This window comes from Pedobacter sp. W3I1, assembly GCF_030816015.1.
Classification (GTDB): domain Bacteria; phylum Bacteroidota; class Bacteroidia; order Sphingobacteriales; family Sphingobacteriaceae; genus Pedobacter.
This window is the reverse complement of the sequence record NZ_JAUSXN010000001.1, coordinates 2,190,050-2,247,720: the sequence shown is the minus strand read 5'-3', so window position 1 is coordinate 2,247,720 and position 57,671 is coordinate 2,190,050. Positions and strand designations below refer to the sequence as shown.

36 protein-coding genes and 1 pseudogene (2 of these 37 running past the window's edge) are annotated in these 57,671 nt (G+C 41.0%); 13 read left to right on the top strand and 24 right to left on the bottom strand.

Annotated elements, in window-relative coordinates; all coding sequences use genetic code 11:
• A protein-coding gene (locus QF042_RS09490; RefSeq protein WP_307527625.1) for a two-component regulator propeller domain-containing protein crosses the window boundary here: on the bottom strand, positions 1 to 3,683 show its 5' portion. It extends 493 nt beyond the left edge of the window; 3,683 of the gene's 4,176 nt are visible here — the first part of the coding sequence; its start codon is at positions 3,681 to 3,683; its stop codon lies beyond the left edge, outside the window.
• 210 nt (positions 3,684 to 3,893) lie between these two features.
• Positions 3,894 to 4,994 (bottom strand): endo-1,4-beta-xylanase, encoded by a 1,101-nt coding sequence (locus QF042_RS09485; RefSeq protein ID WP_307527623.1) that lies wholly within the window; start codon positions 4,992 to 4,994, stop codon positions 3,894 to 3,896.
• Between the two features lie 297 nt (positions 4,995 to 5,291).
• Here QF042_RS09485 and QF042_RS09480 point away from each other — a divergent pair, with 297 nt between their 5' ends.
• The 4 genes and pseudogenes from QF042_RS09480 to QF042_RS26330 form a co-directional block, all read left to right on the top strand.
• On the top strand, positions 5,292 to 6,380 hold the full coding sequence (locus QF042_RS09480) for an endo-1,4-beta-xylanase (RefSeq protein ID WP_307527621.1): 1,089 nt from the start codon (positions 5,292 to 5,294) through the stop codon (positions 6,378 to 6,380).
• 260 nt (positions 6,381 to 6,640) lie between these two features.
• Positions 6,641 to 8,020, top strand: a complete 1,380-nt coding sequence (locus QF042_RS09475) for a glycoside hydrolase family 43 protein (RefSeq protein ID WP_307527619.1) — start codon at positions 6,641 to 6,643, stop codon at positions 8,018 to 8,020.
• A 348-nt stretch (positions 8,021 to 8,368) separates the two neighbouring features.
• Positions 8,369 to 10,423 carry an alpha-glucuronidase gene (locus QF042_RS09470; protein ID WP_307527617.1) on the top strand — a complete coding sequence of 685 codons (2,055 nt, stop codon included), beginning with the start codon at positions 8,369 to 8,371 and terminating at the stop codon, positions 10,421 to 10,423.
• Between the two features lie 227 nt (positions 10,424 to 10,650).
• Positions 10,651 to 10,821: pseudogene (locus QF042_RS26330) on the top strand (hypothetical protein); the annotation flags it as partial.
• Between the two features lie 208 nt (positions 10,822 to 11,029).
• On the opposite strand, the gene QF042_RS09465 reads toward QF042_RS26330, so the two are convergent.
• The 3 genes from QF042_RS09465 to QF042_RS09455 form a co-directional block, all read right to left on the bottom strand.
• The gene (locus QF042_RS09465) at positions 11,030 to 12,961 is read right to left on the bottom strand and encodes a glycoside hydrolase family 97 protein (RefSeq protein ID WP_307527615.1); all 1,932 of its coding nucleotides are present in this window, start codon (positions 12,959 to 12,961) and stop codon (positions 11,030 to 11,032) included.
• A gap of 38 nt (positions 12,962 to 12,999) precedes the next feature.
• Positions 13,000 to 15,423, bottom strand: a complete 2,424-nt coding sequence (locus QF042_RS09460; protein WP_307527613.1) for a beta-L-arabinofuranosidase domain-containing protein — start codon at positions 15,421 to 15,423, stop codon at positions 13,000 to 13,002.
• Between the two features lie 121 nt (positions 15,424 to 15,544).
• The gene (locus QF042_RS09455) at positions 15,545 to 16,414 is read right to left on the bottom strand and encodes an esterase family protein (RefSeq protein WP_307527610.1); all 870 of its coding nucleotides are present in this window, start codon (positions 16,412 to 16,414) and stop codon (positions 15,545 to 15,547) included.
• Between the two features lie 469 nt (positions 16,415 to 16,883).
• On the opposite strand from QF042_RS09455, the gene uxuA reads away from it, so the two are divergent.
• Together uxuA and QF042_RS09445 are read left to right on the top strand one after the other, a co-directional pair.
• Positions 16,884 to 18,068 carry a mannonate dehydratase gene (gene uxuA / locus QF042_RS09450; RefSeq protein ID WP_307527608.1) on the top strand — a complete coding sequence of 395 codons (1,185 nt, stop codon included), beginning with the start codon at positions 16,884 to 16,886 and terminating at the stop codon, positions 18,066 to 18,068.
• Between the two features lie 91 nt (positions 18,069 to 18,159).
• Complete coding sequence (locus tag QF042_RS09445) at positions 18,160 to 19,824, top strand: glycoside hydrolase family 43 protein (protein ID WP_307527606.1); 1,665 nt, start codon at positions 18,160 to 18,162, stop codon at positions 19,822 to 19,824.
• A 794-nt stretch (positions 19,825 to 20,618) separates the two neighbouring features.
• Here the strand turns inward: QF042_RS09445 and QF042_RS09440 are convergent.
• Positions 20,619 to 21,719: a glycoside hydrolase family 43 protein gene (locus tag QF042_RS09440; protein ID WP_307527603.1), complete on the bottom strand. Its 1,101-nt coding sequence runs from the start codon at positions 21,717 to 21,719 to the stop codon at positions 20,619 to 20,621.
• Positions 21,720 to 21,793: 74 nt separating this feature from the next.
• A complete protein-coding gene (locus QF042_RS09435; RefSeq protein ID WP_307527601.1) occupies positions 21,794 to 22,543 on the bottom strand; it encodes an SDR family NAD(P)-dependent oxidoreductase in 750 nt (249 codons plus the stop codon).
• 455 nt (positions 22,544 to 22,998) lie between these two features.
• Here QF042_RS09435 and QF042_RS09430 point away from each other — a divergent pair, with 455 nt between their 5' ends.
• The gene (locus QF042_RS09430) at positions 22,999 to 23,943 is read left to right on the top strand and encodes a sialate O-acetylesterase (protein WP_307527599.1); all 945 of its coding nucleotides are present in this window, start codon (positions 22,999 to 23,001) and stop codon (positions 23,941 to 23,943) included.
• Positions 23,944 to 24,277: 334 nt separating this feature from the next.
• On the top strand, positions 24,278 to 24,454 hold the full coding sequence (locus tag QF042_RS26325; protein ID WP_373459098.1) for a carbohydrate-binding protein: 177 nt from the start codon (positions 24,278 to 24,280) through the stop codon (positions 24,452 to 24,454).
• Positions 24,455 to 24,676: 222 nt separating this feature from the next.
• Here the strand turns inward: QF042_RS26325 and QF042_RS09425 are convergent, their stop codons facing one another.
• From QF042_RS09425 to QF042_RS09405, 5 genes are read right to left on the bottom strand one after another with little or no spacing between them, the layout of a single operon-like run.
• The gene (locus QF042_RS09425; RefSeq protein ID WP_307527596.1) at positions 24,677 to 26,080 is read right to left on the bottom strand and encodes an alkaline phosphatase; all 1,404 of its coding nucleotides are present in this window, start codon (positions 26,078 to 26,080) and stop codon (positions 24,677 to 24,679) included.
• 7 nt (positions 26,081 to 26,087) lie between these two features.
• Positions 26,088 to 27,152, bottom strand: coding sequence for a phosphatidylinositol-specific phospholipase C1-like protein (locus tag QF042_RS09420; RefSeq protein WP_307527594.1), 1,065 nt, complete (start codon positions 27,150 to 27,152; stop codon positions 26,088 to 26,090).
• Between the two features lie 10 nt (positions 27,153 to 27,162).
• Entirely contained in the window at positions 27,163 to 28,752 is a 1,590-nt protein-coding gene (locus QF042_RS09415) for a RagB/SusD family nutrient uptake outer membrane protein (RefSeq protein ID WP_307527592.1), read from the bottom strand.
• Between the two features lie 11 nt (positions 28,753 to 28,763).
• A complete protein-coding gene (locus tag QF042_RS09410; RefSeq protein WP_373459066.1) occupies positions 28,764 to 29,648 on the bottom strand; it encodes a hypothetical protein in 885 nt (294 codons plus the stop codon).
• Between the two features lie 31 nt (positions 29,649 to 29,679).
• A complete protein-coding gene (locus QF042_RS09405) occupies positions 29,680 to 31,752 on the bottom strand; it encodes a SusC/RagA family TonB-linked outer membrane protein (RefSeq protein WP_307527591.1) in 2,073 nt (690 codons plus the stop codon).
• Between the two features lie 391 nt (positions 31,753 to 32,143).
• Here QF042_RS09405 and QF042_RS09400 point away from each other — a divergent pair, with 391 nt between their 5' ends.
• The 5 genes from QF042_RS09400 (at position 32,144) to QF042_RS09380 (ending at position 37,895) form a co-directional block, all read left to right on the top strand.
• Positions 32,144 to 32,350 carry a hypothetical protein gene (locus QF042_RS09400; protein ID WP_307527589.1) on the top strand — a complete coding sequence of 69 codons (207 nt, stop codon included), beginning with the start codon at positions 32,144 to 32,146 and terminating at the stop codon, positions 32,348 to 32,350.
• A gap of 29 nt (positions 32,351 to 32,379) precedes the next feature.
• Positions 32,380 to 32,685, top strand: coding sequence for a hypothetical protein (locus QF042_RS09395; RefSeq protein WP_307527587.1), 306 nt, complete (start codon positions 32,380 to 32,382; stop codon positions 32,683 to 32,685).
• A gap of 591 nt (positions 32,686 to 33,276) precedes the next feature.
• Positions 33,277 to 34,854 carry an ATP-binding protein gene (locus tag QF042_RS09390; RefSeq protein WP_307527585.1) on the top strand — a complete coding sequence of 526 codons (1,578 nt, stop codon included), beginning with the start codon at positions 33,277 to 33,279 and terminating at the stop codon, positions 34,852 to 34,854.
• Positions 34,855 to 35,159: 305 nt separating this feature from the next.
• Positions 35,160 to 37,490, top strand: coding sequence for a PAS domain S-box protein (locus tag QF042_RS09385; protein ID WP_307527583.1), 2,331 nt, complete (start codon positions 35,160 to 35,162; stop codon positions 37,488 to 37,490).
• Positions 37,491 to 37,520: 30 nt separating this feature from the next.
• Positions 37,521 to 37,895 (top strand): response regulator transcription factor, encoded by a 375-nt coding sequence (locus QF042_RS09380; RefSeq protein WP_307527581.1) that lies wholly within the window; start codon positions 37,521 to 37,523, stop codon positions 37,893 to 37,895.
• A gap of 206 nt (positions 37,896 to 38,101) precedes the next feature.
• On the opposite strand, the gene QF042_RS09375 is transcribed toward QF042_RS09380, so the two are convergent.
• From QF042_RS09375 to QF042_RS09320, 12 genes are all read right to left on the bottom strand, one after another.
• Positions 38,102 to 39,547, bottom strand: coding sequence for a PAS domain-containing sensor histidine kinase (locus QF042_RS09375; protein ID WP_307527579.1), 1,446 nt, complete (start codon positions 39,545 to 39,547; stop codon positions 38,102 to 38,104).
• Between the two features lie 204 nt (positions 39,548 to 39,751).
• On the bottom strand, positions 39,752 to 39,943 hold the full coding sequence (locus tag QF042_RS09370) for a cold-shock protein (protein WP_307527577.1): 192 nt from the start codon (positions 39,941 to 39,943) through the stop codon (positions 39,752 to 39,754).
• A 212-nt stretch (positions 39,944 to 40,155) separates the two neighbouring features.
• Complete coding sequence (locus QF042_RS09365) at positions 40,156 to 41,358, bottom strand: cell wall metabolism sensor histidine kinase WalK (RefSeq protein ID WP_307527575.1); 1,203 nt, start codon at positions 41,356 to 41,358, stop codon at positions 40,156 to 40,158.
• Positions 41,359 to 41,671: 313 nt separating this feature from the next.
• A complete protein-coding gene (locus QF042_RS09360; protein ID WP_307527573.1) occupies positions 41,672 to 42,742 on the bottom strand; it encodes a hypothetical protein in 1,071 nt (356 codons plus the stop codon).
• Between the two features lie 303 nt (positions 42,743 to 43,045).
• On the bottom strand, positions 43,046 to 43,993 hold the full coding sequence (locus QF042_RS09355) for a hypothetical protein (protein WP_307527571.1): 948 nt from the start codon (positions 43,991 to 43,993) through the stop codon (positions 43,046 to 43,048).
• Positions 43,994 to 44,023: 30 nt separating this feature from the next.
• Positions 44,024 to 45,007, bottom strand: coding sequence for a hypothetical protein (locus tag QF042_RS09350; protein ID WP_307527569.1), 984 nt, complete (start codon positions 45,005 to 45,007; stop codon positions 44,024 to 44,026).
• A gap of 107 nt (positions 45,008 to 45,114) precedes the next feature.
• Entirely contained in the window at positions 45,115 to 45,975 is an 861-nt protein-coding gene (locus tag QF042_RS09345) for a hypothetical protein (RefSeq protein ID WP_307527567.1), read from the bottom strand.
• A 1,119-nt stretch (positions 45,976 to 47,094) separates the two neighbouring features.
• A complete protein-coding gene (locus QF042_RS09340; protein ID WP_307527565.1) occupies positions 47,095 to 50,514 on the bottom strand; it encodes a DUF6443 domain-containing protein in 3,420 nt (1,139 codons plus the stop codon).
• Between the two features lie 3 nt (positions 50,515 to 50,517).
• Positions 50,518 to 54,081 (bottom strand): hypothetical protein, encoded by a 3,564-nt coding sequence (locus tag QF042_RS09335; RefSeq protein ID WP_307527563.1) that lies wholly within the window; start codon positions 54,079 to 54,081, stop codon positions 50,518 to 50,520.
• A gap of 216 nt (positions 54,082 to 54,297) precedes the next feature.
• Positions 54,298 to 54,843 (bottom strand): hypothetical protein, encoded by a 546-nt coding sequence (locus tag QF042_RS09330; protein WP_307527560.1) that lies wholly within the window; start codon positions 54,841 to 54,843, stop codon positions 54,298 to 54,300.
• Between the two features lies 1 nt (position 54,844).
• Entirely contained in the window at positions 54,845 to 56,026 is a 1,182-nt protein-coding gene (locus QF042_RS09325) for a hypothetical protein (protein ID WP_307527558.1), read from the bottom strand.
• Between the two features lie 2 nt (positions 56,027 to 56,028).
• Positions 56,029 to 57,671 carry the 3' portion of a type II secretion system protein GspD gene (locus QF042_RS09320; RefSeq protein ID WP_307527556.1) on the bottom strand. The gene runs 301 nt beyond the window's last position, so the window shows 1,643 of its 1,944 coding nt (coding positions 302-1,944); its start codon lies beyond the right edge, outside the window; it ends in the stop codon at positions 56,029 to 56,031.

The window sequence follows — 57,671 nt, the reverse complement described above, 5'->3', positions numbered from 1 at the left end:
TTAGCCCCGATTTCCAGACCCGTTAATTGTTCCTGTTCGCCAGTGAGCGCGGTCAGTAGAATGACCGGAATGTGTTTTGTCCGTTTATCTTCTTTTATTTTTTTGCACAGTTCAATACCTGTCATGTTTGGCATACTAATATCGCTGACGATGAGTTCAGGATGGTTTGCCAGTGTTTTTTGCCAACCCTCCTTACCGTCAGCGGCCTCGACAATGCGGTAATTGGACTTCAAATTATCTCTAAGGTATTCCCTGAGGTCCTGATTATCTTCTACCAGCAGAATGGTATGGATCTCTGCATCTGTTTCGCTCACTGCTTTATCTGAAGATTCCTCCTGAAGGATGAATGGTGTCTCCGGACTGGAAAAATCCAGATTAAGCTTTTCTATATGATCCTGTAGAGGCAATGGCAGGGCAATCATGAAACGTGTGCCCTTTCCGATTTCGCTTTGTAAATCAATAGTGCCTCCCTGGATTTTGACAAATTCTTTGATGATGGACAGTCCGATCCCACTTCCCTGGTTGAGGATGGAAACTTCGGTATCTGCCTGAAAAAACCTTTCAAATACTTTCTGCTGTTCTTGCTCGCTAATGCCAATCCCGGTATCACTAACGGTGATCAAAACAGCTTCTCCCGGTTCATCGCGCTGATTTTTTTTCAATTCAACGGTGATATTACCGCCAGATGGTGTAAATTTAAATGCATTAGAGAGCAGGTTAAACAAAACACGTTCCAGTTTGTCATGGTCAAACTCAGTCGGATAGCTATCAAACTGAGTTTGAAAAGAAAGCCGTATAGATTTACGTTCGCTTAAATCGTTGAAAGATTCTATTACATCAGCAATAAAAGAGACCAGCTCCCCTTTCGTATTATTTATCTTGAGCTCATTCTCTTCAATTTTACGAAAATCCAGAATTTGGTTGACCAGGTTAAGCAAGCGGCGGGCATTTCGCTTCACTATTTTGAGAGAAGCGTTTTTAGCATCTCCCCTCTCCTGAGAAAGGAGCTTCTCAACTGGCCCCAGGATTAGTGAAAGCGGCGTACGAAACTCATGGCTGAGGTTGGTGAGAAATTTAATTTTTAGTGAATCCAGTTCATGCAGCCGCTCTGCCTCTTTTCTGTCCTGTAAAATCTGCTGCTCGATTTTTGTTTTCTCCTGAACCAGCGCAAACTTTCTCTCCAGGTTTTTGATGCCCCGGTGACGAATATAAAGCAAAGTACCGGCAATAGCGAGCAGGTAAAAAGCATAAGCATATATGGTTCTCCACCATGGTGGATGGACAATTATTTTTATCGAAGATTCAGTCGTGTTCCAGACACCATCATTGTTACTCGCCCTGACATGGAAAATGTATTCTCCGGGATCGAGATTGGTATAGGAAACGGTTTTAGCTGTACCCGCATCGATCCATTCTTTATTAAAACCTTCGAGTTTATAACTATAACGGTTTTGTTCAGGCGCAGTGTAGTTTACACTGACAAAACTCAGTGAAAAATTTTGTTTATAATCCAGGTCAATTTTTTTTGCAATAGAAATATGGTCGGTTATCGGTCCGTCCTCGCTAGCCTCGATTACATTATTAGAAATCTTTAGCTCGGTAAAAAGCACTGAGGGAACATTTTTATTTTTTCTAAATCCGGCAGGATTGAAATAATTCATCCCTTCTGCTCCACCAAAAAATATTTCACCGTCTTTACATTTCAGAACTGCTCCCCTTATAAAGCTATTATTCTGAACCCCATTGTAGATGCCATAGTTGCTAAATTTTTGGGTTTTCGGGTCAAAACGGCTAATTCCTTTGCTGGTACTTAACCAAAGATTATGATTATCATCTTCCACAATAGCATCTATAACGGCACTTGCCAGACCATCCCGTTCGGTAAAATTTACGAATTTATTTGACTTTTGATCAAACAAATTCAACCCCCCTCCTGCCGTTCCAACCCAAATTCGCCCTTTGGAATCCTCAAGAAAAGCCTGCGCAACATCACCCCTGAGGCCGGAATTAAACTCGTTATAATGTTTAATTATGGTTTTATCAGCATTAATCATGGCCACTCCCGAACCATGGGAACCTACCCATATATTTGCGAACCGATCTTCTTTGATAAAACGTATATAATTATTAAGCGGAAATTTGCGATCTATGGGTGAGTGACCTTTGCTTTTATACCTAAAAATAACCTTGTGGTTTGAATCCATCACATTGATCCCACCTCCATTGGTACCAATCCAGATCAGGCCGTTTTTATCCTGGGTTGTGCAAAAAATTTCATCTGAATTGAGGCCGAAGTCCTGATTTGTTTTTCTAAAGGATGTCGCTTTTGTCAAAGTTGAATCCAGTACGATCAGGCCGTAGCCAAAGGTACCCACATAGAGTTTTTTAGCTGAACTGGCAAATAGAGACATCAGCGTAACCGGTGATTGTAAACCAAGTTTCCCCAGGTCCACTCTGCGGAACAAGGCCGTATTTCTGTTGAAGATACTCAATCCGCCGCCTTCGGTAGCTACGTATATATTCGTGTTGTCTTTATTTGCAAATGAAGTTACCACCGGTGCATTTAAACCATATACATCGAAAACATTACTTCGGATCAGATTGAAAAGGTTGAGGTTACTATCAAACTTATTAATCCCCTCGCGGTATAAGCCCAGCCAATATATCCCCTGCTTATCAATATACACATATTTTACACTGGTTCCCCGCAGGCTGTAAGAGTTTCTGGGATTTGGCTTGTATACCGTTACTTTTTTAGTACGAAGGTCAAAAACATTAAGACCATCTTCTGTGCCGAGCCATAACTGACCATTTTTTGAGAGGGCTATACTTTGAACAGTATTGTTGCTCAGTGAGTTGGGATTTCCCGGAATATGCTTATAATGCTCAAAACCCATACCATCCGACTTAAGCATACTCAAGCCTGAGGTTGTACCGATCCAGATATTGCCGTTATCATCTTCAGCTAAAGACTTCACCATATTTCCTGCCAGGCGCACCGGTTCATCTTTCGCAGATCCAATTCTGACGAAAGAAGAAGTTTTTCGGTTAAAAAGAAATAATCCGTCTTCCGTGCCTACCCACATTCTGTGTTTACTGTCTTCCAGCATGATGTTTATGATTGTTGGCGGAAGTTTACCATACTGAGCTGCAGCAATTGGAAACTTTGAAACCTGTTTGGTATCCGGATCAAATACATCGAGCCCGGCAAAGGTAGCCACCCAAATTTTGCCCAGGTAATCACTGGTGATATACCTAATCAGGTTGTGACTGAATCCTGTTGGGGTGTTTGAAGCCGGATAATTGATGAAAGAATTTTTTCTTCTATTGAAAAGTGCAAGTGAACCTCCACTGGTACCAAACCAAAGATTTCCCCGCCTATCTTCGTGAATGGCCTTTACCTCGTTTGCCTGAATGCTCGTTGAATCGTTTGCCTGGTGCTTGTATGTTGTAAAGTTAGTGCCATCAAATTTATTTAATCCGTCCTCGGTACCAAACCACATTAACCCATACCTGTCTTTGAAAATTACGGTTACATTATTCGATGATAATCCATTTTTAGACGTCAGCGAGGTGAAACGCAACTCAGGCTGCTGAGGTTTCTGCTGTGCGGCAGCATTCCCAGTGCAAAAAAGTACATAAATAAATAAAATGAATGGCAGATATGCAGACCCTTTGAACATAATTTAGTGATTTTGCTGTATTAATTAAATTTCAACATCAACGGCGTTAAAGGGCTCCCCGATGAGCTAAAATCTAAGGAAGATTCATTTTTTTTTGAACACATGATATATTTGGTTTGGTGATGGTAAGATAGAAAAAACTAATTTAGTTCATTACAACATTACTGTTTGTACAGCATATTTTCTTCGTTCTTCATTTACAAAAACTCATTATTTACTAAAATTAACAACGCCGTGATAGGCTTTTTTTCTTTGCAGGTTTTGATCAAAGAGTAGCGGATAGTTTTTCCTCCCCGGCACCGGATATTGATCGAGCCATGTCGAGCGATCTGAAAGATTCCAGAAAGTTACACTGCTGATCTCTTTTTTAAATTCCCTGAAAATAGAAAAAACCCTTGCGTATTGATCACTTTGTTTTTTTTCGAGCGCTGCTGTCAGGCTGTCGGACTCACCGGGTTTCTTTGCTCTTAAATTTTTCTCCCATTTATAGACAGACATATCCAGTTCTGTGATCTGAATCTGCAGGCCAAGGGAAGCATACAATTTTAAGGATTCCCTCAACTCGGTGTCACCAGGCTCAAAAATCGACCAGTGGCCCTGCAGGCCTACCCCATGAATCGGCACCTTATCATCGACCAGTTTTTTCAGCATTTTATAGATTTTTGCTCTTTTAGCAGGTCGTTCCGAGTTATAGTCATTATAAAAAAGCAATGCATCAGGATCAGCCTGATGTGCATATTCGAAAGCCTTGGCAATAAACTCCTCTCCACAGATCTCCTTCCATAAAGAAGGCCTCAAATATTGGTCATCTTCATCTCCAATAACCTCATTAACCACATCCCAGGCATACACCTTTCCCTTATACCTTCCCACAACAGTTGTGATATGGTCTTTAAGCCGTTTAAGTACCAGTGCTTTTTCAGCGCGGCCTCCTGAACTGTTCTTAAAAATCCAGGCTGGCACCTGCTCATGCCAGCACAAGGTGTGCCCCCTTATTTTGAGCCGGTTATTAAGCGCAAAATTGACCAGAGCATCGGCCTCGGCCCAGTTGTAAACATCCTCACGAGGATGAATTGGTTGCATTTTCATCGCGTTCTCCGGCGTTATGCTGTTAAATTCCTTTAAAAGTAGTGCACCCTGATCTCCCTTAATGGTTTGGGCCGAAACCGCGACCCCAATGTTAAAGTAAGACTGATAATAATCCTTCAATCCGCGGCTACGGTTTTTAGTTCTATTGTAACTGCCGCAACTCGAAAAAGCTGCCAAAACAGAGATGGTAACGATTGCAATGTAAAATTTAGTTGTACGCATTTATATTTGGTTGAATGGCAAAATCGACTTCGTCCTATTTATTCTCAAGGGGAAAATCCAGTAAATTTAGACCTAAGTGAATAGATCAGCAGTCATATTTGTCAAAACAATAACAACAGATGTTCAAAAAAGCACCAAATAGCTAAAAAATTGCAGGGTTAATAACAAGCTAAGCTTCCCGGGGGATAATGTCATAAATCCATTACATGACATTTGTTTCCTAAAATTGACGATAAGAAGCCTGGCCAGGATGAAAAACATGCGACTTTGCAACCTTATTGTCTTACCAAATCAAATATGAGAAAACCGAATATCATCCCTGGCCTGGCAGTCTTGCTCATCACCACTGGAATAGTTTTTAGCGCATATAAAAGCAAAGAAATCAATTCCGAAGGCTTGAAAGACTACTACCAAAAATATTTCCCTATTGGTGTGGCCGTTACGCCATGGGATTTAAGTGGAGATAAGCGGAATTTGATTCTCAGCCAGTTCAATAGCATCACATCTGAAAACGCGATGAAAATGGGACCTATTCACCCGATGGAAAATACCTACAATTGGAAAATCGCAGACTCCATAGCCTCCTTTGCAAGGATAAACGGTTTAAAACTACGCGGCCATTGCCTGGTATGGCATAATCAAGCCCCTCGCTGGTTTTTCAAAGCTGAAGACGGAAATATGATCTCAAAGGAAACCTTGTTAAAAAGAATTCAGGAGCATATCAATACGGTCGTCAACAGGTATAAGAAAGACATCTATGCATGGGATGTGGTCAATGAGGTCATAGCAGATGATTCTGCCTATTTCCGGAAATCACCGCTATATCAAATCGCAGGCGAGGATTTTGTGGAAATGTCCTTTAGGTACGCTCACCAGGCAGATCCCAATGCCCAACTGTTTTACAACGACTATAATACAGAACAGCCATTAAAACGTGAAAAAATTTACAGAATGCTTAAAGGTCTGTTGGCCAGGGGTGTTCCAATCCATGGGATAGGCCTCCAGGGACATTGGTCTGTAAACAATCCGAGTCGCTCTGAACTGGAAAAATCCATTGCGCTTTTTTCTTCCCTGGGACTCAAAATTCAGATCACAGAACTGGATGTATCGGTGTATGGCGGCAATCAGGGCGGACAGTTAATCCAGGGCAATGCTCAAACGGCAGTTTCGGAATTCACTCCGGAAATGGAAGAAAAGCAACTTAAACAATATAAAATGGTATTCGAGGTACTCCGGAAATATAAAGACCACATTACCGGTGTCACCTTCTGGAACTTATCAGACCGATACAGCTGGCTGGACAACCGTGGCCGGAAAAACTATCCGCTGCTGTTTGATAAAGACCTTAAGCCCAAAAAGGCCTATTTCGAAGTCACAAAATTTTAACCAATAAGCCATAATATCCGTTATTGAGCAAGAAATAAACAGTTATCAAGCAGTGCCTCGCAGCATGAGATATCAGGACTAATTCGGTAAAAGATTCCTGATTACTCACATCAACTAAACAAATAAAATCATCCGATTCATTCTCAATTGCCAAATATCTTAAAGAAAATCATTCAGGTGAAATAACCTAAAACATTAACTAATACCTGTCGCACAAATCAGCATAAATCCTGAACAGGCGCTACAGAAAAACACAAAAAATGAAAAAACTAAATAAAATCACAGTCCAACTTGTTATCCTATTTTCATTAATACTGGCCTTAACTAAACTTGCGCAAGCTGATGACCATATTGCGGCCCACCGGCATCTGGCAGACCCTGCCACATTGGTCTATAACGGAAGAGTTTATTTATATGCATCAAATGATGATGACAACTCAGATGACAAAGAGAGCGGCTATAAAATGAAATCGATCGTTTGTATTTCAAGTAGCGATATGAAAAACTGGACGGATCACGGTGTGGTGTTTGAGGCGCCAAGAGATGCAACGTGGGCCAATAGAACCTGGGCACCTTCAGTTATCGCCCGAAATGGAAAAATATACCTTTATTTTGGCAATGGAGGTTCAGGGATTGGTGTAGTAACGGCCTCCTCTCCCACCGGGCCATTCAAAGATCCATTGGGTAAAAAGTTAATTGATAATCAAACCCCAGGCGTACTGCCGGCAAAAAACATGTGGTTATTCGATCCGATGGCCTTTTTGGATGATGATGGACAGGCATATCTGTACATCGGAGGCAATGGTGAGGATAATATGCGGGTAATTAAACTAAATGAAGATATGATCAGCGTAAATGGCCAGGCAACCTCTTTTCATGTGCCTTCCTTTTTTGAAGCTTCATGGATGCATAAACGAGATGGCAATTACTATTTTTCATATTCCTCGAATCCAAAAGCAGAAATGAGGATTGATTATATGATGAGCAAGAGTCCCACCACTGGATTTGTTTACAAAGGCGTTATAGGTGCACAGCCGCCTAATAATAACAACAATAATCACCACGGTATATTTGAATATAAAGGAAAATGGTACCATGCCTATCACAACAGGGTTGTCGCTATTAAAAAAGGTATTCCTCCTGTTTATAAACGAAACCTGGCCATAGAAGAATTGAATTATAATGCTGACGGTACAATCGCCCAGGTGATTTATACTGAAAACGGCGTAACACAAATTGGCTCCATAAATCCTTATCAACGAAACGAGGCGGAAACCATGCAGGATCAAAACGGGATTATGACCAAAAACACCGACGATGGTGGGATGCAGATTTCGGGAATGAAAAATAATAACTGGATCAAAATTCAAGGTGTAGACTTTGGAAAAAAGGGGGCTAAATCCTTCAATGCCAGGGTGAGTGGTCTCTCATCGGGCACAAGTCTGGAAGTGCGCGTAGGTAGTTTAGACGGGAAACAAATTGCAAAACTGGTTACTTCCGGCAATGAGGCAGTCGGCTTACAGATACAATCGGGAAAAGCCGGGATTATCCAAGGGAAACAAGATCTGTATCTTTTAGTATCTGGCAGTGACACCTCAGCTGCAATTGATATAGACTGGTGGCGTTTTCAGCAGCGATAAACATCCAGGCATTTTAAGCCTTGTAACCTCAATTCGATTAATATTTATTCATATTGACTAATTTTAAGCCATGAAACTAGCGCGATCGTCATGCTGTCCCGAAGCTTCGGGATCAGCATCTTACTGCTAAAAAGACCCTGAAATAAACTGCGCAGCACTCTTGAATGCAATTGAAAACATAAACAGACAATGAAAAATTCAGGGTGACGGCTATGAACGAAAAATGTCTGTAGTAGACCTTAAAGGAATATTAATAATCGAACTGGGGTTTGTATGATAACATGAAGGTTCGGAGGGAACAACCCGGGACATTGAATCAAATATTTTAAACCATTATTATAAAGAAAAATGGCATATATAAAAAGGATAATGATTATTGCACTGCTGATACTAGGTAGCGCAACAATATTAAAAGCAGAAGATGGTCACGCACTATGGCTTCGAAGCAATTCCAGAGTCAAAGTCAGTATTTCCTGTCCGGTTCGCTCATCTATCATAGACATTGCAATAGATGAACTCAGAAAAGGCTGGCTGGGCAAGGAGAATATGGTCTTCAAACTTAACCTAAACAAAAATCCGGCTATTAAGGGCGATGGATTCCAATTGGAAGAATCGGCAATAAGTGCGCAGACAGAACTTGGTTTATTATACGGAGCTTACGAATTATTGAGGCGTCAATACCTCAACCTCCCACAGCGGAAATTTATTTCAAATCCATCTTACTCCAGGAGAATCCTCAATCATTGGGATAACCTTGATGGTAGCGTTGAAAGAGGCTATGCAGGCGGTTCAATATTTTGGGGAGAAAAAGAAAACGGACTGAGCATTACTGAGCAGGATAAGGAGAAATGGTCAGCTTATGCAAGGGCAAATGCATCGATTGGCATTAATGGTGCCGTTTTAAACAATGTTAATGCATCCGCCAAAATTCTCTCTAAACCATATTTAGAAAAAGTAAGCGCAATCGCTCAGCGTTTACGCCCTTACGGGATAAAAACTTATTTATCCGTTAATTTCTCATCTCCCGTGCTTATTGGAAAATTAAAAAAAGCAGACCCATTAGATCCCCAGGTTCAGCAGTGGTGGAAAGATAAAGTAAAAGAAATTTACGCCCTCATACCAGACTTCGGCGGATTTTTAGTGAAGGCAAACAGTGAAGGACAACCCGGGCCACAGGATTATGGAAGGACCCATGTTGATGGTGCCAATATGATGGCCGATGCCCTGGCACCTTTCAATGGCATTGTCATGTGGCGTGCCTTTGTTTACAACCCATCCCCTGAGGACAGAACCAAACAAGCATACAAAGAATTTTTACCGCTGGATGGAGCTTTCAGGAAAAATGTAATTTTACAGGTAAAAAACGGCCCACTTGATTTCCAGCCCAGAGAACCCTTTAGCCCATTATTTGGGGCAATGTCGAAAACGCCTGTTATGCCCGAATTCCAAATTACCCAGGAATACCTGGGCGGCTCCAGGCAACTTGTTTTCCTCTCCACATTATGGGAAGAGTGTTTAAATAGCGACACCTATAAAAATGGGAAAGGCAGTACCGTTGCCGCCTGCACTGATGGATCACTTAGCAAAACTGATTTTACCGCCATTGCAGGAGTGGCTAATATTGGTAATGATGTAAACTGGACCGGCCACACCTTTGCCCAGGCAAACTGGTATGCATTTGGGCGCCTGGCATGGAATAATAAACTCGAGAGCAAAGTGATTGCAGCAGAATGGATCAAACAGACTTTTCTCGATAAGAAAGAAAGAAAAACGGATGCCAACTTTGTTAAAACCACTCAGCGGATAATGATGGAGAGCAGAGGTGCAGCCGTTGATTATATGATGCCACTAGGACTTCACCATATTTTTGCCGAAGGTCATCATTATGGTCCTGCGCCGTGGTTTTCGAATGATAAAATCCGTGCTGACTGGACGTCTGTCTATTACCACAAGGCAGACACCGCGGGTATAGGTTTTGACAGAACCCGTCGCGGAAGTGGTGCAGTTGATCAATATCATGAGCCATTAAGTTCGACCTTCAATAACCTTTCAAGCTGCCCTGAAATGTATCTGCTCTGGTTTCATCACGTGCCCTGGTCTTACCGTTTAAAAAATGGAAACGATTTGTGGACCGAACTCTGCATTCGCTATGACCATGGCGTACAGGCGGTCAGATCTTTTCAAAAAGACTGGGATAGAATGAATGGCGCGATAGACAGTGAACGTTTCGCAGAGGTACAGTCTAAGCTCCGAACGCAGTCAAGAGATGCTCAAATTTGGAAAGATGCTTGTCTGTTGTATTTTCAGCAGTTTAGTAAAAGGGAGATTCCATTTGAAATCGAACGGCCTGTACATAACCTTGGGACATTAAAAGAGTTAACCAAGAGCAAGGATTACCATTAGAAAAGATTGTGCTCACGATTCCAATAGAATGGTCGTCATCTCGACTGTAGCACAGCGAAATGGAGAGATCTTTGTACCAAGTTATGAATCAAATTTAAAAGATTTTGCTTCGCAGAGCCTTCAGAACGTTTCGCAGAGGTACAGTCCAACGCCTCGGTTCGTGTCCCCACGAAACGAAAACATAATGGTTCGTGGAGACACGAACCATGGCATGAGAACGTTTCGCAGAGGTACAGTCTAAGCTCCGAACGCAGTCAAGAGATGCTCAAATTTGGAAAGATGCTTGTCTGTTGTATTTTCAGCAGTTTAGTAAAAGGGAGATTCCATTTGAAATCGAACGGCCTGTACATGATCTTCAGTCGCTTAAGGAGCTAACTAAAAGCCGGGATTACAATTAGAAAATATAGTGTCTGTATCAGAATAAAGAATTGTCATTCCAACGCCTCGGTTCGTGTCCCCACGAAACGAAAACAATAATGGTTCGTGGAGACACGAACCATGGCATGAGAATCTTTCATTCAGCAAGATAAAAAATATACTAAACCAAGATGTTCGATATGAGGTTGAAAGCACTTTCCCATATCTCATCACATCCTCAGGGTTCAATTAATCTCCAAAAACCAACGTAAAACCATCATTCCCTTTTAAGCTTAAACCCAATTTCCCATCAGCGCTTACTTTTATCTCTTTAGACTTTAAATTAACCTCAGCAGATCCTTCTGAAAAAATCAACTTCGCTTTTTTATTAGCCAGGAAAGATAAATTAAGGGATAAATCTTTGCGCTTGTTCTCACCGTTAATACCTGCTACGTACCATTTTTTCCCGCTTCTTCTGGCTACGATATAAAATTCCCCCGGATAACCATCAATAAACCGTGTATCATCCCAGCTTACCGGCAGCTCTTTCAGGAAAGTTTTGGCAGATTCGGGAACCTGAGACATGCCCGAAGGTGTTTCTGCAAAGTGCTGTATGCCGGAAAGGAAAACAACAGATGTGGCTAATTCAAAGGCCGGCGTAGTCGCCCGTTTTATTCCTGGGATTTTATACAATGCCATTGGCGTAAAATCCATCGGGTCAAATGCATTACGCACCATCGCGCTCATCACCGCATGTGAAGGGGCTTTATTTGCAGCATTCTGGTCGAAAGAAATCATTTCATATCCGAAAACCGCTTCAGCTGTCATCAAATTTGGATAAGTCCGTTGCAAACCCCTGGGCAGGGTTGCACCATGAAAATTGACCAGTAACTGGTAACTGGCGGCGTCTTCCAAAATATCCTGATAATAATTTATCATCGACTGCCCGTCACCCGCAAAAAAATCTACTTTTATGCCTTTTATACCCATTTCTTTCAAACGGGCAAATTCCTGAACCCTGCTTTGATGAGTCAACAGTTTATCTCTGGGCGTAAATTTTACCGTATTCCAGTTTCCGGCAGAATTGTACCAAAGGAGCAGGCCAACTCGCTTCTCTTTTGCATATTTGGCCAGCACAGCAATAGAGTCATAACCAATGGTTTTATCCCAATTGGCATCAATTAAACTATACTGCCAATTCATCCCGGCGGCATAATCAACATATCTTTTCTGCACGGAATATATCGTTGCTGCATCTTTTTCCAATACCCAGCTCCATGCCGACTTTCCAGGCTGAATAAATTCTTTATCCATTACCTTTGCAGGTTGGGCAAGATCAGTTCCCAGGGTAGATTCAGAAATCGTCTTTAAGTCGCCAATAGCCATGATTCTCCAGGGCGTTTTCCAGGGTAAAGTCGATTCAGGCAGCAAAGCATCCCCTGGGATGCCTTCGGCTGGCTGAGGGAAATTGATCATATACTCATTATCAACAGCGTTTTGAGCCAGAGATGTTCCGCAGTAGCCCCGCCCCAGATCGGCCTCACTCAAAAGCATCCAAACCTGATCAAATTTAAATAATGCTGGATATACCCAACCATTTGAACTGCCAGAAGGGGTTCCCACCGGAATATCCATATTGTAATGAGCCTCGTAAAAGGGATTGGTATGCTCAAAGCCTGTCTGCGCATCGGCTTTAGGTTGCAACCAGGCCCTTGTTCCGGTTAAAAACCGGAAACTGGTTGACTCTCTGACAATCTTTTTTAAAGACTTATTTTGTTCAGGAAATTCATATCTGAAGGCAAGCCCATCATCAGCTATTCTAAAAGTAAGATTCATCCGGCTCCCTTTACCAGTTCGGAATTCGAAAGTTGTCTCGATGGCTTTATAGAAGATCGAACTTTTTTTCGCATTTACCATCGTATAATTATGGGTCACCGTAGTGGGTTTGGATACTTTGGTTAATATAAGTCCTTTTGAGAAATCCTCGTCCTCCCGGATAAGGCCAAGTTTCGAATCGGCAAGCACCATTTTGCCCTTATATAAAATATGGTAGCGTAATGCTTTCGGACTACACACCAGCTCCAGGTTTTTGTTAGGGCTAAACAGTTTATAGCGGTCTGTTTGTGCTACTCCTGCTTTACAGCACATAACCAGGCTGATGAGACCAATTAATATTTTCATGATTTACGTTGTAAGTGAATATTGTATTATCAACTATTTTATTTTTTATCCGTATTCTTCAGCAAGCGTATATAATAAATTGCACTGGATGTATTTCCTTGCGAAGTCTGAATTCGAAGCCTTACATTTTTCTTTCCGGTAAGCATATCTTCAGGTATTGGATATTCATCAGTTTTGAACCCGGAGTTATTCCACCGCTCCGAATTATCTACAGTCAGTAGCTTTTTATCGTCAATGTAAATATCAAAAATCTTCTTTCCCCACTCTGCGCCCCAGTACTTAAGTGAAATTTTAAGCCTGGTTTCTCCCCTTGTGTCCAACAGATAGCTAAAATATCCACCATTATTGGCCGAACGCCAGAACTGATCTGAGAAAGTTCCGGTTTGAGAAATGTTTTGAAGGAGCTGGTGATCCGCCTCAGGCTGTTGTTCGCCGGGTGCCACAAAATCCACCGTTCTTTTTTCAAGTAAAAGTTTTTCGCTTTCCAGCTTTTGCAGGGAATCTAAATAATTTTTGTACTGGTCCTCATTCAGCGTCATCCAATACATCATATACCTGGAATCATGGATTTTATAAAAAGGCTCAAGGGAAAGTTGAGCAGGGTTAATGATCTTGAGGTTGGCAAAGCTGAATTGCATTGGCTTTTCTTTCTCGGGCACTACGCTGGAGGTAATCTGATCGGCCCCGCCTGCGATTAATATAGGTGCCTGATCAACGGGCAGTTTTTCGCCACTGGCAATATGTCCCCAGCGGCTTTGGTCAGCTAAAAGCCCTTTTAAATCCTGACTGCCGGTTTTGGCGGCGAGCAATATCGGTCCATGAAGGATTGCACTATAAACCGACAGGTTCGGCAATTGCTCCAAACTGGTATGCATAGGCAGTTCGATTTCCACAACATCTCCCTTGTTCCAGTGCCTTTTTATACCCATATACGCTGAGGAATCCGGACGGCTAATAACCTCCTGGTGATTAACCAAAATTCTCAGTTGCCCTGGTTTTACCCATTCAGGATATCTGATCATAAGGGTAAAGTCTGCATTACCCTTTTCTACCTCAATTCTGGTTTTTTCAGCATCCGGAAAATTAGTTTTTTGTATAATTTTAATGCCTTTTTTCTGCCAGTCAAGCCGGGAGGCTATAAAAAGGTTTAAATAAAGCGAGTCTTTTCGGTGGGTATAAATTAACTGACCCAGCTTACCATAATTCTCCATTCCGCTCCCTACACAACACCACATCGCTTTGTTTGAAGCAGAATATACACGGTAGTGCCTGGGGCGAAGGGGCGTAAAATAAACATAGCCACCGTGAACGGGATGTTGGGCAGACAAAATGTGGTTGAACAAACCCTTTTCGTAGAAGTCCATATATTTCCCTAGCGGCTGATCACGGAAAAGTCCTTCAGAAAGCTTTAACATATTATAGGTATTACAGCTCTCCGGTCCTTCAACATCATTGATAAAATCAGGCGCAGCGGCAGGGCTTAGAAAGAATTCTCTTCTACTGTTTCCTCCAAAAGCTAGCGTTCGGTTTTGGGTGACTGTTTCCCAAAAAAAGAGACCTGCACGTTTATAATTATCCGCATTTGCTAACGCTCCGATGCGCTGGAATCCAACGGCTTTCGGCACCTGCGTATTGGCATGTTTATTATTGAGGTTATCTTCTCTGCGAGCCATTGGCTCGAGGAGCTGACGATGAGAAAAACGCATTGCAGCTTTTAAATATTTTTCATTCCTGGTGATCTGGTAAGCATCCGCAAGAACCTCGTTCATTCCACCTTGTTCGGTGCCAAGCATACTTTGCATCTGTTCATCCGATAGTTTAGCCGTTATCTCAAGACTCCAGTCGCAGAAGTTTATAAATAATTTTTCAGCGTCTTCATCACCTGTATATAACCAGGCATCGCGAAGGCCGGCAAACATTTTATGAACATTATACCAAGGCACCCAGGATTTACTGAAAGCCTTAAAATCACCTGTTCTGAATGAAGACCAGATTTCAGCACTATTAGGTACTCCCCCAAGGTAACCCACAGCCCATTCCGGGTGGTTTTTTCCACTTGCGAGCTGACAGGCTTTGAGTGCGCTGATCATGTAGTCTAACCTTTTTTTACATGCTCCATCACCGGTCGCTGCATAAGTCATCGAAAGGGCAGAAAGGTAATGACCTCCTATATGGCCATCCAAACCGTCCCAGTTTTCATAAGAGCTCTTTTTGGGAGTCAGGCCAGCTTGCTTAAGATAAGGAGCGAGCAGTTTATCTACATCATATTCAAGCAGTGTTTTTAAATTCAGGTCCTGGGCATGTTTAAAGGGCCCATCCGAAAGACTAATTGCATGAAGCGGAAATTCGTTAGCATATAGTTTCTCCTGAGCATTTGCATGAGCAGCCCAGCCCATCATAAGACCTAAAAAATAAAAAACATGCTTTCTGGCAACAGCCCGCAGATTTGGTTTACTAATCATATTGGTGTGTGATAATCATTTTATTTTTTAAACAGGGTGTAAACTTTCCCTGCATCGGTTTTAATATCATAAAGTTGAGTTTCAGGCAAATTAATAGCTTCTTTAGGTGCAAGTTTGGAAACTACGGGTTATAATCTAAGAAGGAAGCCTGATCTACAGGTTTAAATAATAGCTGGCTAAACAGGTATAAATCATTCTTCCATACTTTAAAATCATGCACGCCTGGTTCGAGATAATAAATATGGGGAAGGTTCTTATCTGCCAGATAATCATGGGTACGCTGAGAGAAATTAAGCAGTCTATCCTGATCACCGCAAGATATCCAAAGCAACTTAAGCATTGCTTTCCCCCTGGCCGGATCTGGCAATAACTCCTCAGGTTTCTTGGTATTTGGCGCAGAAGAAAAACCACCAACCCAGGCAAATGTATCCAGATTACCCAATCCAAAATTCAGGGACTGGCCTCCGCCCATTGACAATCCGGCAATGGCACGGTGATCCCGGTCTTTAAAAACAGGGTAATTTTGTTCAACATATGGAATCAAATCCTTGATCAAATCATTTTCGAAGTTCGCAAAGGCAGCAACTTTTTCCGGAGCCATCACGTTTCCTGAGGCACGGTCATCTTTCATCGCCCTGCCGTTTGGCATTACAACCAACATGGGTTCAAGCTTTCCCAAAGCATACAGGTTGTCGAAGATTACCTGAGGTTTCCCCCCATTCAGCCACTCCTTTTCATCGCCTCCAATGCCGTGGAGCAGATATAAAACAGGATACTTTTTAGTTTTCAGATAGCCTGGCGGAAAATAAATGGTGGCTTTCCTTGTTGCTCCGACAGTTTTTGATACATATTGTATCGTATCTATTTTTCCATGGGGGATTTCTGTCTGGCTAACATCAAAACCAGCAGGTGCTACAGGAATTTGCTTTTGCGCGCAAACTGTAGTTTGAATAAAAATCAGTGTTACTAAGATGGGGATTAATCTTTTCATTTTATTTGGTTAGAGGTGATTGGCAGGAATAATTAATCGCCCGCCTGAAATTAATTATCACCACAAACTTAAGTGCATCGCGCCGCACCATGATGGAACCATTGATTATATTGATGGAAAAAATGTTCAAAAATGCCCTTGAGCGGAACTAATCATTATTTATTTAAAAATCTTTAATGAACTTCGGTTACCGATACTTTTTAGAAAGATGCCCGGACAGGGATTATTTCTAAAATGAATTGAACTTAAACATGTCTAAAACTTAGAAAAATTAAAACTGTGCAACATTTTCAACAATCGATTGCACGCAAGAACCGCCAGATTAATGTAGGCGAAATAATTTTTTATAGGACCAGAGCCTAAAACCAAACATGAAACACACAATTAAATTGCCGGTCAAATTACAAAAGCAAATTAGAAATATGATGATGTGCGATCAAAAGATACTTCAAAACCATACCGCTCTGCTATGAAAATGACCCAAACGATGCGCTGGTATGGTCCCGATGATATTGTTGAATTAGCCCACATTCTACAGGCAGGCTGTACCGGAGTGGTAACGGCTTTACACCACATCGTCGTTGGAGAAATCTGGCCGGAGGAAGAAATATTGGCCCGCAAGGCGATTATTGAGTCCAGTGGACTGACCTGGGAAGTGGTCGAAAGTCTGCCGGTACATGAGGACATCAAAAAGAGGCAGGGCGACTATCAGCTATGGATTGAAAATTACAAAGTCAGTCTGATAAATCTGGCAAACTGCGGAATCAAAGTGATTACCTATAATTTCATGCCTGTGTTAGACTGGATGCGAACCGATTTAAAATTTAAAACCAAAACCGGCGCACTCGCTTTAAGATTTGAAAAAACTGCATTCATTGCTTTTGACCTTTATTTGTTAAACAGGCCTGGGGCCACCGCCGACTACACGCAACAGGAATTGGAAAATGCCAAAAGCTTTTTCGATGAACTCAGCCCGCAGGAACGCAATACTTTAATGAGTAATTGCCTGCAGGGCCTGCCGGGAAGTAAAGATCATTTTACCAAAGACCAGGTGCTCACCTTACTGGAAGGATATAAAAACATTTCTGCAGAAATGTTGGACAATAATCTGATTAGTTTTTTACAGGAGATCACGCCTACAGCAGATGAAAACGGCCTGCAGTTAGCCATTCATCCGGATGACCCACCCTACCCCATTTTGGGTTTGCCAAGAATTATGAGCACAGAAGAACATGCGCATAAAATATTAAAAGCTGTGCCTGCGCGCTCGAATGGTATATGCTTTTGCAGCGGTTCCTTTGGTGCCCGGCCGGATAATGATTTAAAAGGAATGATTGAACGATTGGGAAACAGAATCTATTTTCTACACCTGCGAAGCGTTCACCGCGAGGGCAATGGCAATTTTTATGAGGCCAATCACCTGGAAGGAAATGCAAATATGACTATTTTGGTCACTTCCCTGGTAAAGCTTATGCGCGCCCAAAACCGTTCCATCCCTATGCGCCCCGATCATGGCCACCAAATGCTTGATGATTTGCATAAAAACCCATACCCCGGGTATTCAGCAATAGGAAGACTGAAAGGACTTGCCGAACTACGGGGACTCGAATTGGGGATCAGTGAAACTTTAAAAACAGATCAGTTAAACCATTAGATACATGCAGCAATCTTTAGTTTCAGATTACGCATAAGAAAATCAAAAAAACACCTGAGCATATTTTTCTTCAATAGCCAAATATACAATTATGAAAAAAATCCTTTATTTATTCTTGCTATGCTTCACCTCACCAGCATTTGCACAAATAAAATTTACAAATCCGATTCTTGCTGGTTTTTACCCGGATCCGAGTATTACCAAAGTAGGTACTGACTATTACCTGGTTAACTCTACTTTTTCTTATTTTCCTGGCATACCGGTTTTTCATAGCAGGGATTTAAAAAACTGGAAACAAATCGGAAACGTCATTGAGCGAAATACCCAGATGACTTTTCTGGGTGATGGAACCTCGCGTGGTTTGTTTGCGCCTTCCATTAATTACCATAAGGGGACCTTTTATATGACTTGTACCAATATAGACAAGGGAGGGAATTTTGTAATGACGGCTAAAAATCCTGCCGGCCCATGGAGCGACCCGGTATGGCTTCGCGATGTAAAAGGAATAGATCCATCTTTATTTTTCGATCAGGATAAAGCCTATATCGTTTACAATAGTGATGCCCCGGACAATAAGCCACTTTACAGTGGCCATCGCACCATCCGGACATACGAATTCGATCCGGCGACACTCAAAGTAAGCGGAGAAGAACATTTGCTTGTAAATGGTGGAGTGGATATTTCTAAAAAACCAGTCTGGATTGAAGGCCCTCACATATTTAAACGCGGAGACTGGTATTATATATGCGCTGCTGAAGGTGGAACGAGTGTCAATCACTCACAGGTTATCTTAAGAAGCCGTTCGGCAGAAGGCCCTTATGTTCCTTATGAAAAGAATCCCATCTTAACTCAACGTAATCTGGATCCAAACCGCCCAAATCCGGTAACCTCGACAGGTCATGCCGAACTTGTTGAAGGACCTGATGGAAAAACTTACGCTATTTTTCTTGCCGTGCGTCCATACGAAGGAAATTTTTACAACACCGGAAGAGAAACCTTTATTGCACCAGTTAAATGGACAAATGGATGGCCGGTGATTAATCCAGACTTCAAAGAAGTTAAATACGAATATCAGGCGAATTTCAAAGAAGTTAAACAGAAAGATACGCCCCCGCAAAGTGGCAACTTTTCCTATCGTACCACATTTGATAAAGGGTTGGATCCTTCCCTTTTATTTTTAAGGAAAAACGACAGTTCATGGTATAGCTTAAGCAAGAAAAATGGGCTAACAATGAAACTTAAGCCTGAAACCTGTATGGAGAAAACCAATCCGGCTTTTCTTGGAAAACGTCAGCAACATATGTTTTGTACAGCCAGCACAGCGCTTCAGTTCAATCCGAAATCTGAGCATGAGAAAGCAGGATTAATGATTTTCCAGGGAGAGTTTAATTTTTATTTCATGTGCAAATCCATTAAAGAGAACAAAAGCATAATTCAGCTTTTTAAAGGCGATCAGGCTGCAGGCAAAATGGTATTGATTACTGAATTACCCCTGCTAAATTCATCAGCAGATCTCCAGCTGGAAATTGAGGCCAAAGGCGGCCTATATGATTTTAAATACCGCCAGGGAAGTAACGACTGGCTTACTTTGAAAAAAGACGTTGATGGCAAGTATTTAAGTACGCAGGCTGCCGGCGGATTTATCGGTTCCCTATTCGCTATGTATGCTACATCATCAGGGAAGCAAAGCGATAATCAAGCAAGCTTTAAGTGGTTGGATTATAGCGGCAACGATAAAATCTATAACTCAAAATAACAGGCGACTCTAAGTCATATAATCAGTTTGAAGGCCCTCCTCGCAATCCCGTAGCTATCGGATTTAGAGGAGGGCCTCGAAGTATCGTCATTTCGACCGCAGCGGAGAAATCTTTGAAATTTGATTCAATAACCTGGTACAAAGATCTCTCCACTCCGCGTTGCTCCGGTCGAGATGACGATTTATCTTAACCTTTCATCCAACTCCTTTGTTTTTGGCTAAAAAACTGATCTCTACCATTGACAGATTCCAAATAGAAAGGTCGTCATTGCGAGGAGGAACGACGAAGCAATCTTTCCTGCTAGTGATCCTCCTATAAAGATTGCTTCCCAGAAAATCGGGACTGCGCTTCAGTCGAAATGACGGTGATTTTTTTTAAATCTGTCATTGATAGGGGAATTTATTGTACAAAAATCAATATGAGAGACAGGAATTAATCTGCGTAAAAACCCTCGATTTGCCGTCATTTCAAGCGGAGTGCAACGCAGTCGAGAACCCGAAGGCTCTGCGAAGCAAAATCTGTTTTGATAGATCTCTCCACTCCGCGTTGCTCCGGTCGAGATGACGATTTTTCTATTGGGATCTGTTTATAGTAGCATAGTCGAAGGACCTTCGATAATACGATAGAGAACATTGTGATAATCTTCAGGCTCGGCTTGTGCTGAGCCTGAAGAGAAAACATTCAGATAAACCTGGTTTTATGATACCAGCGTTTTCTTTTTTACAAAGGTTTAGCTCAATTCTCATTGGCTAACTTAATCATGATAAGCTGTGTAAGTAATAAATCTTTGCCATTAATTTTTATTGGGTTTTATAAGCTCAATTGTGCCATCTTTAAGATGATTAAGCTCGGTTACTTTAACATTTCTTAAATGTGTTTTCCCCGAGAGTTGGGTATCATGATAAAAGATATACCACTTACCTTTGATTTCAACAATGGAATGATGGGTAGTCCAGCCCTCTACAGGAGTCATAAAAGTACCCTGATATTTAAATGGTCCCCATGGACTATCTGATATCGCCGATGCCAGAAAATGAGTGTCGCCTGTTGAATAGGTAAAATAATACTTCCCATTATATTTGTGCATCCAGGCGCCTTCAAAGAACCTGCGGTCATGATCCTTGGTAAGAAGAGGTTTGCCCTGCTGATCTAAAATGACAACATCTTTTACTTTCCCATCAAAAGCGGTCATATCCTTGCTTAGTTTTACAACTTTTGCACTCAAAGCCGGTTCGTTTTCCTTTCCGGAATCGGTTTTAGAACCATTCGAATCATATTTTCCGTCTTTCCAGCGTTGAAGCTGTCCGCCCCAGATACCACCAAAATACATGTAGCTGCTGCCATCAGTATCGGTAAAAACCGCGGGATCAATACTAAAACTTCCCTCAATTGGCTCCTTAGCTGCTTTAAATGGCCCGGCTGGATCCTTGGAAGTTGCTACCCCTATCCTGAAGACATCATTTTTATCCTTCACAGGAAAATAGAGATAGTACATGCCATTTTTATAGGCCGCATCCGGTGCCCATAATTGCCTGCCCGCCCAAGGAATATCACGTACGGAGAGTGCGGGATCATGAATGGTAACCTTGCCTCCTATACTGTCCATACTAAGAATTCGATAATCCTTCATATCAAAATGATCACCATTATCATTTTCCTTTATGCCCGATTCAACATCATGTGATGGATAGATGTAAATTTTCCCATTGAACACGTGTGCAGATGGATCTGCAGTAAAAATTTCCTTCACCAATGGTTCAGACAGGTAATGTTTTTCTCCTGTTTTTGCAGTTTCATTTTCCGCTGAACTCTTGTTTTTTTCCTGACAAGAACTACCTAAGGCAACAATCAGGGCAATTGCCAAAGCAGATTGACTTTTAATTTTTAGATTCATTTTATTCATTTTTGGTTAAATACGATTACAGAAAAATTTATCCCATTCAGGAGGCGCCATGATTTGCACGGGGTTTAAAATCCTATCGAATTGCCGCCATCTACAGGCAACACAACACCAGTTACGTAAGAAGAGTGCTCCGAGCATAGATAGTAAACAGCTTCAGCCACATCCTTAGGTTCGCCCATCCGTCCCATTGGGGTTCTGGAAATCACTTTTTGCTTTCGCTCAGGATCAGCGTCCAACGCTTTTGAAGACATGGCTGTTTTTATGAATCCCGGCGCCACACAGTTCACGCGAATTCCAAGTGGCGAAAGTTCAGTTGCCATTGCCCTGGTCATACCTTCAATTCCGGTTTTGGCAGCAGAATAAGCAATTACTTTCGGGATTCCATATTGGGCAGCCATGGAGCTGATATTAACAATGGCTCCCTGCTGAGAAATAATCATCTTTTTCACCACTTCTCTGCTTATAGAAAATACAGACTGAAGATTAGTCTGCAAAACGGATGCAAATTCCTCATCAGTGACCTCTATAAATGCTTTTTTCATATTTATTCCTGCATTGTTCACCAGAATATCTATCCTTGAGAATTTAGAATAGATATTTTCAATCAAACCGGGTATTTCACCAGGTTTAGAAAGATCGCATACGAAATAGGAAGCACCCGTACCTAAATCCCCTGCAACAGTTTTCAGATGATCTTCATTTCTTCCCACCATGACCACATGCATTCCTTTATCAACCAGTAACCTCGAAATCGCCAGCCCCAGTCCTGATGCACCACCAGTTACGATGGCAACTTTTATTGACACTGCTTCCATTTGCTTTAATTATTTTAATATTCTAATTATGTATTGTTTTCCTGATAACAAACTTATTATTGATGAACAGCAATTCTCAATCTTTTGAAATACATCATTTCATCTTTAATGTTTATTTATTTGGTTAAAATTTTGCCGCAATTTTTTCGGATAAAACGGATTCGAAAACTATAGGTGAGGCAAAGGATAAAACTATGTTAAAAGAAGAATTTAGTATGGAAACTTTGAATAATATGATAGCATAAATGTTGACTGAAATTAATAAATCTCCATAAAGGATACTTGTTTAATACTTCCATCGTACAGTTTGTTATTCAAAGTGGCTAAATCAGTTTATAGCAGCGTAGCCGGCCGATCGATAAAATTTGCTCATATGAGCGTTTATTATGATGAAAAATGCTACTTCGAATCTGCGGTGTTTAATATTTTAGTCCCTGGTTAAACGATGAGTTAATATGAAACAAATCATTACAAATGGGCTAAAACATGTAATAGCATATGCAAGAAAAACGATAGGCACTAAGCTGAATCACGCTGCTTTGGAACCTGTCAAACATATCGCCTGCAGCAGACCATTAGCAGTTACCCTATTGCTTGCATCTTTATTGTGCAATAGCGAAAAATCGTATGGTCAGGACCCTAAATTATATATTTTTCTGAGCTTCGGTCAATCAAATATGGAAGGAAATGCGCCCTTCGAATCTCAGGATACAACAGTCAACAATAGATTCAGCGTTCTCCAGGCAGTTGACTGCCCGGAATTAGGCAGAAAAAAAGGAAATTGGTACACGGCTAAACCACCTTTATGCCGATGCAAAACTGGCTTAACGCCAATGGACTATTTCGGAAGAACCCTCCTGGATTCACTTCCAAAAGATGTGAGCATCGGGATTATTAATGTAGCAGTTGGTGGTTGCAAAATTGAGTTATTTGATAAAAACACTTATCAAACCTATACTGCCTCTGCGCCAGAATGGATGAAGTCTGCCTTAAACGAATACGGCGGAAATCCGTACGGCCGTTTGGTGGAGTTAGCCCGGATTGCCCAGCAATCCGGGACTATTAAAGGTATTCTGATGCACCAGGGCGAATCCAACACCGGCGATCAGGAATGGCCAAAAAAAGTGAAAGCGGTTTATGAGAATCTAATCAGGGATTTAAACTTAAAGGCAGATTCCACGCCCCTCCTTGCTGGTGAGGTGGTTAATGCAGATCAGGGAGGGATATGTGCTTCGATGAATAAAATTATTGCAACCTTGCCAAAAACACTTCCCAATGCACACATCATATCATCTGCTGGCTGTAGCGATGCAGCAGATAACCTACATTTCAATGCACAAGGATATCGCACGCTTGGTGAGCGTTATGCCAAAACCATGCTTTCGTTGTTAAAGCGTTAAAAAAACCGGAACAATAGAAATAGGAGTTTAATTAATCATCTGGAATTTGAATAGAAAAATCCATATCAGCCGTAGCCTTTAAAATAAAACCAAATTGAAATAACGTATACAAAAAATGGTAAAGAAATTCAGAATAGGCGTAAGCTTACTTTTAAGTTTGATCACGCTGGGCACTTGAAACAATAAACTGGGCTGAAGGCATTAAAGTAGTAAAAGACACTGTAAACGGACGTATTTTCACCACAAATAAACAGGCGGGTGCCTTTATCAAAATTAAAGGTGCCTATTTTAAAAGTGGTGCTAAAAAGTTTAAAGCTTGTTTTGCTTCCCTTAAATCAGGATTGATAATCAAAATGGCAGGTTAATCGGAACGCTTCCGGTAGGAAGTAAAGATATCACATGGAACACAATCTCCTGTACACTTAATGAGGTAAAGGGCAAGCACGATCTATTCCTGGTATTTAAAGAGGGAATATTCAATTTAGACTGGTGGAAGATGATAACAAAGTAAATCCGGATTGAATAAAACAGTTGGTGGGGCCCTTGAGTCTATTTGCCTACTCTTTCATTTGAGTGGTTTTAGATGCTTTAAGCACTTCTATTATTCTATCTCTAAAAAACATAGGCAATAAGAAAGTGTCCTATGCCATTTCATTGAGCTGAGCCAAAGTGTAATGCGGATCGAATTTAACTTTTGACACAACCTCCTGATATTTGTTTGTTGTATAATAAATTAAGCTTTCACTAAAAACGATTCAGGCATTTCTGCAGCTTTAAGCATAAAGTTATGCAGCTCGTAATTTTTAACAAAGGGTTTTAAATTTTCTGAACCCGGACCAAACATGGTTAACTCTACGTAGTCACCTGTATGATTCATTCCGGCCCATTGCACATCGGTATATTTGCACAGAATTTTGCCGTACTCGTAAAATGGCAGGTTCGATTCGTTATAAAGCTGACCAGGAACAATATCTTTGAAGTGCACCAATAAAGATTTTACATCTTCTGATTTCATTTCAAAACCTTGATTTTCTTTTATCAAATCAATTATTTTCTGTTCACTGAACGATTGGTTTAACTGGGCCAGAAGCCAGGTATTGCTGTGTTTAAAGTTTTGAAGGCTATCGAACTTTTTGTTGGCTTCATCAGCATAAAACAAACCAGGGTTAGAATTACCATGATCTGTTGTGATGATCACCAATGTTTCCCCGTCTTTTTCGGCGAATTCTATTGCTTTTCCAACGGCTTCATCAAAAGCAAGCTGATCGAAAATTAAACCGCTTAAGTCATTAGAATGTGCAGCCCAATCCACTTTACCACCTTCAACCTGTAATGCAAAACCATCTTTGTGATCTTTCATTAGTTCTATAGCTTTCATGGTCATCTCTGCCAAAGTTGGCGTCGATTTTATAAGCTCCTGGTCATGCAGTCTGTCGACCTCATAAGGCATTCCATCGGCTGCAAACAAGCCCAAAACAGGTTTTGACTTATCTAAAGCCAACATCTCCGCTCTATTTTCAGCAACTTGATAACCTTGAGTTAAATATTTTGGAATCAGGTTTCCACCTGCCCTTTTCTCCCCGAAATATTTATGTCCGCCGCCCATCATCACATCGAATTTCAGGCCTAAATACATTTCTGCAATACTATCCTGTCCGCCGCGGTTATCAATATTTACACAAAAACCTGCCGGAGTTGCGTGTGTAATTGGCACGGTGGTTACGCAACCCACCTTTTTACCTTTTTCTTTAAACTTTTGAAGAATGGGCTGAGGTTTTTCACCATTCATACCTACGTTTAACGAACCGTTTCTAACACGCATACCGCCACCCCACGATGAACTCGCCGCAGCAGAATCGGTAACCAATGAACTCGCAGAAGCGGTGTCCATTAGTGCTCTCGCCGCCTTGTTATCTCTGTAAAGCCCCAACCATTTACTGCTCCGGCCAAATATGCGGTTCGAATATAAATCTGCCATATTTAACGTTCCAATACTCATGCCATCACTCACCATCATGATGATATTTTTGGCCTTTTTACCACCAGCTACCGGGAAAGCCGCAACATCTTTTATACCCACAAAAGGCAAACTTAAACCGGTTAATAAGCCTCCTTTTAATAATGATCTTCTGTTCATATCTCTCTTACTTTTTAAATAAAGGGTTCTCTCTAAAATATTCTCCATCAGCAAAACTGATGGCATAATCCGATTTAAAGTGGGTACTCTTTTTATAATAATCTGTGGTAATAATTTGAGCGCCCGATTTACATGCAGCTTCGAAATCGCTCCGGTCATTTTTTCTGGCTTGCTTTGTATCCGCATCTGCCCTAGTTCTAATGATGTAGCCTTTTTTAACTAATGCAGGAATTTGCTCATCCTTCGGATTATTACGAATCATTACGCCTGCTTCAGGCGTTCCTGGTTCTGCATTGGCAAATAGTACACGATCTTTAAGTGAAGGATGCCCCTGAATGTAGGTTGAGCGTTTTCTGTCTTTTGCATCCAGAACAAAAAGAAATTTACCTTTCGCCTGACTAAGTTTCGGCCACTTGCTGGCAAGAACAGCCTCTTCCAAAGTTTTGTATTTCCCCCGAACCAAATCAGGATATATAATATGTTCCTTTCCTAAATTTTCAATAATTACCGCATCCAGCTCATCAAATGTTTTGCTCGTAAAAACTTCAGGTTGCGTAAATCCCTTGCGCTTTATCGAATCGTCTTTAACTTCTAATGTGATGAAAACCGGCGTGTGATCCGGATTAGCTTCCGACCATCTCTTTAACTGCTGTAATGCAATTACAAAAGTTGGTGCCGACGACCTGAAATCTAAATCCGGAACGTGGAATACTTTGAATCCCGGTTTATTCATTTCGCCTTCTTTATCAAATGCAGGCTGAGCCTTTACCTGTTCAAAACCTCGTGGATGGGCATATCTGCCACCTTTCTCATCAGCATAAACATCAATTTCGAGATTTCTTAAACCCATATCCAATTGCTCTGGCATAGGAATATGTTCATAATCCAGACTGTTGGCTGCTACTGAATCTTGTGATTTTAAAACATCGAACAGCGCAGGATCAATAGCTTGTTTATAACTGTTGTGCGAACCGATAACCTGTATTTGATTTATCGGTAAATCTTCCTTTCTGGCAATTAAGGCAATTGCAGGCAGAACCAGCAATAAACCAACACAGGTAATCAGTCTCATATTTTTGATTTTAGTAACCAGGATTCTGCTTTAAATTTGCATTCAATTTTAACTCGTTTGCCGGAATTGGATAAAGCCTTCTGGTGATGTCTTTATTCATAAAAAGCACATCATTTGGCAGTGGATATTCAGTTTCAAATTGTCCGAAACGGATTAAATCATTTCTTCTCCAGGCTTCCCAGCTCAACTCGCGTGCTCTTTCATCGAGCAAAGTATTTAACGTAACCGTTGTTTCGTTTACAGCACCGGCACGGCTTCTTATTTTATTAATTAAAACTAAAGGTGTTTGTAGTTCACCGTTAACTATTGTTGCTGTTGCGCCTCGTAATATAGCTTCTGCTTTCATTAACATGACATCGGCAAGACGTAAAACCGGCATATCGTTCCCGTTTAATCTGGTTGCCTGTATGGCATTAACATCCGGCCAGTATTTTACCGAACGTACACCTTTGGCCTGGTCGGCAACGGTATTGCCCAAATCCATTGGTTTGCCTGGCTTTAAAATCAAATCGGGTGTAATTTCGATTTGCGTAGTTGTTCCTGCTACAAAAACCGGTTTTGTTAAATCTGGCTTACGGTTGGCATCTGGTGCATATTGTTTACCAATTAACCAGAAACTGTTGCGAATATCGTTTGTCAAATTAAAGCGGTTGTAATATTCAGGTGTGGTACTCATCGCAATACTAAAACCAACATTTATTCCGTAAGCTGCTGCTAAAGCAGGGTAAAAACCAAACCTTGTCATCTGATTACCGGGAATTTGCTGATCGTAAGGAATTGCAAAAATCGTTTCGTTAATTTGCGGACCGTTATTTACATCGAAAATATCGCTGTACTTTGCATCTAAGCTGTAGTTGCTATTTTTTAAAATATTATCAGCCATCGTAACCGCATCCGCATACCTTGCTTTTCCGGTATAAACTTCTGCGTTTAAATACATTTTCTCCAGTAATGCATAAGCCATAGCCTGAGTAGGTCTGCCGTAAACCAAAACCCGGTTATTGTTATCTTTGACCGGCAATTGAGCGACAACAGACAAAAGTTCTTTTTCTATAAATTCAAATACCTTTTCGCGGGTTTGGTTCCCTGGCTGGGTGCTTACCGGAAAAGTATCGATAATTGGCACATTACCATACAAATCCATCATAAAGTAATAATACAAAGCCCGCATTGCTTTTATTTCAGCTATGCTTTTAGCTTTTGAAGCATCAGATGCAACTGATTCGGTAGTAAGATTAATTAAGCGGTTGCAATTGTTAATGCCGCCGAAGCCCCACTGCCAGATATCTCTAACATTTGGATGATCAATGGTCCAGGTATGGTAATGCAACTGGCGGTACTGGCCACCATCATCAAAATTTCCATCACGTGCAGGCAGGATAGCCGCATCAGTAGAAAGTTCCTGCATTCTCCAATAAGGCACGCCGTACTGTGATGATAAGTTAGAATACATGGTGCCAAAAAGTGCCGTATAATCTGCAGTGGTATAGGGAAAATTTTCCTTAACGTATTGCGATTCTACATCGACATCTAGCTTGCTGCATGATTCCAAAACCATCAAACCAGCCAGGATATTAAATAAGATTATAAACTTTTTCATTTTTATATTTTTTAGAATGATGCACTTACACCAAAACTATAGGTTCTTGTTTTTGGATAATAATTGTTATTGTCTATACCTGGCGTTACACCGCCCATATTAATCTCAGGATCAATACCGCTGTAGTTTGTAATCACGAAAAGATTATTCGCAGTAACGTAAAGTCTGATGGCTTTGATTGATTGTGTTTTTGGCTTAATGGTGTAGCCAATTGTAGCATTATCCAAACGCAGGTAAGAACCACTTTCCACAAAACGATCAGAGATCAGGTATGCATTCGTATCGTTGAAAGATTCGCCTAAAGTAAATCTGGGGATATTTTGCAGCTTGGCATCAGCCGGATTGTTTAATGATGCCATTGTTGCATTTAATATTTTATTACCCAATACCCCACGAACAAGGAAATTCAAATCCCAATTTTTATAGTTGAAGGTATTTGCCCAACCGTAAATCAATTTTGGTTGTGCATCGCCTGCAATTTTAGCATCTGTTGTTAATGGCTGCGTTGCAATGGTTTGTCCAGCGGCATTAACATAGGTACTTACGCCAGCCGCATTTTTACCTGCATAGTTCCATAAATTGAACGTACCCAAGGCATGACCTGGCTGAATCAGCTGACTGAAATTGCCCGACTGGCCTTTGCCACCCAACTGAGCCGTTTGAACGAATGCGATTTTATAGAAATCATCAGATAAGGTTTCTACAACGTTTTTATTGTGTGCAATGTTTGGAGAGGTTGTCCATTTGAAATTATCTGTTTTAACTGCAATTGCGTTTAAAGAGAACTCTACACCTGTATTTTTGATTTTACCAACGTTAGCTGTTATGTTTGGCAGGAAAAACTGCGTGGTAGATACTTCGTAGCGATCGTAAATTAAATCAGAAGTTTTCTTCACATAAAAATCAACTGAACCTGTAATTCTATCTTTAAATAAGCCAAAATCTAAACCAATGTTGGTGGTTGCTGTACTTTCCCCATTTCAAATCTGGATTCGGATTTCTTACCGGCCCAATTGCATTGCTGATATTGCCATTATTTAAGAACTTATTATTTCCGGCAGGCGTACCGTAAATCAGTAGTGCAGAAAAGGCATTAAACCCTAAACTGTTACCTGAAACACCATAACCTGCACGTAGTTTTAAATCACTCACTACCGGAACAGCTTTCATAAAATCCTCGCCAATAATTCTCCATCCGGCAGAAACCGCAGGAAAGAAACCCCAGCGATTATTTATTCCAATAGCTGAAGAACCATCCTCTCTTAAAGAGGCTTGTAATAAATATTTTTCGTTGTAGTTGTATTGCACCCTGCCATAATATGAGATAAATCTTATGGTAGAAATAGGAGCATCATTGAAAATTATCTGAGAGAGCGCAGTTGGATTGGAAAGAAATAGATTATTGTAGCCTAAATTATCATTTGAGAAATTTTGTGTAGTTACACCAAAACCATCGTTGGTTCTGTCTTCCTGCCATGAATAACCTACAAGCAATTTTAAACTGTGTTTGCCAAAGGTTTTATCGTAATTGAAATAACTTTCCAATACCTGACTTTTGTTTAAAACATCAATTTTTTGCGCTTGTCCGTTAACACCTCTCGCCAGACCCGATTGGCTGTTCAGGTAAGTGCTGTAATTATTCTGATCCTTTTGTGAAGAAACACTAGCTGTAAATTTTAAACCATCAAGAATATTGACTTGAGCCATCCCGTTAATCAGGGTTTTGTTGTTCAGGTTATTAATCTCATTATTATCTACAATTGACAAAGGATTTCTCGTTCCACTTCCGGTACGGTTATAGTTTTCTTTGTAAGTACCATCCGTGTTGAATGGACTGACCGTTGGTAAATAGAACAGCATATTTGGTAATGCCTGAGATTGATAAATATCCGAACTTTTAGAATTGCTGTTGGTAACCGTTAAGCCAAGTTTTAACCTGTCGTTAAAAAATTTCTGGTTTATATATGCCCTTACAATAGTCCGTTTTAAAGAAGTATTTTTTAATATTCCTTTATTATCCAGGTAGTTTACGCTTGCCCCGTAATCTGATGCCTGACCAGAACCACCGAAAGAAACATTATGATTCTGTGAAAAACCTGTTCTTTCCAATAACGATTGCCAGTTGGTATCAGAACCATCATCATCAATCGGGTTTAAAGTCTGTTTATTATCTGAAAGGTACTGCCTTAACTCTGGCGCAGATAGCATATCATATTTCTTGGAAACCTTTTCTACCGCAGCATAACCATTGTATGAAAGACGCGCCTGTCCATTTTTAGATCTTTTTGTTGTCACCATAATTACACCATTTGATGCCCGTGAACCATAAATTGCCGTTGAGGATGCATCCTTTAAGATATCTATACTTTCAATATCGGCAGGCGCAAGTAAATCAATTGAAGCCCCCGGCACCCCATCAATAACATAAAATGGTTCTTGTGCAGCACCTTCCCTTAGGGTAGATGGCCCACGTAATATGGTTGAAGGCTTTGAATTGGGGTCACCACTCTTGGTTACATTCAAACCGGCAACTTTACCCTGTAAAAGTTGTGCTGGATTAACCATAACACCCTGGTTAAACTCTTCCGATTTTATGGAAGTAACAGCTCCTGTCAAATCCTTTTTATTTGCTGTACCATAACCGATTACAACCACATCTTTCAAAGTCTGATTATCAGGCATTAAAGTAACGTTAATCGTAGTTTGATTGCCAACTGTAATTTCTTTTGTCAATCCGCCAAGCATAGAATAAATAAGAACATCACTACTTTTTGCCTGAATGCTATAAATACCATCGCTATTGGTTGATGTTCCGCCATCGCCACCTTTAATGCGCACGGTAACGCCAGGAACAGCCTGATTGGTTTCATCAATCACTTTACCGGTAATTGTTTTGCCACTCTGAGCGAAGATGTTGAGTGAAAATAGCACCAGGAATGCGGCAAAACATGGCCATTTTCCTATAAAAGACAAATAATTGAATTGGTAATTTTGTTTCATGAATGATTAGTTATGATTATTGCAAAACACATCTCCGGCATGCTCACACCTACCTTTAATGCGCCACAAAGATGTGCGTGAAGCGTTAGGAATATGGTCAGATAGAATTATGAAATTGTTAAAATACGGACCGCTATTTAAATAGAATATTAAGGAAATCACCTTTTGACAGCCCAGGCAAAGCATCAACTTAACAATGAGCCGAATAATGCCGACTGTTTTACTGTTCCTTTATCATTTTTTGGAAACCTTTTTCATTTGGTTCGTGTTTTTCATTAACAAGGTTTTGCATTTATAATCGGATGGGCTACTTGTTTAGGGGCAACAAATGGTCTTGAAACCTTGCATAAAGGTTTCCCCTACCGTGCCTGGAATCATTTCAATGAAACAAATGACTTTTATAAACGATATGGAAGAGAAACATAACAGCATGCCAGATGGCTTGAAAAAGGAAACTGAACTTGACGAGGAAACAGACTATCGGGGCATTGCGGGCAGCGCAAGCCTGAACGCACCGAAAAAGGAAATTAAACTCGATCCTTCAGATGACGAAGAAAGAGAACAGGATAACCAAAACCCGCTTATAAGAGGGATATAAAGAGAATTTACTTAAAGAAGCGTTATATTATGAAACAGATGAATGTCAGCGAGGAAAAAAGGGTCGGTTTTGATTTTAGCCGCTTTAGATTGCCTCAGTGCGTAAGCAAACTGCATCCGCTGCTTTTTAAGGAGGGCAACACCTATTTTGCTGTGCTTGGCCCGGATCCCCAGAGTGGTATTTTCGGATGTGGGGACACCCCTGAAGATGCGCTGATGGATTGGAACGACCATTTACGGGAAAGCCTCCGTAATCCTGACCCAAACAATCAAGTCATACAGTATGTTATAAAAACACTGCATCCACAAAGGACAGAAATATGGGAAGGGCGGTAAAGTATATGTGTTGCCTTGGCCAGATGCCAGTTATATTCACCTCAGAAAACCAAGAGCCAGAAGTCGGTACTATGTTGCTTTACTTTCATTCCGCCTAGCTGTACTCTGCTCAAAGTCGATTGTCTGCATAAAAAGGAAAAAGTATCAACATCCGCTCAAGATTCCAATTTAACTATGCTTAGGTTATAACTTACGCGGCAAAAGGCGAAAAAAAACAATATACAATTTGAGGAATTCTGATATCGGGTTTCACTTTTCAAACACTCCCTCATTTCCAGGGATCATGGCCCGGGAGTTTTAACCAGGATCCTCTGGTTTGTTAGCGAATTACCGTAACGTACTACTAGAACTTCAATCAGGGTTCCCGTGGTCCGTCTTTCGCGCCGGAAACACCAGGTTATCGACTCCGCGCATATAATATTTTCAAAAAGCAAGGACAGCACCAAGAAAGGAAAGCGGCCGCATCCAGATTGACATTAATTAATTTTCGCCCCTTATCTGGACAAAAAACGGCAATGTTAAAACATATATCCCATAAATCATGTTAGTAGGACAAAACAGTATTTATACGGGAATTTTTATCAAAAAACCATGGGTCTTGAACATGTTAAGCTGAGTGCTGAAGAACTGAATTATGTATACCAGTTTGGCAGGGTTCCAACATCGGTACATATTGGAGACGATGCCACAATTGTTTCCGCCAATGAGTCGATGCTCCACATATGGGGAAAAGATAAGGCTGTTATCGGTCAACCGCTTGAGGCTGCACTCCCTGAACTTAGGGGGCAACCTTTTCTGGGCCTTTTCAAACGAGCATGGCTCGAAGGAGAGACCATTACCGGAACTGCCACGCCGGCTGAGCTCAATGTCGGGGGAAAAATCGGGACCTATTTTTTTGATTTTGAGTACCGGCCGGTCAAAAACGAAAACGGAAAGATTATTGCGGTCATAAATAGCGCAATAGACGTTACCGAGCGGGTACAAAAAGCTAATCTAATGGATGACCTGGAGGAAACCAGGTCGAATCTGGAAAAGGTACAGCGGCTCAACCAGCAGCTTGAAGAAACCCGGAGCGAACTTGCTGAACTAAACCTTGAGCTTGAAGAACGCGTAGAACAGCGTCTCAATGAGCTATCAGAAAGCGAATCAAGGTTCCGCTCGATGGCTGATGGAACCGAGTTATTGATCTCGGTGGCCGATGAACATGGCAAAACCATCTATTACAATAAAAAATGGTCAGAACTTACAGGGAGGGAGCCAGCCAGGCTTATGCGCGAGGGCTGGAACGACCTCATCCATCCTGGAGATCTCGCCGGTCTGACAGAAAACGAGAACAGGTACAAGAAAAATTTTGAAAAGTTTTCGAATGAATTCAGGATCAGACAGGAAAACGGGGATTACCAATGGATGCACTGCCATAACTCTCCAAGGTTTCGGGCAGATGGTGGCTTTGCGGGATATACGGTATCCTGTCTTGATATTACCGAGCGCAAGCTGGAAGAAATACGTAAGAACGGATTTATAGACATCATTAGCCATGAGCTCCGGACACCACTCACCTCGATCAACGCATATATCCAGGTACTGAAAAGAAAACTATCGGATTCGGAAGACCTTACCATACCAGAAATGCTGGAAAAGGCACAGCATCAGATAAACAGGATGAGAGAAATGATCAACAGCTTCCTGAACCTCTCAAGGCTGGAAAGTGGCAGACCGGTACTGAACCGCACAACATTCGATCTCGGCGAGCTGATAGTGGAAACAGCCGGTGACATGAAGGCTTTCCATTCCCTGCATCAGTTTAGCCTTCGCATTAATGGCGATATTCCGGTTAACGGCGACAGGGAAAAACTCCGCGGCGTGCTATGGAGCCTGCTGAACAACGCAGCAAAATACTCGCCTTACCATTCTTCTATTCAAGTCAGCTGTAAGGCCAAGAACGACAGGGTCTTCGTACAGGTCGAGGATGAGGGAAGCGGCATTCAGACTTCTCACCTTAAAAAAATATTCGGGAAATTTTTCCGCTCCGAACAGAACCCTACAATTTCTGGTTTTGGGATCGGCCTGTATCTGTGCAATGAAATCGTGCGCATGCACAATGGGGAGATCTGGGCGGAAAACCGTGAACCAGCAGGTAGCAGATTTACATTTACCATTCCCATTTAAACATAAAAACGAAGTAGGAGAAAATAGGCAGAGAATACTTAAGCCTAAACCAGGGATATGGGGTCACCAATATCTTTCAGGCATTTCGATACAGCATGCTTTTTGCCAGATCAGTTGAAAAACCCGACTTTAAAAAATAGGATCTGATTTCAGCTTCAGGTAATCCTGCTATGCAGCGAGCTGCGGGAACTAAACTCCAAAGTTTCAGCCCAGGACTTTATTCTTAAAACTATTACCACTTATAGTTGTTAATTTAGTTGGGCATGGTATGATTACACCCCGATAAAAACAATTACCGAACAAATATGGATTTTAAATCTGTTGACCAACTATTTACATTCAGGTCAATTTTTCAGGGCCTGGAGGATGCCATAATCTGCCATGATCTGAACTTCAATATAACAAATACCAACCCTGCCGCTGAACGGCTTTTTGGCTTCAGCAAAGATGGGCTGGTCGGAAAAACTGCTGGGATAACCATGCCGAAAGGCATCTTCAAAGAATATGAACGTGTGGCCGTACTGGTACTCGGCGGGGAAAAAGTTCACGATTTCCGGACTGTCCGGCAAACGGCAAGTGGAACGGAAATACAAGTCTCCATCACCCTTTCCCCTGTCAGCGACGACGAAGGAAAGATTATCGGCCTGATCCAGATGATCCGTGATCTATCAGGCGGGCGGGATGCCGAAGAACAGCAGGCAAGACTGGCTGCGATAATAGAAGGATCGGAAGATGCCATTGTGAGCAAAACATTAGACGGATTTATCACCAGCTGGAACAAAGGCGCACAGGAGATGTTCGGATATACCCCAGCCGAGGCCATCGGGAAGCATATTACCATGCTCATACCCCCAGACCGGATAACTGAGGAAGACTACATTATCGGTAATGTGAGGGCAGGAAAAAAAATAGAACATTATAAAACAGTGCGCCTGGCCAAAAATGGAAGGGAAATACCCATTTCGCTGACCGTTTCGGCCCTGAGGGACAAAAACGGTCATATCATCGGTGTAAGCAAGATTGCGCGCAACATTACCGCACAAAAACTTGCCGACGAAAAGCAGGCAACCCTGGCTGCCATCGTCCAAAGTTCCGATGATGCGATCATCAGTAAAACGCTGGCCGGTGTGATCAGCACCTGGAACAAAGGAGCAGAAAACATCTTTGGCTATACAGAAACCGAAGCTGTGGGCCAGCATATTTCTATATTGATTCCACAGAACCGGCTTGACGAAGAAGAGCGGATCATCAACAGTATCAAAAGAGGTGAAAAGATCGACCACTTTCAGACCATCAGGCTCAGCAAGGAAAACAAAGAAATCCAGGTATCGCTCACCGTGTCCCCTATAAAAAACAGCGAAGGGGTAATCATAGGGGCATCCAAAGTAGCACGGGACATCACCGCACAACGCGAAGCAGAAATTGCCCTTGAATACAATGCACAAAAACTACTGATTCTCAACACAATCGGAAAAACCATCAGCGAACAACTGGATGTCGAGGTGATTCTGCAAAAAGTAACAGATGCAACAACAGAACTCACCAGCGCAGCATTTGGCGCCTTCTTTTACAATAAAACAAATGTGGACGGTGAATCCTATATGCTCTATACCCTTTCTGGCGCTCCCCGGGAAGCCTTTGAGAAATTCGGTACGCCCCGCAACACAGCAGTCTTTCACACCACCTTCAGCGGTGGAGGCATAGTCCGCGTGGATGACATTACCAAAGATCCGAGATACGGCAAAATGGCACCCCATTTCGGCATGCCCAAGGGTCACCTTCCTGTCGTAAGCTACCTCGCTGTTCCGGTTATTTCGGCGACAGGCAACGTCATCGGTGGGCTGTTCTTCGGCCATCCCGAGCCTGGAAGATTCCTTAAGGATCATGAGGAGCTCGTTGCCGGCGTAGCATCACAGGCTGCCATCGCTCTGGACAACTCAAAACTCTTCGAAGAGGTTAAAACCCTCAGCCGCAAAAAAGATGAATTCATTGCCCTGGCATCGCATGAGCTGAAGACACCCATCACCGCAATGGGCGGCTTTCTACAACTCCTTCAAAAAACTGCCACCGGAGAAGTGAACAGAAATTTCGTGAACAAGGCCATGGGACAGCTGGACAAAATCAATTTGCTCATCAACGATCTCTTTGATATATCCAAGGTACAGTCGGGCAAACTGCAGTTTAATTTCGAAAGCCTGAACCTGGGCGGGCTGATCAGTGATATATGCGAAACCTTCGCGCATTCCGTTCCACAGCATAATTTCATTTTCGAACCCAGCGGCGAGCTGACCATAGAAGGCGACAGAATGCGCCTGGAACAGGTAATCACGAACCTGATCGGTAATGCAGTGAAATATGCCCCTCAGTCCCCCGATATCAGCATAAATGCAGTAAACCAAAACAATGAAATAACAGTTTCAATAATAGACAATGGCGCTGGCATTCCCCAGGCGGAACAGACCAACATATTCTCCCAGTTTTACAGGGTCCGGGAACAGGACAGGCATATTTCGGGCCTTGGACTCGGCCTTTATATCACCAGGGAAATCATTGAGCGCCATGGTGGCCGCATATGGGTAGAAAGTGAGATGGGAAAAGGTGCTGCTTTTAAATTTGTCCTTCCCCTGCAACAGTAACATCAAGACTAATTTAAAAACACGGCACAAATGAGCAAAAAATTAATTTACGTTCTTGAAGACGATCCTGATATCAATGAAGTAGTTGTGTATATCCTCTCAGAAGCCGGATATGAAGTGAACGGCTGCGCCACAGTTGCACAGTTCGGAGAACTGGTATCCCAAAAACTGCCGGATATCGCGATACTAGATATCATGCTGCCCGATGGAAACGGCCTGGAAGTATGCATGCAACTCCATAAGAATGAACAGACTTCGGCCATAAATGTTATTATGATGTCAGCCAATAGAAGCAAAAATGAGGTTGAGCAAATGGGCTGTGGAGTAGCATTCATAGCAAAGCCCTTCAATATTGATGATTTTGTTACGCAGGTAAACCTATTCGGCCGGGCTTCCTATAACTGACCTTCTGTTAATTGGTTGCAGAAGCATTAAAGATGAGCGCAACAGTCCCCGGAAAGTTACCTGTCATCGCTAGCCGTAAATACAAACGAGCCTATAATATATAGCCCGTTCGCTTAACAAAGTTTTCAATCTTATAAACCGTTGTAAACCCAATAAGGTTATCAAACCGCATGTAAAACTGGCTATACAGCCCCAGACGCTAAACATTATCCGCTGATCGGGAGCATAAACCAAAATGTGCTGCCCGCTCCGGGTTCGCTCAAAACACCGATTTCTCCCTGATGTGTTTTAATAATCTCGGCACTGGTATAGAGGCCGGTGCGCATTCCCGAAAAGCGTCCTTCCTCAAAATCTCCATTGGTATTCCAGTCAAACAATGTCCTCTGTCGCTCAATCTCAATTCCTGGGCCCGTATCTTTGACAGATATCCTGCACCTATCACCTTCCTGTTCGATAAAGATTTCAACCTTCTTTGATCCCGGAGCATATTTTAAAGCGTTATCAAGGAAACTTAAAATGACCCTTTCTATCCTTTCAGCATCGGCAGTTATCGATAGGCTCAGGTCTCCTTTGATGCTGATCTGTTGCGGTCCGCCAAGCTTCAGGTGATACGTACCTTCTTCAATTAGCTTGGAAATATTAAAATGGGTCTTTCGGAGCTGGATAAAATTTTCATATGCCCTGCTGGCATATAACAAATCCTCAATCAGCGATGAAACTTTTTCGACGCTCTTGCTCACCTGATTGAGCAGCGTCTGAGCTTTCTCCTCCATAACACCCTGCAGCCGGTTAAGCAATTGCACAGAAGCTTTCAGCGTAGTTACCGGTGTTCTGAGCTCATGGCTGGCAGCACGGATAAAATCTTCTTTATGGCGTTCTTTCTGTTTGTCTACAGTTATATCGGCAACAGTCCCTAAAAATTTTGAAATGCTGCCGTCAGCGTCTCTTTCTGCTCTTCCCTGGAAATTAATCCATTTGACTGTTCCGGCGGTGGTAATTATTCGGCCCTGGAAATTAACTGCCCCATATCTGGGCAAACTGTCCATAACATTCTTAAAACTACCGCGGTCTTCATCGATAATATGACTGGTATAATCATGGACAGTCCATTGATTATTGGGTGTCTCGTAGCCAAATATCTGGTCATGAATTTCCGAACGGAAAGAAAAATTTCCGTCGGGTTCCATTTCCCAGACTGCCATCTGGGAATTCCTGAGTGCAACGTTGAGGCGGAGCTCTGTTTCCCGAAATCTCTTGGTTCCGGTTATATCATCAAGAACCGTAAAGCCATATGTTACCCCATCATCGTTGAAAAGAATTGTTGTAACATCTACCCAAGCAAGCGAGGCATCCTTTTTGACCAGGCAGGCCTGGAGCTTGAAGTAAGGAACTCTACGGCTCCATAATGCTTCCTGTAGATCATGCCATACCGGTTTATACTCCTCGCATGCATAGTCCAGAATTTTTGTACCCTCGATCTCTTCGGCTGTGTAGCCCAGCAATTCAACCATTGCCTTATTCACTTTGAGAATGGTTAGATCTGAACCTATTATTTTGCTGGCAACACTCGTAAGACTGAAAATGGAGTTAAACTTATCCTCGGACTCCTTAAACCTTAACTTATAATTATCCGTATGAGCATCCTTAGCCATATGTTGTTTAAATTGAGTTTCATGAAGAACAATTAGAAAGCGAAACTTGTTTACAACGATGTGAAAAACCTTGCCTACCATCAAATATCTCCTCTCCTTATACAACTGGTATGTGTTGAAAATTAGGCCATTCCTCTGGATATGGTCAAAAAAAAACACCAGGCTTTACAGCATGGTGTTTTTAACAATGTATGAAGGTATATATTATCCTATCTTAACGTTGATTGCGTTCAGGCCTTTTCTGCCCTCTTCTACATCATAGCTTACTAAATCATTCTGGCGAATGTCATCTAATAAACCTGATACGTGCACAAAAAGCTCTGCATCGCCATTAGCTGGTACGATAAATCCAAAACCTTTTGTCTCGTTGAAAAATTTTACTGTTCCTTGTTGCATTATATTGTATTTAATTATTTTCAAATATAAATAAAATTATTGAAAATCAAAACTTTACAAGCCTGCACAGGGCATCTATCTGTCTGAATTTCAGCTTCCAGATCTCCTGGCGTGTTATATAATAAACGGCCGGTCAAAAAAAATCATCCGCTAGCATCTGTACAGGAAAGTATTAATGTGCATCCTGTACATGAAATCAAGACCATTGAAAATCAGGAATTGCTTGTGTCGCTAATCTCTGGAATGATGTCTGCTGCGGTGGTAGTGGAAGAATCGCCAATGGGAAGGGTAAACCAAAACGTGCTTCCCCGGCCCGGTTCACTTTTCACACCGATATCCCCATCATGGTATTTAATAATCTCAGCGCACAGGTAAAGTCCTATACCGAAGCCCGTTATATTCTCGGTCTGGCTGGTTGTTATCCTGGAATGGGGTTTGAAGAGTTTGGCAATATCTTTTTTTTCAATTCCCATTCCAATATCCTTAACACTTATTGTGATTTTGGTTTTATCGTCCTGACAGACAACTTCTACCGGCTTTCCGGGACCAGAGTATTTGACTGCGTTGCTGATCAGATTGATGATCACCTGTTCGATCTTTTCCCGGTCTGCATATACGATGGACTCCCCACATTCTGCCAGGCTGATCACATGGTCAGGTGAAATTTCGGCATATTCATCAATCACCTCCCTCAACAGCTTGTTAATATCAAAATTCAACCTATTCAGATGAATTTTGCCGGATTCCACTCCTGAAAAATTCAGAAAGCCATTGATCATCGTTGTCATTTTTTTTACCTGCTTTTCCAGTTTAGACAATGCGCCGATGGTAAAACTGTCCTTCTTTTCTTTTGCCCATCTATTGAGGAGCTGGATGTAAGCTTTCAATGCCGTCAAAGGTGTCTTAAGCTCATGACTGACCATTCCGATGAATCTGTTTCTTCGAAGTTCACTGTGCTTGAGTTCGGTGATGTCCATAATCACGCCAGAGAACTGATTGGTACCCGTTGATGCCCGGTCTGCGCCTCCCATTGCCCTAAGCCATCGCTGCTGCTGATCATGAAATCCGGTCACCGGGTATTCCAGATAAAACGGTTCACCCTGGTCAGCGGCTTCTTTTATGGTACGGATCACTTTCTGCCTGTATTTTGGAGAAATTTGGACGAGAACTGCCTCAAGGGACATCTCTTCCTCTGCAAAGTAGCCATGCATTTCTTTCATGCGTGCAGATGGGAGAAAAGTACCGGACTGCTCATCCATGAACCAGGTACCTATATTAGCGGCTGCTATGGCAAGCCTGGGAATATCGAGTGACTGATATGGAATCACCTTAGGATCGGTTGCATTATTCGCTGGGTGATCTATCCCGGTGTTGTCTTCCATCTTTATTTCTTCCTGTTTTTCTACAGTGCTCAAAAATAACACTTTTTTCCGAGGATTAGATAGAGGTGCCGCTGCACTTTCTCCGCGATGAAGGTTTTGGCACTCCGGCCGTTTTGCACTTTATTTACGGTAACCACTGTCAAGTCAAAAAACATTCATCGGGGCTTCCCAATCCACCTCAGGGCTTGCAGCTTTTGCTTTATCAATGAAGAAATATTAGCCTGGATTTTAAATTATATTTCATGATATCTTATTTAAAACCCTTTCCAAGAAATAAAACAATAAACCTCCTTAGTATAAAAGGTATTTTACCTTTAATTTATTTTTTAATCTCTATACAATTGATCTACTGATCAGTCTTTTCTATGAGTTTTTTCATCTGTGTTTTTAACAACTCGATATCTTCTTGCAACGAAAGATTACTTTTTCTTTCCTCCACTGCTCTCTGTTGCTGATCTGTAATCTTTTTATCCTGTTGAATGATATATAGACTCAGTTCCTCGATTTTCTGAAGTAACTTCTTATTCATCGCTCCAAGCTCAATCCCTTGCTCTTTCACTTCAGCTGCTGAAGGTATTCCCGGGAGATGCTTATTTTCGTTAATATAGCTTTCGAGCGATCGGAGTGGCATCAGGCTATATTTCGGTTCAAACACAAAATCTGGCCATCCCGTCATTTCCACTTTAATTTCCTGGGCCCTGATTTTTCCTTTAACCGAAAGTTTCTCCTGTGGATTGAGTGTTCCAATCCCCACATTGCCCTGCGCGTTCCAAATACCTAAAGGCAGACCAATATTGGCATTTCCAAATCCGCCGTCATATCCCAACTGGATGGTCCCATTTCCAGCCCGGATAAAATCAACTCTGACCCCTGAATCATGAAATCCAATACTACTATAATCATGTGCATTGAGCAATAAAGTAGAGTTCGGTATCCAATCTGCCTGTGTGGGATTTGAGTCTTCTGTTATATTCCCAATGCTGACATGTCCATCAGCATTTGTTGCAACAGAATTGGTACCCACAACCACTGCCCCGCCATTAACCTGTAATTTCGACTGTGGTGAAGACGTCCCAATACCAACATTCCCGTCACCCTGAACCACCATCCTATCGTACCACTGACCATCGCCAGCATAATTGACCCCAATAGAAAATTTATCCTCCGGTTGAAAATCGTCGCCTATGCCAAACCGGAATTCGCTTTGATTTCCTCCGCTATTAAAATGACTAATAAAAAAATCATCAGAGTTTCCCAAGAAATAAATCCTTGGTCCGTAACCTAGGGCATTATGGAAACCTGCACCAATATTCAGATTTCCATTTATGGTCTGATCTTGGGCCATTGCACGATTTGGATACGCACAAAAAAGATAAAGAGTGGCCGAGGCCAAAATTTTGTAAAAGTGTTTTTTCATAAGAATAATTTATCTGGAAAAATTCATCATCAGTAATGTGATGGCTATCTGTTAAAACTACACGAATGATTTATTTTTAAAGAATCTTTTTGACGAACGATGCTTTTGAGGTGATATTCTTGCGTTTTGGAGTGACGAACGAAATTTGCCTGTTACGAAAACGTTGTTATATAGCATAATTTTTGCTTTAGGAAACAAAAATTATTGGCAATAAAAAAACAGGCGCATTTTATACTGCACCTGTTTTTTTGAGACAGAACCGAATATTCATTAAAGCTAAATGCCTTTAAAAAAGCATTTAAATTATTTTTTTGCTGTAGATTTTTCCTGGAGTTCTTTAATCAGCTTTCCTTGCTCAGTGAGTTGTTTTTGTTGTTCAATAAGATGGAGTGTAAGTTCTTCTATTTTCTTTACAAGGGTATTGTTAAGCTCGCCTAAAGCAATACCTTCTTTCTGAACCTCGAGCGCTGATGGGATTTCAGGCAAATGCCCGTTTGTATTGATATATTTTTCTATTTCAGATAATGGAGTGAGCTGATATTCTTTTTTAAAAACATAATCAGGCCAGTTGGCAGCTTCTACTTTCACCTCTTTAGCACGGATATTTCCATTTACGGCAAGTTTCTCTGCAGGGTTGGTAATACCGATCCCAACATTACCGCCATTAGGCTGTAGCGCCAGATTGGTCCATTGGTGCTGAAACCACCCTGCTTTGATAAAACCAAAACCCGCACCATTTACATCATAGCCCATCACCACACGTTTGGCTGGATCGCTGCTACCAGAAACACCAAACTGGGCAACATCTATATCCGTGTTCATTGTAATATCCTGCGCCACATTGAGTTTGTATTTCGGATCAGTGATACCGATGCCTGTAGAGCCACTGGTGGCTACCAGACTGATGTTCCCATTTTTCTTCGCAACAAATGGCATTGTGCCCGTTGCAGCCGAGTAAATATAAAAATCTCCATCAGCAGCCGGGAAATCTTGCTGCCCAACCACAACGCCCAAACGGATCACCTCATTATCTGTTGGTGTCCGGAATCGAAGCTCGGGGAAAAGCGAAGAAGAAATACGGAGATAAAAGCGATCTGTTGTATTTCCAATGTTAGCATCCCCATTTACATCAAGCGGCATTGCCGGATTTAAAGTATTGATACCTACACTACCATTTGTAGGTAGCGTATTTTGGGCCATCAGTCCAAAAGGAGATGCAAGAAGCCAGATGAAGTAATATTTATTGATCATACATTTAATAGATTAAATTATTGGAAATGGTTATTTTGATTTCTCTAATGCAGAAAGCCTGCTTAACACCACGGCTAAATCTTCGGCAGCCTTTTTCTGAGAAGCGGTCTGAGCAACTTTTATTTCGTTAATTTCTTTTTCTTTCTCTATAAGATGGAGCGTAAGTTCTTCTATTTTCTTTAATAATAATTTATTCATCTCTCCCAGCTGAATACCTTCTTTTTCTACTTCAGCCGCACCTGGTATTTCGGGCAGATGTTTATTTGTTTTAATATAACTTTCCAATCCTTTCAACGTTCCAACATTGTAACCCGCTTCAAAAACATAATCTGGCCAATTGGTGGCTTCTACCTTAATTTCTTTTGCACGGATGTTGCCGTTAACAGAAAGGCGTTCTCTGGGCATTATCGTTCCAATGCCTACATTACCATTAGAATTGATCGCCATTGCAGTTAACTTACTGTCTGCTACATCAACATTCCCATGTACATTAAAGTTCAGGCCCATATTCCGTATCCCTGGATAACCCGTTGCTGCAGGGAATCCACCACAACAAATCCAATCCGGTACCGATTCAATCGAAGCACCAAAATAATTAGGGATAACATCCCTAAATCCGGGAAAGTATATCCCTTTGGCGATATTTGGACTATTATAATCGCCTAAGGTAATCGATTCGTCTCCTCCTGTAATATGCAACCGGCTTAGATTGCTGGATGTTCCAAGTCCAAGGTTGCCGTTCTTATCTAAAAACATTCTGGATTGTCCTTCAGTAAAAAATCTCACCCCAGCATATCCGGAAAAATAAGCAAACGGCGCCGGAGTTGGAGCCTCATTGTACCATCCTAAGCCATAGTGTGGAACGGTATTACCCGAAAAATTAAAAGCATCACCAGAACTATAAGCAATTGCAAACTGATTTAAACTAGCAGCGGTTTGGCCAAACGTGGTAGTAGAATAAAATACTAGTGCAATTACCAATGTATTCACTAGTTTTTTGATGTTGGTTTTCATTTAGAGCGTATATAAATGTTAATATTAAATGATTTATTTCTTAGTTGATTTTGTTAAGTTCTTGATTACTTTGTCTTGCGAATCGATACGATCAATGTTATCTTTTTTCATTTTCGTTTTGGGCTGGTTTCAAGTTTTCTTAATCTTTCTTCAATTTTCAAAATCAATTTACCTTGGATATCTAACTGATTTTCCTTTTCAATCAAATGCATAGTCAGTTCTTCTATTTTCTTTAATAATAATTTATTCATCTCTCCCAGCTGAATACCTTCTTTTTCTACTTCAGCCGCACCTGGTATTTCTGGCAGATGTTTATTTGTTTTAATATAACTTTCCAATCCTTTCAACGTTCCAACATTGTAACCCGCTTCAAAAACATAATCGGGCCAGTTGGTGGCTTCTACCTTAATTTCTTTTGCACGGATGTTGCCGTTAACCGAGAGTGTTTCTTGCGGATTAGCCGTTCCTATTCCTACCCTTGCGGCATTCAGTATAAGGGGTTGATTACCTCCCCCCGTTTTTAAGATGATAGGATAATCGTTGTTCATAAAACTCATGGGATTAAACTCTTTGTCTATACAGAAAGCCCTTGCATCTCCTGTTCCGATTCTGCTTGGATAAAAATGTGATTTCCCATATACAGTAAGTGGTACTTCGGGATTGAGTGTTCCGATCCCCAGATTACCTTCAGAAGAAAAGAACAGTTTATCGAAAGCACGGAAACTTCCATCGTTGGCGATGTTAAATCCGTTGCCAATGCGTGTGCCTCCGGTAAAATCGCCGCCATAGTTTAGACTAAAAACATTACTGGCATCATGCACCAAGGCCCTGCCGCCAGTACCCCGCGCTGGAAAGCGAAAAATCACATCTGCTGCGCCATTAAAATAAAATTCTGGTGTTTGGGCATAGCTCAACAAAGAGAATACCTGTAGGGATAAAAGCAGGAACAAAAATTTTAAGTATTTCATTTTTTTATTGTCGTATTTTTATATTTATTTATTTTAAAGATTGGTATAATCGAAAACTACAGAATATAAATTCATTATATATTTGATTGATATTATTTGTGTTTAAACTAGCATATATCACCAAAAAAGAAAAATCTTTTTGACGAACGTGCGATATCGAGTGATATTATGGGCTTTTGGCGTGATGACTTTATTTTGGAATTTTATTAACTCACATATCAAAGCCTTTTTTTTAGAAAAATATCCAAGCTCATGCATAAATATTAAGGTGAAATTGAAAAAATAAGGTTTTAAAATTTTGTTGAAACGAAATGAATCAGACTCAAGTTAACTCGGCTGATTAAAAAACAAAGCCCAGCGTTTCTGCTGGGCTTTGTTATGTATTATACTTGTCTAGTCCTGAAATAGCGAGATGTTAAGACCAGTAGAGGGATATTAACTATAAACCGCTACTAAGGTACACTTTAGCTCCTGGCTCAATCTCAATTCTGTAAAATCTACTCCAACTTCTTCATCTGCCATGACTTCCTTTAGGCCTCTACCATGCGCGGGTCTAGGTACTGATTAATAAACTTATAAATGCAGTAGGAACAATAACAGCAAAGCTTCAGCATACCTGCCTAGCTTATACTACAACTCTACTTATTCCTCAATGGTCTCTGAGAAATAAGTATATTATTTAATAATGTACAGATAAACATTTAAAGCTATAATAATCCCTATGCGAATGTAATGGGAACTCCTATAGAATCCAATATTTTTCAACTTACTTAAGTAAATATAGTAAACAACTAATATTATAAACTGCATGATATAAAAGAACGTTTTATAGAAATCACCAGTAATAATAATAGCTATACTAACTAAGCAAACCGAATAGACAATACCTGCAATAATTGAGAATAAAAAATTTGTCTTCCTTTCATTGCGGAACATGAACCACCCAAAGAAAAAATAATAAAATGCTAATAATATTAGAGTGGTAAGCGCTGGAACTATAGAGTTATATGGACTAACAACCGTTACTACCGTTGCTAGTCCAAAAAATAACTCCTCTGTGCTAAAATATTTAATTATATCTTTAAAAACACTCTTGAATCCCAAATCTTTATTCATTAGTTAGTAATTTATCTTTAATTCAACACCAACAAAAAGCTTAATAGAAAATTTAATTTCATTTTCCTGAGTTTTTTTTGTTGCTCCATAATGCGTTTCATAAACTTCTTGTGAAGCATAGCTTCGACTTAATGAAGTACTAATCTTTGTCTCGCTAACTGACTTAAGAAAAGACTCTTTAAATACCCCTCCAACTTTAACTACAGTGGTATTATTCGTAGAATACATACCATCTTCCGGATGTAGATTAAATTTACCTCCAGCTTCAATGCTTGAGCCTAAAATGTTAAGTCCAACTTTACTTTCAGTTTTTATTCCATCCACTTTCTTAGGAAATGATGCAGAACTAGTATAGTGGCCTTTATTCAATTTGTGTTTCGTTTCTGCAAGAGTAAAAACTAAAGGTGACACGTCAACAGAGGCAACACTAGCTATTGTAGCCCCAGCTTGAACACCAAAGCTTACTTTACTTGATACTTGAATTTTTGGTAGTTTTTTGACCATATTAGTAAATTGCTTCTTTATGTTCGTCCAACTTGGCCAAGGCCACATTCCATCAGGGTCAGTAAATTTTATTGGATTATCGAAAGTATAATTATATACTGACCATCTTCGACCTTGCTCAGCTTTGGGATCAACCGAAATCCACCTACCAATAACCGGGTCATAGAACCTAGCGCCATAATCGTAAAGCCCCATATCTTCCTGAAACTCCTTTTTATTGTAAAGATAATTATTTTTCGGAGATACGACTGATCCTCCTGGAGTCTCCATTCCAAATGGAAAATAATTATTAATCTGCACGGATATGGCGTTTCCAGAACCAGTAGTGAAGCCAACTCTGCTGTTACCAAGATGATCACCTATTGTGTATTCATAACTATAAGCAGATAACCCGTTAGGGATTGCTCTTCCTTCTTCTGTCTGTACAAAATTGATATCTGTTCCTTCGTAATGGATCCCGTTAATATATTCTCTCGCAGAACCATTTATTAATGTGCGCAGCTTTTCTCCACTGGCCGAATAAAAATACGTTATATTTTTTGCTGCAATGCTTTGCGGTAAATTTAAAAGGTTGTATGTAATGGCTATTCCTTTGCTATTATCGGTTAGCATATTCCCATTCCCATCATAATTATACCCGAAAGTTCCTGGCTTCTGTCCTTGAGTGTCGTTAGTAGAATCATCAATGGTCTGCAATTGATCGGTTATTCCTGTACCATTAACATAGTTGTAACTAAGATTATCTATACTTGTACCTATAGCTACACGATCCAGGTGTGTAATATTACCAACTTTGTCATAGGTTATAATTTCACTATTGTTCTCCGTTGAAACGCCCTGTGTTAATCTATTCAGAAAATCATACTGGTAAGTATAACTTTTGTTGAGGCTCCCGGGTGTACCCCAAAGTTGGTTAGCGATATTTCCATTAAACTGTTTATACGTACCATTGTTGTACTTTAACTCCATGGCAAATAACGGTGCTGATGCCGACTGCATCCATCCTCTTTCATTATAAGTATAATCAATAGACTGTGCAAAATTTAAACTATCAGTAGAATGGAGATTGCGTTTCTTGAGCTGACCTAATTCATTATAATCCATTTTTGAAATAAGCACCTCTATATCGCTTGCCTGCCCACCGTTTGTCATTTTTTGCCAGGTTTTAATCTTACGACCTGTATGATCATAAATGTAGCGATTTTTGATGCTCAACCTCATTTGTTGGTTTCCTGCATTATTAATGTAATGTTCTCTTAAACTATTTGTTGTCTGCCCAGAAAAATTATAAGTACTTGTAACCCTATCATAATTATTCTCATTAATCTCTCCAGATTTATAATGTTCTTCAAAGCCGGTAATTATCTGACCGTTGTTATCATAAAAATTTGCATTCCACAGATAATGGTTTGTATTATTCAACACAGCTGTTTTTGTCGCCGTTGGAAGGCCCCTGGTTATCCTACTTGCATTTGAAGGTGCTACAAAAGTATAAGGCATTCCAGGAATATTATCATAACCATCATAATAATTGATAGTCAGGGCAGTGGTATTATTCATCGGAAAACACGTGTTGCTATAACCATTACCAGAAGTGGTCCGGATTTCCCAGGCAGTAGATTGATTATCAACCATATTCTGCAGACTGATTCTTTGGTTGGTGCCAATATCGCCTGCAACTTGAAAAGTACCTGTAACGATTGTCCTATTCTGGATATCATATTTAAAAAAGGAAGCCTGTTGAAATGGTCCTTTGATCCGCTGAACAGAATCCTGGCTGGCAACCAATTGATCGGTCTTGTTGTATATCATATATTCCCATCCCTTCCCTGGAACCTTTTTTTCAACTAGCCTGCCCTTTGCATCATATTTATATTGATAACAAAGGTTATTCAGTTTGGAAAGGCTAATAGCTGCCCCATCATTTGCATTTGGTGGAAGCACAAAACATAAATTGTCCCAATCATCATAAACATAATAGGTAGATAACTCTGTGTCGTCTGTCTGCCAGTGCCTTTTGAGCACAATATGTCCATCGCGGTCCTGATATTCTTCAACGGTTCCGGCTTTGCCTTTGTCTGCCGTCCAGTTCTCATCCTTTGTAATGGTTAAGCGTAGCTTGTTTGCACGATACCAGCCCAAATCTACCAAATTCCTAACATGTGTGTTTGATGGCGAGCTGGCGAAATAATTTTTCACCTTGTATATACCAGAAACATTTGTATTGCTCTTATACTCTGTTAAAACAGTTCTGCCCTGATTATCATCTCTTGTGGCTGCAGGCTGCCAAACTGCACCTGGAGCACCCTGTTCCAATACCCTGTTTAGCGGCGACGATTCGAAAACGGTTGTTGAAAAAGGCGCAACATTACTCTTATAATCCTGCCCGCTTAAGCCATAAAATTGTCCCTGTGCATAAAGATCAACAGGACTATAAGATCCTGGTGCACTAACGGATGTTGTATAAGGCAGGAACTTTCTAACCTCACGCCCAACAAAATCATACTCAAAAGGTTGGATAACATCTCTATTCCCTAAAGGGTTAGCTCTTATGGATACGGTTTGAGAAGGTCTACCTAGCCCATCAAAATATTGAACAGTCTGCGTTACATCACAATTTGTTAAACTTGCAGCAGACGCATCGTTAGCATTCATTACACCTGGGATTCTGAATACTTTTGCACTTACATAATTTTGATTACCACTTAAAACGGCTCCCAGAGGTGTACAGGTAAAGGAACTCTGTCCTATAAATATCCGAAGGTTACTGCCTGAGGGCGCAAAGAAACCATCGGTAAGCGTAATGCTTTGAGGGTCGCTAATTTCAGCCTGCCCACTGTAGGTATTTAAAGACAACTGGGCCTTTGCACAAAAAAAGGCAATAAATAAAATTACGGATAAAATCAGTTTCTTTTTCATGGCCTATAAACTCTTAAAGTGATAATCAAATGCCTTTACAATATTCCCATCCTGATCCTTAATATGTTTAAGACGCATAAATGCATCATATTCATAGTAGGTTGTCATTCCCTTAGCATCATTCGAACTGGTTATACCAATTGTAGGGTCGTAAGTATAGGTAACCATTTCTGCATTACTAGGATATTGTCTGAGTTCATCGATAAATCCGTTACCTGAAATAACAATTTTATCTACCCCGGTTAGTTTTCTTTCAACGAATTTCCACCCATCTTTTCTCCTTTTAATATCTTCTGTACTAACGGTCCCCGCCGAAACGTAACTTTGCGAAGTGGCACTATAGATGTAAGTGCTAATATTTAAGATACTTCCATCATCCCTTGTCCAGTAGGAAAGTATCTGAGGTTTATCCCTATTGATATAGTCACGCGAAATATCTCCATAGGTGAGGTTATATGCCTTTTTCCCCATTGGGGTATCCGTATTTTGGATTCCAGAAAGGTTAAAATTGAGATATCCATATGGATAGGAACCACCATCTATACTCTCAAAACTGGTATAGGCGATCTCACTAAGGTATTCTCCCTTAACCTTAGCTATTGGCAATTGCAAATTGTAACCATAAACTACACTGAACTGCCTCCCTGCTTTATCCTGATAATTTTGGATCTTACCATTGTCTCCCTCTCCAATCATTTCTTTTTCAAAGAGTGTATTGTAATTATCAAGATATTCGCTAAGTGTTAACATTTTCCCAGAGGTATTGAGCTTACTTGGGAAAGCAATCATCACCTCGCCATGAACAAAGTCTGGCCCAAGTCTCACTACAGAATTATCCTGCGATCCACTAAGAATATATTCTATGTTGTTTCTTTTAATTCCACTTAATTGATGGATTGGAATACTTAATATACCGTTTAACCGCAAATAATGTGAGTTAAACATGGCAGTGGTTGAACCTGCATCCATAAAGTCACCTGGATAATAAGTTCTATTAATTACTGAATCACCCCTACTGTCAAGTCCTGCTGTCCTTGTTAACAGCATGTGTTTTGGGTTTTCATAGTAATAATTGGTGATCACCGTATCTATAGGAGCCGCATTAGTTTCATAAGTGATGACTTGATTTTGTTTAAGTCTAATGCAGGTTGAAAATGTAGACATCTCAACCGGGCCACCACCATATTTACCGGGAAAATAACTTTCCGGAGTCTCGTCAACAAAGTGGGTCCAATATAGCGGATCTGCCACTACAGGAACGGTTTCACCTGAGCAGGATTGACTTGGAGAAGTTCCTGGCCCCAGTTGCTCTACAAAACACACGGTATAATCTGTTCCGGTGTACTGGCTATATAATGTTCCGATTACACTACCGAAATAAGAATAAGATTTTTGTGGAACAGATGGCGTAGGAGCTTTGAATGGAGAATAATAAGTGTTAATATTTTCCTCCACCTTATCATAGGACCCCCCAGAAAGGATCTTATATTTCGTACACCTCAGTAGCTTTTCATGAATCCTTTCCGGATTTACGCCATAGCTATTATAGAAATATCCAGGCATGCTACTCGTATCCCAAAAATCAAAACTCGGAAGCACATATTCATAAGTAGTCTTGCTGTGGTTCTTGTAATAGGCTGTGCTATCCTTTACCACGTACTCGGTTACATAGCCATAACCTGCATAACTTCCGCCTCCATAATCCATATCATTTAATGGATGAGAAAACATGACCATGTTATCGAAACTATTGTTGCTTTGTCCATAAATTGCCCGCGACATTAAAAAAGTACCCGGGTATGCAACTTTGCCGTACCCACTCTCTCCATCTGCAGGTGAGCGCCCATAGGTATATTCTTTTTTAGTGTAATTTTCTTCGCCATTTTTAAACATCACAGACTTTATCCGGATTCCTCCACCGTCCTTGCTCTGTACAATACTGGATCCTCCATCGCGTTTCGTATGCTGGAACCGGTGTGGTTCATATTCGTAAATTACAGTGCCGCCGGTAGGTGTTGTAATTTTGTTAAGTGTACCTTTAATTGCTTCAGCAAATACAAAATCTCGATTGGCAAAAGGTATTCTTGAAATGCCCAACGCACCGGCATTTCCCAAGGTGATAAATCTAGATTCTTGCGAGGTCCTGGGCAGTTGAACCGCTGATACATCCGTATTTCCAATATCGTAGACGGGGTAGTGCACCTTACTATTAAGTACCAAACTTGCCGCAGGACTTTCCATAAGCGTCTGGTTACTAACCTGGGCATTATAAAACCCCCATCGATCCTGCGCATACGTAAGGGCATTCCAAGCAACTGGAAGTGAACCGTTATAGCTAAAACCCCATTTATTTATCAGCACATCATTTGCATCGGTCACCAACAACTGACGGAGATAATGGCTCCCATTTTGAATATCGTAAACAAAACTGAACTTTTTAAGCGGAGCGTATCCACTCTCGGTTTTCTGTTCGATGATAATTGTATTTAAGACATCCTGACCATTTAAATCAGCTCCGTAAACGAATGATACGCGACCAAAATTATAGACAATGTTTGAAAGCCTAGTATGATTAATGATTTCGGTACGGTTTTGCGAATAACTCGGTTCTTTAATCAGAAAGGAATTACTGGCACTAAACCATGTACCGCCAGATTCGTGTACATCTCTAGCCATAGGCATAGTAACCATAGTTGTGGTTATGCTTTTATTCCTTAACCTAATATCGTCAGCTTGTGATGTATTTTCAACTATACTTTCATAATTAAAATTTATGGTTTGGTCTGTCCACTTGGAGGTGATAACAGATAGATTTCTATTCTCATAATTGGGAGAAGGCTTCCAAGTTTCACTATAAACAGTGCCTCCTTGCGAGTTTTTTTCGTGAAATGATCTCTTGTAACTAGCCATTATATCACCTTGACCATATGTATAGGTGATACCTTCCCCTGAGGTAATAGAGTTCTGATTATTGATCGTGATGGTTGGATCATAAGGATAAGTAAGCTTGTTTCCTCCGGTGACCATAAATTTACCACTACTTATTGGGGTACTATAAGCATAAGCATCCCATGCCCCGTCTTTTTTGTTATTCAGCGCATTTACTGCAAATTCGCGATGTGTAGAATTATTAGTCACATCAAAACTTCCAGTACTAAAAAGTGATGTCATTGGGTTGGGATTATCCCATTGTCCTAGTCCCTTCGAATCAGAATCGGGTAATCCATTTACAATAGTCGTTATTTTCCCTCCCGCATTCAGTTCCCATCCCATCCCAACACTACTCGCCGCCTGGCCAACCTTAATACCAAGGGCATTATAGCTTAATGAGATCGGAACTATAATATCGTCAACTTTAATTGTATATAAGGGTATTCCAACCCTAAGGGTGCCATTTTGGAAATCAATATTATCCAAGCTGGCATCATTCAATAAGTTTCCGGGTTGGGGGACAACTCCGATACTACCGGTAGCCCTTTTGTTAAAAGCGACCTGTGCAAAAACCACGGTTGAAATAGTCATGCCCAATAGCAATACAAGTGGAGCGAGCAGAAAATTTTTTCTCATATTAAATTTAGATGATTAAATTAAAAACTGCTGACAACAACTATTATTTTGTTAGTATCGAACAGATAGAAATGAAGGTATTCCTAAAAAATAAAATATCATAATCTTTTTGACGAACGTGCAATATCGAGTGACGAACGTGCGTTTTGGAGTGATGACTTTTATGGCATTAGTTAAAACTGCCTATAATTGACCTGAAAATTTACATCAGAAAAGCTAATATTCCTTCCCTACAACCTGCAGTTCGAGTGTAAGTTTATCCGATTTTTCTTCGCTGCCATTTTCCTTCTTTTTCATCAGTTTGGCACCAGAGATCCGGCCTATTCCCTGGCTTTTTTCCAAGGTATCCAGCAATTTAACCATATTGAAATAATTGCCTTTGAAAATGAATTTCTGCGCCACAATACCACGGGCAAGTTCGCTGGTATCCTTTTCTACATTCCCTAAATTAGGGCTGAAGTTGATGTCTACATTTTTAGCGATGGCCATGGCCGAGATCGATTGCCATAAACGGTTTTCTCTATCTTCGCGGCGTACCTTATAACCTTTAAGTACTGCCTGATAAAAGGCATGTTTTTTTTCAAGCTGTGGAAAAGCGGCATCAGGCTCCTGCCCGATATGTTCCGTCTGTTTTAATTGCCTGTTGAGTGCAACTGCCGAGATCGCCTTGTCGAAAGAAAATACATAGGCAAGGTAAACCACCATGGCCATTAGCAAAACCATGATCACCTTTTTGTTCTTCGGGCTTAGTTTTTCCAGCATATCAATATTGGATGATTAGGTTAAAAACAAAACTTTCAGATTCGGAATCCTGTTGGTAGCGCAGCAGCTTGACTTCTTTGGCCCATTTTTTTTCTTTGAGCAGAAAGATCCAGTTGTTCACAGCCGATAAATTAGAGGTTTCGCCAGTAATTTTGATTGAAGCAAGTACATCCTTATTTTCTGCTGGTTCTTTTAAACGGTCGAATTGTATTTCGTTTAATGTAAGTGCCCGCGGTTTGCTTCTGCCAATTTCGTTGAGCAGAAAGGCATGACTATAACCTCCGTTCCAGCCCAACTTTTCTAATAATATTTTTTGATTGGCAATTTCCTTTTTCAACAGGTCGCTTTGATCTGCCGTAGCTGTAATTGCCCCTACCTGCTGGTTCAGTTTTGCATTTTCTGCATTGTAGTTCGTAAGTGCAAAAAAACTGATCACTAACAATCCTAATAAAGCAAATACAAAAATACCAGCTGTTTTTTTGAGTTTCGAAAATTCAAGAAAATCTTTAAAACGGTGATCAACCTGCTCGTTTTCAACTTTAACCACAGAAAGTTTTTCGTACAAAAAAAGCTGAAAAGCCAAAGCATAAGGCACCAAAAGCGCTGATGCAAGCTTGGTATCGCCCAGTTTCAGGTTTCCGGTGTTTTGTTCCCCTTCGAGATAACGATAGCCTATTAGGCCGCCCTCCGGAGAGACTTCAAATTTATGGCCGTTAGCCGAAAAGCCTTCGCCCGTTCCACTAAGCAATTCCCATATCGAAATTACGGGCAATCCACCAAGACTCAGTGCATAAACATTCAGCCCGGATGATTTAAGCTTCCCTAAAATATCATCTGCCAGTGTTTGCCTGATAATACTTACCCAGACCAAATCTTCAGCTAAAGCCTCCTGTACATAAAAATCTTTTTTTTCAACGGAGGAAAAAGCTGTTCTAAACAAGTCCTTTTTTTCAGCACCTTTAAGTTGCTTATGGATAATCCCCTTACCGCTTATGGAAAGCACTACCGGATGTTTACGTGGCAAACGCTCCAATACTTTAACAAGTGTTCCCTCTATGGTGTGGTGTTCCGATGCAGCTATATGATCTCCTTTGCGGGTAATCACAGCATAAATACAGCGGTACGTCTCATTCTGTAAAAGCGTGAGTTCTATTCCCAGTATATGTTCAAAAGGCTCGAACATGGTTAATACAAAATTGTGGGTTTAATAAATACCAGCGTTACCACTTTGTTATTTGATTTTTCACGACTGCTAAAAAGCCATTTCAATACAGGAATTCTCGATAGTATGGGTATGCCCGAGCCGCTTTCATTGCTTTCGGTACGTTCTAGCCCACCCAGAACGATCATATCTTCATTTTTCGCCCTGATAATAGAGCTAAATTTACTGGTTGATTTTGGTGGTGGTGCATTTAAAGGCGGACTACCAATAAAATCGGATATGTTCACCTTAATGTTCAAAGTCACCTGATCATCGCCTGAAACGACCGGCCTGATATCAATTTCCAGATTGGCATTCACTTCTGTAAACTGCTCAGTTACAACAGTCTGTGCATTAAGCGAAGGAATCACATTTTGTGTTTTCTGGCTGTAATATCTTGAACTTCCGATACTTAAATTGGCCGAATGGCCGTTAAGGGTTGAAAGTTTCGGAACCGAACGGATATCTACATTGTTATTGTTTTCTAATGCACTGAGCTTGACGTAAAAGTTCGGTGTTACCCTACCAAGGTTTACAGCCCCATTCCTACCAAGTTTGGAAAGAAAATTGTTGATGGAATTTGCGCCAAAGGTATAATCGATACCTGGTAATATCGTACCTCCCGTCCGAACGCTATCTGAAACCCCGGCAGAAATACCTGTTTTAACAGATTTACCTTTTCTAACATCCACCAAAGTTACCTCGATCAGCACCATGGGCACTACCCGATCAATCTGTTTAATATAATTCTCGATTTCATTTACCTGAGGGGAAGATCCTGAAAGCAATAAGGTATTCTGTTCGCGGAATTCTTTAATCTCTACACCTCTCTTCCACTCATTTGGGATCATCATCTGGATGGTATCCAACGAGCGGTGCTGCAACTGAACGATTCTGTTCGCCCGCAGGCCTTCCAGTTTACGGTCACCGATCAGGTAAACGCCACCATCCTTTTTATAGGTATATTCGGTACCTTGAAGTAAAGCGGTGAGAAAAGTATCATAACCGATACCGCTCAGTCTGGTACTCACCGTACCTTTAATGTCTGAATATATAAAGTAATTGGCACCAACCTCACTTGAGGCTGATTTAATCAAGTCTAATATGGGTGTATTAAGTGCATCAACACTTACAGTACGGTTGCCTTGTGCATCTTTTTTACCACTCAGGCTAAAATTCGAAGGTCCCTGTGCGGCGGCCTTATTGCCCCGTTTTATTGCTGTGGCATTATCTCCATTAACGTAAAGTTCTTCTCCTTCTCCCAAAGATTGAAAAATGAATACCCCATCATTGGTTTTGTTCATTTTAAGCTCATTGGCATAAGCCAGTTTTTCTAACGCCACCTCAAAAGGTGCAGCGGCGATAAAACCACTTACTTTTTTACCCATCAGTGCTACCGGAACCACCACATTCTTTTGCGAAAGCTGACTGATTTTTTTGGCTACCTGGCTTAATGTATCGTTATTGAGTTCAAAACCAAGGTATTCATTTGATGAATTGTAGTTTACACGAAAATCTTTCGGCACTACAGCAGGCTTTGGAACCTGCACTTTTGTAACCGACATGATCGATCCGATGAGATTGATATCCAGATCATATTCTTTTGCCATGAACAATATCACGTTCA

Coding starts and splice junctions, on each gene's coding strand:
- QF042_RS09470 (WP_307527617.1), top strand. CDS start 8,369: ATGGCATATATAAAAAGGATAATGATTATTGCACTGCTGATACTAGGT.
- QF042_RS09415 (WP_307527592.1), bottom strand. CDS start 28,752: ATGAAAAAGTTTATAATCTTATTTAATATCCTGGCTGGTTTGATGGTT.
- QF042_RS09430 (WP_307527599.1), top strand. CDS start 22,999: ATGAAACAAATCATTACAAATGGGCTAAAACATGTAATAGCATATGCA.
- QF042_RS09420 (WP_307527594.1), bottom strand. CDS start 27,152: ATGAGACTGATTACCTGTGTTGGTTTATTGCTGGTTCTGCCTGCAATT.
- QF042_RS09400 (WP_307527589.1), top strand. CDS start 32,144: ATGACTTTTATAAACGATATGGAAGAGAAACATAACAGCATGCCAGAT.
- QF042_RS09485 (WP_307527623.1), bottom strand. CDS start 4,994: ATGCGTACAACTAAATTTTACATTGCAATCGTTACCATCTCTGTTTTG.
- QF042_RS09335 (WP_307527563.1), bottom strand. CDS start 54,081: ATGAGAAAAAATTTTCTGCTCGCTCCACTTGTATTGCTATTGGGCATG.
- QF042_RS09385 (WP_307527583.1), top strand. CDS start 35,160: ATGGATTTTAAATCTGTTGACCAACTATTTACATTCAGGTCAATTTTT.
- QF042_RS09395 (WP_307527587.1), top strand. CDS start 32,380: ATGAAACAGATGAATGTCAGCGAGGAAAAAAGGGTCGGTTTTGATTTT.
- QF042_RS09465 (WP_307527615.1), bottom strand. CDS start 12,961: ATGAAAATATTAATTGGTCTCATCAGCCTGGTTATGTGCTGTAAAGCA.
- QF042_RS09360 (WP_307527573.1), bottom strand. CDS start 42,742: ATGAAAAAACACTTTTACAAAATTTTGGCCTCGGCCACTCTTTATCTT.
- QF042_RS09325 (WP_307527558.1), bottom strand. CDS start 56,026: ATGTTCGAGCCTTTTGAACATATACTGGGAATAGAACTCACGCTTTTA.
- QF042_RS09345 (WP_307527567.1), bottom strand. CDS start 45,975: ATGAAATACTTAAAATTTTTGTTCCTGCTTTTATCCCTACAGGTATTC.
- QF042_RS09475 (WP_307527619.1), top strand. CDS start 6,641: ATGAAAAAACTAAATAAAATCACAGTCCAACTTGTTATCCTATTTTCA.
- QF042_RS09405 (WP_307527591.1), bottom strand. CDS start 31,752: ATGAAACAAAATTACCAATTCAATTATTTGTCTTTTATAGGAAAATGG.
- QF042_RS09480 (WP_307527621.1), top strand. CDS start 5,292: ATGAGAAAACCGAATATCATCCCTGGCCTGGCAGTCTTGCTCATCACC.
- QF042_RS09425 (WP_307527596.1), bottom strand. CDS start 26,080: ATGAACAGAAGATCATTATTAAAAGGAGGCTTATTAACCGGTTTAAGT.
- uxuA (WP_307527608.1), top strand. CDS start 16,884: ATGAAAATGACCCAAACGATGCGCTGGTATGGTCCCGATGATATTGTT.
- QF042_RS09445 (WP_307527606.1), top strand. CDS start 18,160: ATGAAAAAAATCCTTTATTTATTCTTGCTATGCTTCACCTCACCAGCA.
- QF042_RS09435 (WP_307527601.1), bottom strand. CDS start 22,543: ATGGAAGCAGTGTCAATAAAAGTTGCCATCGTAACTGGTGGTGCATCA.
- QF042_RS09355 (WP_307527571.1), bottom strand. CDS start 43,993: ATGATCAATAAATATTACTTCATCTGGCTTCTTGCATCTCCTTTTGGA.
- QF042_RS09460 (WP_307527613.1), bottom strand. CDS start 15,423: ATGATTAGTAAACCAAATCTGCGGGCTGTTGCCAGAAAGCATGTTTTT.
- QF042_RS09455 (WP_307527610.1), bottom strand. CDS start 16,414: ATGAAAAGATTAATCCCCATCTTAGTAACACTGATTTTTATTCAAACT.
- QF042_RS09330 (WP_307527560.1), bottom strand. CDS start 54,843: ATGCTGGAAAAACTAAGCCCGAAGAACAAAAAGGTGATCATGGTTTTG.
- QF042_RS09350 (WP_307527569.1), bottom strand. CDS start 45,007: ATGAAAACCAACATCAAAAAACTAGTGAATACATTGGTAATTGCACTA.
- QF042_RS09375 (WP_307527579.1), bottom strand. CDS start 39,547: ATGGCTAAGGATGCTCATACGGATAATTATAAGTTAAGGTTTAAGGAG.
- QF042_RS09370 (WP_307527577.1), bottom strand. CDS start 39,943: ATGCAACAAGGAACAGTAAAATTTTTCAACGAGACAAAAGGTTTTGGA.
- QF042_RS09340 (WP_307527565.1), bottom strand. CDS start 50,514: ATGAAAAAGAAACTGATTTTATCCGTAATTTTATTTATTGCCTTTTTT.
- QF042_RS09390 (WP_307527585.1), top strand. CDS start 33,277: ATGGGTCTTGAACATGTTAAGCTGAGTGCTGAAGAACTGAATTATGTA.
- QF042_RS09380 (WP_307527581.1), top strand. CDS start 37,521: ATGAGCAAAAAATTAATTTACGTTCTTGAAGACGATCCTGATATCAAT.
- QF042_RS09440 (WP_307527603.1), bottom strand. CDS start 21,719: ATGAATCTAAAAATTAAAAGTCAATCTGCTTTGGCAATTGCCCTGATT.